The sequence below is a fragment of the Enterobacter sp. SECR19-1250 genome, from assembly GCF_013391025.1.
GTDB classification, from domain to species: Bacteria; Pseudomonadota; Gammaproteobacteria; order Enterobacterales; family Enterobacteriaceae; genus Enterobacter; species Enterobacter cloacae.
On record NZ_JACASJ010000023.1, the window covers coordinates 1 to 55,107 of the forward strand.

The following is a 55,107-nucleotide window of genomic DNA, read 5'->3' on the forward strand; positions in this document are numbered from 1 at the left end:
AATTTTAATCAGCGAGTCAGCTTGGGAAGAAATGACCTGCTTATTCGCACCTTCCTTAACATTAATTTCACATGAGCAACTTTTAACCAAAGCCTGCTATTACAGCGTGATCTATTGAAGCACTCAGATTTTACGAAAAGTCACTCAGGTAAACTTCCGCCTTAACCCTGGCCGCTATTTTATTTTTAATAGCACAATATGCAACAAAGATTAAAATTAACAGCACAATTAACCTTATAAAACGCTTTCATGCATAACTTTAGACCAGAAAATTTCAACGCAGGCAGCGAAAGAGATTCAACAGAATTTTTTCTATTGCACAAAATCTTCTTCTGTTTACCCTTCAAAACGAAGCGAGGGGGGAGTACATTGTTCCGTGCTGACTTCCACGGCAGGGAGCGGCAATAATAGCGAAAAGGTTAAAGGTTCATGTCCCCTATCGAAAAATCCAGCAAGCTAGATAACGTCTGTTACGACATCCGTGGCCCGGTTCTCAAAGAGGCAAAACGCCTGGAAGAAGAAGGCAATAAGGTTCTGAAACTCAACATTGGTAACCCTGCGCCGTTTGGTTTTGAAGCGCCGGATGAAATCCTGGTTGATGTGATCCGCAACCTGCCTACTGCACAAGGCTATTGTGATTCAAAAGGACTCTACTCCGCACGCAAAGCCATTATGCAGCACTACCAGGCACGCGGTATGCGTGACGTTACCGTTGAGGATATTTATATCGGCAACGGCGTCTCTGAGCTGATCGTGCAGGCCATGCAGGCATTGCTGAACAGCGGCGACGAAATGCTGGTACCCGCCCCGGATTACCCGCTGTGGACGGCGGCCGTATCACTCTCCAGCGGTAAGGCGGTGCACTATCTCTGCGACGAATCCTCTGACTGGTTCCCGGACCTCGATGATATTCGTGCAAAAATCACCCCGCGTACGCGCGGCATCGTGATTATTAACCCGAACAACCCGACGGGTGCCGTCTACTCTAAAGCGCTGCTGATGGAGATCGTGGAGATCGCCCGTCAGCATAAACTGATCATCTTCGCTGATGAAATTTACGACAAGATCCTGTATGACGCCGCGCAGCACCACTCTATCGCCGCGCTGGCGCCAGACCTGCTGACCGTCACCTTTAACGGCCTGTCTAAAACTTACCGTGTGGCCGGTTTCCGCCAGGGCTGGATGGTCCTCAACGGTCCGAAAAAACATGCGAAAGGTTACATTGAAGGGCTGGAGATGCTGGCTTCCATGCGTTTGTGTGCCAACGTTCCGGCCCAGCACGCGATCCAGACGGCGCTGGGCGGTTATCAGAGCATCAGCGAGTTCATCGTGCCCGGCGGCCGCCTGTACGAACAGCGTAACCGCGCCTGGGAGCTGATCAACGACATCCCTGGCGTCTCATGCGTGAAGCCTAACGGTGCGCTTTACATGTTCCCGAAAATCGACGCGAAGCGCTTCAACATTCACGATGACCAAAAAATGGTGCTTGATTTCCTGCTGCAGGAAAAAGTGCTGCTGGTTCAGGGCACGGCCTTTAACTGGCCATGGCCGGATCACGTTCGTATCGTGACGTTGCCGCGCGAAGACGACCTCGAAATGGCCATCAGCCGCTTCGGGCGATTCCTCTCCGGCTACCATCAGTAACACAATCATTCTGCCGGGTGGCGCTGCGCTAACCCGGCCTTCAAAATCCGCAAATTTGCATCTTCCCTCCCCTCCCCGCACAATGAAGTCTGTCGCAGTGAAGACAAAAGGTAACCTATGAGTCAGAGTCATTTTTTTGCCCACCTCTCCCGCCTGAAACTCATCAACCGCTGGCCTTTGATGCGCAATGTGCGCACCGAAAATGTCTCAGAACATAGTCTGCAGGTTGCAATGGTCGCGCATGCCCTTGCGGCCATTAAAAACCGCAAATTCAACGGTCAGGTCAATGCGGAACGTATCGCGCTGCTGGCGATGTATCACGATGCGTCAGAAGTGCTGACCGGGGATCTCCCCACGCCGGTGAAATACTTCAATTCGCAGATTGCACAGGAATATAAGGCCATTGAGAAGATTGCCCAGCAGAAACTGATTGAGATGGTCCCGGAAGAGCTACGCGACGTCTTTGAGCCGCTGATTGACGAACATCAGTATACGGAAGAGGAAAAGTCACTGGTGAAGCAGGCGGACGCGCTCTGCGCCTACCTGAAATGTCTGGAAGAGTTGTCTGCGGGGAATAACGAGTTTTTACTGGCCAAAACGCGTCTGGAGAAGACGCTGGAATCCCGCCGCAGCGAAGAGATGGATTATTTTATGCAGGTGTTTGTGCCGAGCTTCCATTTATCGCTGGATGAGATCAGCCAGGATTCTCCGTTGTAATTTTTCGCCGGGTGGCGGCTTCGCCTTACCCGGCCAACGTTTCTGCGCTCACGCTAAAACGGGAATAACACCGGAATCAGCACCACACATACCAGCATCACCAGTATGGTGAACGGTACGCCAATCTTCACGAAATCGCTAAAGCGGTAATTCCCCGGCCCCAGTACCAGCGTGTTAACCGGCGAAGAGACCGGCGTCATAAACGCCGCAGAGGCCGCCATCGCCACCATCATCGCAAAGGGGTACGGCGACACGCCCATCGATTTCGCCATCGCCAGTGCAATAGGCGCCATCAGCACCGCCGTGGCGGTATTGGAAATGAACAGCCCTATCGTGGCGCACATCACGAACAGGCACACCATCATCATATACGGACCGTATCCCCCGCCGATGTCCATGAGCCCTTTAACCACTAAATCCACCCCACCGGTTTTTTGCAGGGCAAGGGCGAATGGCATCATCCCGACAATCAAAATGATGCTTGGCCAGTGAATTGCTTTATAGGCGCTCTCGGCATCAATACAGCGAAACTTGCCCATCAACAGGCAGGCAATAATCGCCGCCACCGGGTTCGGGATCTCGTCGGTGAGCATTAGTGCCACCATCAGCACCAGACAAAAAATGGCGTGAGGCGCCTGGCTGTGGGCCGGAGAGGCATCGCTCTCCTCAACGGGCATGTTGAGTACCACAAAATCGCGGCCTTTTTGGCCGAGCTGGCTGATAAGCTTCCAGTTACCCACCACGAGAAAAATATCGCCCAGCAGGATAGGCTCATCCACCACGGCCCCTTCCATCGCCACGCCATCACGCTTCAGGCCGACGACATTAAGGCCGTAGCGGGTACGGAACCCCATTTCACGCACGGTTTTGCCCAACAATTCCGATTCCGGGATCAGCGACACTTCCGCCATACCCACATCCAGCGCCTGGTCGGAGAAATACTCTCCGCGTAGCACCATCGACTCCAGCAGCTGCTCACTGCAAAACTCACGCAGATCGACCTCTGCGGTGGACATATCGATCAGCAGAACGTCACGCGCCCGGAATTCGGACACCCCGTTCACGTTGACGATGACCCGGCGAAAGCGACGCCAGCGCTCTACGCCGATCACGTTCGCGCCATACCGCTCGCGCAGCTTCAGGTCATCCAGGCGCTGGCCGACCATTGGCGAACCGGGACGAATGGCCAGACGGCGGGCGCGGCCGGCCAGACGGTACTCTTTGATCAGATCGCGGAAGGTGCGTCGTTTCCAGCCATCTTTAGTTTTGTCCTGCTTCTCGCCTTTCAGGGCGAAGCGAGTCAGCAGCATATACACCACACCCATCAACAAAATGACCAGCCCAAGCGGGGTGACGCTGAAGAAGCTAAAGCCCTCCAGCCCTTCACGTATCAGCTCGCTATTGACCACCAGGTTTGGCGGCGTGGCCACCAGGGTCATCATGCCGCTGATGAGCCCGGCAAAGCTCAGGGGCATCATCAGGCGCGACGGTGAGGTTTGCATCCGCATGGAGACGCTCAACACCACCGGGATAAAGATGGCAACGACGCCCGTCGAGCTCATAAAGGCTCCCAGCCCGGCGACCGTTAGCATGAGGTAGATCAGCATTTTGGTTTCGCTGTTGCCAGCCCCCCTCACCAGCCATGCCCCCACGAGTGTCGCCACGCCGGTGCGCACCAGCCCGTCGCCGATAATAAACAGCGCGGCAATCAGAATGACGTTAGGATCGCTAAACCCCGAGAAGGCTTCCGGCAGCGTGAGCGTACCGCTCAGCGCAAACGCAACGATAACAAACAAAGCGACGGCATCCATGCGCACTTTGCCTGTAGCAAACAGAATGATGGCGATTAAAAGCAGGCTGAGCACCCAGATCAGTTCACCGTTCACAACATGTCCTTGTCAGAGAGAGATGCGAAATTGTGCCATAAAAAAGCCCCAGCAGCGTGGGGCTAAATCATGGGATTACACTTTTAGCGAGACGGTTACAATACCGTCTGGCGCCTTAGCGATATCAAGCGCGGTCAGCGTATTGAGCACAAAGTCCGCCTCGTCCAGACGGGGAGAATCGGCCGGAACGTTGACGGCAATAACGTGGCAGCCGGCGTTCAATCCGGCCAGCACGCCCGCTGCCGCATCTTCCACCACCACGCACTCCGCCGGGGGGATGCCCAGCAGTTCTGCACCCAGCAAAAAGGCATCAGGTTCCGGTTTGCCGCGTTTCACGCGCTCAGCGGTAATGAACACGTCCGGCGTGGGTAAACCCGCCGCCTTATGACGAGCGTGAGCCACGGGAACCGAGCCGGAGGTGACAATGGCCCACGGAATTTGCGCTTCATTCAAATGCTCAAGCAGTTCACGAGCACCGGGTAACGCGGTAATGCCGTCCGTATCGGTGGCTTCAATGTGTTCCAGATATTTAAACTCTGCCTGAATTTCGTCCTCAGAGCGTCCCGCCAGAAAATGGCGGAGCGAGGTTATGGCCTGTTTGCCGTGGATAAAATTCAGCACGTCCTGATGGTCGATGCCATGTCTGTCCGCCCAATGGCACCATGAACGCTCTACAACCGGTAGCGAATCCACCAGCGTACCGTCCAGATCAAACAGAAAACCTCTACACTGCACACGCACCTCCGTCAGGCATTAATGATTTGTTGAATTTCGTTGCTGCTTAAGTGGTACTGGCGCGGGCAGGCGTGCCATGCGCTCAGCATGCGCTGGTATTTTTCCCACATAGGGGTCTGCGCGTTAAAGCCGTGGGTGCCCGCATCAAAGTGCGTATAACGCCCTTCTGTATTCACCATAAAGCGGACATAGCTCAGATAGCGCGCTTCCGTTGCGGCATCAAAGCCTAAGAAAGTGACGCGGCGCTCGTCAATGGACTGCTGATCTTTCAGGTTGGTCCAGGACACGTGAAGCGCGTGGTACATCTCCATAATGTCGATCACGATGCGGCAGGTTTCTTCTTTCAGCTCGCCAAACTCGCGGTCCAGTTCACGCATCTGCAAACCAAAGCCGCGTTCGACGATGGTCTGCAGGCGGCTGTAGCGCTCAGCGTTATCGGGATCAAGCATAGTCATCATTTTGTACTGGTTGGACAAAATCAGACGTTGAGCATGGGTCATTTCCATCTTTCGACTCCTGTAGCGCATGGCACTTGAAAAAAAAGACACGGTAACGGTGTGTTACTGTGCCTTCTTTTATTAGTCGTTTCGATGATCAATCACAAATCATCGAGGAATGTTTTATCAAGTTGCTTAAAAGCTCGCTTAAGCGTGTCAGCCAGCGCCTGATAATCGGGCTTGCCTTCAACCGGAGCGAGCGCCTGACCGGCTTCTTCCAGTTTCCCGCGAACGTCATAAAACCAGTGTAAAATAGAAGGCGGCAGAGGTGTGATTGAACGCTTACCTAACCACCACAGCCCCTGCATCGGCAGGCTTAACGCAAAAAGCGCCGTCGCCACGGCAGGGCCGAGCTGTCCGCCCAGCGCAATTTGCCAGCAGAGGGTAAAAATAGCGACAGGAGGCATGAAGCGAATCGCGTAGCGCGTGGCGCGGATTGTGCGATTCTCAATGAACATGGGTGCAAGGCGTTTTTCCATCGGCCACGTCTTCGCGTAATGCTGTCCCCGACGAAACAGACTAAAAAAATTCACGGACGGGATCTCAGGTGTCGACATGGCATACCTCAACTTCACATATAAAAATTAAAATTTTCGTGCAAAACCACAACAAGCTATGACAACGTTCAAAATATTTTGTCATCACTACCCCGTATCGGGTATCCTGTGCCAGCCTGATAGGGCCGTAGACGAGAATCGTTAACTCGTCAAATTATCGCATATTATGCCATTGTCTGAAAAATGTTCAAAATGGCTTAAAATCATAGGTATTTCTTCCATCCTGCCAGAATGTTCGTTTGGCATGATGTTAATCATAAATGTCTGGGTCAGCATGCGTTACGCTTTTAGACTCTTTGACGTTTTTTTAGCCACGTATCAATTATAGGTACTTCCATGTCGAGTAAGTTAGTACTGGTTCTGAACTGCGGTAGCTCCTCACTGAAATTCGCCATCATCGATGCGCTCAACGGTGACGAGTACCTCTCTGGTTTGGCCGAATGTTTCCATCTGCCTGAAGCACGTATCAAGTGGAAGATGGACGGCAGCAAACAAGAAGCGGCTTTAGGTGCAGGCGCCGCTCACAGTGAAGCGCTGAACTTTATCGTTAACACTATTCTGGCACAAAAACCAGAACTGTCTGCTCAGCTGACTGCGATTGGTCACCGTATCGTCCATGGTGGCGAGAAATACACCAGTTCCGTCGTGATTGACGACTCTGTTATCCAGGGCATCAAAGACTCTGCATCTTTTGCACCGCTGCACAACCCGGCGCACCTGATCGGTATCGCTGAAGCGCTGAAATCCTTCCCGAATCTGAAAGACAAAAACGTGGCCGTGTTTGACACCGCGTTCCATCAGACCATGCCGGAAGAGTCTTACCTCTATGCCCTGCCATACAGCCTCTACAAAGAGCACGGTGTTCGTCGCTATGGCGCGCACGGCACCAGCCACTTCTATGTGACTCAGGAAGCGGCAAAAGTGCTGAACAAACCGGTTGAAGAAGTGAACATCATCACCTGCCACCTGGGCAACGGTGGTTCCGTTTCTGCAATCCGCAACGGTAAATGTGTTGATACCTCCATGGGTCTGACCCCGCTGGAAGGTCTGGTGATGGGTACGCGTTCCGGTGACATCGACCCGGCGATTATCTTCCACCTGCACGACACCCTGGGCATGAGCGTTGACCAGATCAACAAAATGCTGACCAAAGAGTCTGGCCTGCTGGGTCTGACCGAAGTCACCAGCGACTGCCGTTACGTTGAAGACAACTACGCAGAGAAAGAAGACGCTAAACGTGCAATGGACGTTTACTGCCACCGTCTGGCTAAATACATCGGCTCTTACACTGCGCTGATGGATGGCCGTCTGGACGCTGTTGTCTTCACCGGTGGTATCGGTGAGAACGCGGCAATGGTTCGCGAACTGTCCCTGGGCAAACTGGGCGTTCTGGGCTTTGAGGTTGATCACGAGCGTAACCTGGCTGCCCGCTTCGGCAAGTCTGGCTTCATCAACAAAGAAGGCACCCGCCCTGCTCTCGTTATCCCAACAAACGAAGAGCTGGTCATCGCGCAAGACGCGCACCGTCTGACTGCTTGATTCCACACCGCCAGCTCTGCTGGCGGTGCTGTTTTGTCACCCGCCACAATCAGGCGGTAACGAAAGAGGATAAACCGTGTCCCGTACTATTATGCTGATCCCTACCGGAACCAGCGTCGGCCTGACCAGCGTCAGCCTTGGCGTGATCCGTGCTATGGAACGCAAAGGCGTTCGTCTGAGTGTCTTTAAGCCAATCGCCCAGCCACGTGCCGGTGGCGATGCGCCAGACCAGACCACCACCATCGTTCGTAAGAACTCCAATCTGCCAGCGGCCGAACCGCTGAAGATGAACCACGTTGAATCTCTGCTCTCCAGCAACCAGAAAGACGTGCTGATGGAAGAGATCATCGCCAACTACCACGCCAATACAAAAGACGCGGAAGTGGTGCTGGTTGAAGGCCTGGTTCCGACCCGCAAACACCAGTTTGCCCAGTCGCTGAACTTCGAAATTGCGAAAACCCTGAACGCCGAGATCGTCTTTGTGATGTCTCAGGGCACAGATACCCCAGAGCAGCTGAAAGAGCGTATCGAACTGACCCGCAGCAGCTTCGGTGGTACTAAAAACACCAACATCACGGGCGTAATCGTCAACAAACTGAATGCGCCTGTGGATGAGCAGGGCCGTACGCGTCCTGACCTGTCCGAGATTTTCGACGACTCTTCCAAAGCGAAAGTCATTAAAGTTGACCCGGCTAAACTGCAGGAATCCAGCCCGCTGCCGGTTCTGGGCGCGGTGCCGTGGAGCTTCGATCTGATTGCCACTCGTGCCATCGATATGGCGCGTCACCTGAACGCCACCGTGATCAACGAAGGCGACATCAATACCCGCCGCGTGAAATCCGTGACCTTCTGCGCCCGCAGCATTCCGCACATGCTGGAGCACTTCCGTGCAGGATCCCTGCTGGTGACCTCCGCAGACCGTCCAGACGTGCTGGTTGCTGCCTGCCTGGCCGCGATGAATGGCGTAGAAATCGGTGCTATCCTGCTGACCGGTGCTTACGAGATGGATCCACGCGTCAGCAAGCTGTGCGAACGTGCGTTCGCGACTGGCCTGCCGGTATTCATGGTTAATACCAACACCTGGCAGACCTCCCTGAGCCTGCAGAGCTTCAACCTGGAAGTGCCGGTTGATGACCACGAGCGTATCGAGAAAGTTCAGGAATACGTTGCAAGCTACATCAACGCAGACTGGATCGAATCGCTGACCGCAACCTCCGAGCGCAGCCGTCGTCTGTCTCCTCCGGCCTTCCGTTACCAGCTGACCGAGCTGGCGCGTAAAGCGGGCAAACGTGTTGTTCTGCCAGAAGGCGACGAACCACGTACCGTGAAAGCGGCCGCAATCTGTGCAGAGCGCGGCATCGCGACCTGTGTGCTGCTGGGTAACCCGGATGAGATTAACCGCGTTGCGGCATCCCAGGGTGTTGAGCTGGGTGCTGGCATCGAAATCGTTGATCCAGAAGTGGTTCGCGAAAGCTACGTTGCCCGTCTGGTCGAACTGCGTAAGAACAAAGGCATGACCGAAGCCGTTGCGCGTGAGCAGCTGGAAGACAACGTGGTGCTGGGTACGCTGATGCTGGAGCAGGACGAAGTTGACGGCCTGGTATCCGGTGCGGTTCACACTACCGCGAACACCATCCGTCCACCGCTGCAGCTGATCAAAACGGCTCCAGGCAGCTCTCTGGTTTCCTCCGTGTTCTTCATGCTGCTGCCTGAACAGGTTTACGTTTACGGCGACTGTGCGATCAACCCGGATCCAACCGCAGAGCAGCTGGCTGAAATCGCAATCCAGTCCGCGGACTCCGCGATTGCCTTCGGTATCGAACCACGCGTCGCGATGCTTTCCTACTCTACCGGCACCTCTGGTGCAGGTAGCGACGTAGAGAAAGTGCGTGAAGCGACCCGTATTGCACAGGAAAAACGCCCTGATCTGATGATCGACGGCCCGCTGCAGTACGATGCCGCAGTTATGGCTGACGTTGCGAAATCCAAAGCGCCAAACTCCCCGGTTGCAGGTCGCGCTACCGTGTTCATCTTCCCGGATCTGAACACCGGTAACACCACCTACAAAGCGGTACAGCGTTCAGCAGACCTGATCTCGATCGGGCCAATGCTGCAGGGTATGCGCAAACCTGTGAACGACCTGTCTCGTGGCGCGCTGGTAGACGATATCGTCTACACAATCGCGCTGACGGCGATCCAGTCTTCGCAGCAGCAGTAAATAAGGTCTTGCCGGATGGCGCTTCGCTTATCCGGCCTACAGGACCGTAGGCCCGGTAAGCGCTAGCGCCACCGGGCAACAAAAAGGCGACCCCACGGTCGCCTTTTTTATTTACAGCAGCTCTCGCGCCGCTGAAACGATGTCATGCGCCGTCAGGCCATACTCCTTCTGCAGGAAGTCCTGCGTCCCTACCTGACCATAACGCTCCTTCACCCCCACGCGACGCATCGGCACCGGGCAGGTCTCCACCAGCACTTCCGCCACCGCCGAGCCCAGCCCGTTGTGAATGCTATGGTTTTCGCAGGTCACGATCCGCCCGGTTTTCTCGGCGTAGTTTTTCACCAGCATCCGGTCGATGGGCTTCAGGGTAAACATGTCTATCACTGCCGCGCTAACGCCCTCCTGCTCAAGCTGACGGGCCGCTTCCAGCGCTTCGGCCACCATAATGCCGTTGGCAATCAGGGTAATGTCGCTTCCTTCGCGCAGAACATTGCCTTTGCCGATGGTAAACGTTGAACCCGGGGCATACACGCTCGGCGCCTGCTTACGGATAGTACGTACCCAGTAGAACCCGTCGAGGTCGATAAGCTGGCGCAGTATGTCTTCAAACATCACCGCGTCAGTCACCTCCAGCACTACCGAATGCGCCAGACCGCGCACAATGCCCATATCCTCGAACGACATATGCGTCCCGCCGTTGTGGCAGGCCGTCACGCCCGCATCCGAGGCAATAACCTTCACGTTATTACGCTGGTAGTCCAGGGACATAAACAGCTGGTCGAAGCAGCGACGGCTGGCAAACGCGGTAAAGGTATGAACAAACGGCTTGCGGCCGGTGAGTGACAGCCCGGCCGCGGTACCGATCACGTTGGCCTCCATAATGCCGCAGTTGATCACATGTTGCGGATAATCGCGCGCCACGCCGTCCATCGCCATTGAGCTCATCAGATCCGCTTCCAGGGCGATGATCTCGCTCCCGGCTTCAATCTGTTTTGCCACAAAGCCCGCGTAGATCTTACGCATCTCTATGGCATCTTTCTGTCCTGCAGGTGCAACCTTAATCATGAGTTACCTCCAGCTGGCGGATCGCCTCGTCGAGGGCCGCTTTGCTCTCCGGGGTCAATCGCAGATGGTGCGAGTTACCCAGCTGTTCCAGATACGCCACTCCCTGTCCTTTGATGCTGTCGAGGATCACCACCCGCGGACGCGCATCCGCTGGCGGAACCGGTGCAGTGACCTTCAGCAGTGCCGGGATGTCATCTCCTTTCACCGTCACCACGTCAAAACCAAAGGCGCGGAATTTCCCTTCCAGATCGAACGCGCAGATGATCTCATCCAGCTCGCCATCAAGCTGTTGTTTGTTCCAGTCCACGAACACCGTCAGGTTGTTAAGACGATGGTGGGCAATAAACTGGAACGCTTCCCAGCACTGCCCTTCGTTCAGCTCGCCGTCACCGACGATGCAAAAGACCCGATTTGACCGCCCGGCCAGCTTGTGCGACAGCGCCATGCCGCCCGCGATGGAGATCCCCTGGCCAAGCGAACCGGTCGTGGCATCCACACCGCGTGTTTTTAGCCGGTCCGGATGGCTTGGCAGGCGTGTGCCGTTCTGGTTAAGCGTGCTCAGCTCTTCCATCGGGAAATAGCCCTTAATCGCCAGCGTACTGTACAGGGCCGGTCCCGCATGGCCCTTCGACAGGACAAAGTAGTCTCGTTCTGGCCAGTCCGGGTCTGCCGGGTCAATTTTCATTACCGCACCGTACAGTACGGCCAGGGTTTCGACGACCGACATACTGCCGCCGTAGTGACCAAATCCCAGCTGCGTCAGCGATTTCAGGGTCTCGAGTCGAATTTGACGCGCGAGTTCGGTTATCTCATTCTCGTTCATGATTTGGCTCCGGTGTTTTCCTGCGCATTACCACCCGCAGATTTGTTTTTCGCGAACACGTTGTACGCCACCAGCAGCGCGAACAACGCAACGACAAGCCCGGTGATGGCCAGTGGTGACAGGAAGCGCGCCAGGTTGCCAAGCACAATCCCGACGGCGCCGAAGTCAGCGTCCGAGAAAGTGGTATTGGCAAAGCCAATGGCTCCCAGTACAGGCAGCAGCAGCACCGGCAGGAAGGTGATTAAGAGCCCGTTGGCAAAGGCGCCAATCATTGCCCCGCGACGTCCACCGGTGGCGTTACCAAACACGCCCGCGGTTGCGCCGGTGAAGAAGTGCGGCACCACACCCGGCAGGATCAGCACCCAGTTAAACTGGCCGCAGATAATTAACCCCACAATCCCCCCGAGGAAGCTGAACAGGAAGCCAATCAGCACCGCGTTGGGCGCATACGGATAGACCACCGGGCAGTCCAGGGCCGGACGCGCATTGGGCACCAGTTTTTCTGAGAAGCCGGTAAAGGCCGGGACGATTTCTGCCAGAATCAGGCGTACACCCTGCAGGATGATGAACACCCCTGCGGCGAAGGTGATTGCCATGATAATGGCGTAGACCAGGTAGTTCTGACCGCCGCTGAAGGTCGCCTCGACGTATTCACGCCCGGCGCTCACCGCCATGATCAGGTAGATAATCATCATGGTCAGAGAGATGGAGATCGAGCTGTCACGCAGGAAGCTCAGGTTCTTCGGCAGGTTCATCTCTTCGGTTGAACGTGAACCTTTGCCGACCTTGCTGCCAATCCAGCCGGACAGCACGTAGCCCAGAGTGCCGAAATGGCCGAAAGCAATATCATCGTTGCCGGTAATGCGCTTCATGTAACGCTGCGCAATCGCCGGGAAGAAGGCCATGACCAGCCCGAGGATCAGCGACCCCGTAAAGACCAGCCCTACCCCTTCAAAGCCCGCAACCGTGAGGATCACCCCAATCATGCACGCCATGTAGAACGTGTGGTGTCCGGTCAGGAAGATATACTTCAGACGGGTAAAGCGGGCGACGAGAATATTGGCCACCATCCCAAACGCCATAATCAGCGCAGTCGAGGCCCCATATTTTTCCAGCGCAATGGAAACAATCGCTTCATTATTGGGAATAATGCCCTGGATATTAAAGGCGTGTTCAAACATACCGCCTAATGGATTTAATGACCCCACCAGCACGGTGGCGCCACCGCCCAGCACAATAAACCCGAGAATAGTTTTAATGGTCCCTTTTACAACGTCAGAAAAGGCTTTTTTCTGCGCAACGAGACCAATTAAGGCAATCAGGCCCACCAGCACGGAAGGGACTTTTAAAATATCGACAACGAAATTCAGCGTTTCAAGGATAAACATATCCACCTCGCCTTATCAGGGTTATTGTCTTTCGAACCAGGCACGCAGCTGCGCTTCAAGTTCGTTGATATCGATGATGTTATTGATCACCACCAGCTGGTTTTCCGGCACGCTGGCGCTGGAGGCAATATCTTTCGCCATCACGAAAAGTTCGGCCGCACCGGGCGTGGCTGAAGAGAGATCGGAGTGCTCAACCTCGGCGTCAATGTCCAGCTTCTTAAGCACTTTTTTAATATTCATTTCGACCATAAAACTACTGCCCAGGCCAGAACCGCATATAGCCATGATTTTCATTGTTGTCCCCTTTTTTGCGTAGAGTATGTCCCATCACGCTTGCGCGTAATGTGTGTGACGAGTCGGATTAAATAATTAAATCAGAAGCGGTCGATTATCGTTTTAATTTCCTCCAGGGTATTCGCCTGATGTAATTCCGCCATATCCTCATCGCTTGAAAATAATTCAGCCAGCGCAGAGATCATTTCGATATGGCTGTGTTTATCCGGTGCCGCCAGCATAACGATCACATCGATGGGATCAAATTCGCCTGCACCGAATGAAACGCCCTTCCTGAGTTTTAATAATGAGAGGCCCAGTCCTTTTGCCCCCTCTTCCGGCCGCGCATGCGGCATGGCCAGCCTTGGTGCCAGCACATAATAGGGTCCTAAAGTGTGGTGCTGCTCAATAATGGCCGTCACGTATTCCGGCGCAATGACCTGCAGCTCCAGCAACGGTTTCGCGCATATCTCCAGCGCCTGCGGCCAACTCTCAACGCTATCCTGCAGCGTGATGGTTGTATCATATATCCACTTTTTGAGCATTTTCCCTCCCGACATCGCGCTAAAGATGAACAAACTTTATTCAACACATAACGAATTGGCTGCGATCAGGATCACAAAGATAGCGCTACCAATATCTAACATTCAGAGGTGTGATAGCGCTATCAAATTGACATCCTGGCGCGAAATCACAGCAAAAAAAGGGATTTAAGGCGTATACTGCCTGTCACGTGAAGCGAAGGATGAAATGAGTGGCGTCCTGTCAGCAGGAAGGTGTATGTCTCTAACCCGAAAACGGCGCAGTACCGGTAAAGTGACACTTGCCGATGTCGCACAGCTTGCCGGTGTGGGCACAATGACCGTGTCCCGTGCTCTCCGCACGCCTGAACAGGTTTCCGATAAACTGCGAGAAAAAATAGAAGCCGCGGTACAAGAGTTAGGCTATATGCCCAATCTTGCAGCCAGTGCGCTGGCTTCGGCCTCGTCATGGACGATTGCGATGGTCGTCCCCAATCTTTCCGAAGCCGGTTGTTCCGAAATGTTCGCCGGGCTCCAGCAGGTGTTACAGCCCGCCGGCTATCAGATCATGCTGGCCGAATCCCAGCATCGTCTTGAACAGGAAGAGAAATTGCTGGAAACGCTGCTGGCGTCAAATATCGCCGCAGCGATTTTGCTCAGCGTCGAACATACCGACACCGTGCGTCATTGGCTGAAAAACGCCTCGATTCCGGTGATGGAGATGGGCGCCATGCGCGCCGATCCTATCGATATGAATATCGGGATTGATAACGTCGCGGCCATGTATGAACTTACGGAAATGGTCATCAAACGCGGCTACCAGAACATCGGCCTGCTGTGTGCCAACCAGGAGCAGTGGATTTTCCAGCAGCATTTGCAGGGCTGGTACAAAGCGATGCTGCGCCACCATATGTCACCTAACCGGGTGATTAACGCCGCCATGCCGCCGAGCTTTTCGACGGGGGCCGCACAACTTCCTGAATTTCTGCTGGCGTGGCCGGAGCTGGATGCGTTGGTTTGCGTCTCAGATGAACTGGCCTGTGGCGCGCTGTACGAGTGCCAGCGCAGGCGGATCAAGGTGCCGGACGATTTGGCCGTGGTCGGGTTTGGCGACAGCGACGTCAGCCGTGTCTGTCAGCCGCCGCTTACGACGATGGCAGTACCCCATCGTAAGATTGGTATTGAAGCGGGACGTGCATTGCTGGAACGTCTGAATGACGGAGACTGGCGCGATCAGAAACCCATCGCATCCAGTCTGTGTCTGAGGGAGAGCTGCTAAAGCTTATTCGGCCTCTTCTTCTTTCTCAGATTTGGTCGATTCGTTTTTGGCGTTGCGGGTCATCCACAGCGCCAGCGCTTTTAACGAATCCGGCGTGAACTCGTCACAACGCGCGGTGATCTCTTCCGGCGTCATCCAGCTCACTTCGCTAACTTCTTCTTCCTGCAGGGCGAACGGCCCGTGGGAAACGCAGCTAAACAGCCCGCCCCAGACACGGCAATGTTCGTCTTCAAAATAGAACTGTCCATGCTCGGCAAACGGTACACCCGCAATGCCTAGCTCTTCTTCCGCTTCACGGCGTGCGGAATCCAGCAGGACCTCATCCGCCTGAACGACACCGCCCGCAGTGGCATCCAGCATACCAGGGAGAAAATCTTTGGTGTCCGTGCGGCGTTGAACCAAAATTTTGCCCATGCCGTCATGAACAACAATATACGTCGCACGATGACGCAGGCGTTCAGCGCGCATTTGTTCGCGGCTGGCCTGCGCGATCACTTCATTCTCTTCGTTGACAATGTCAACCCACTCTGTACTTGCCAAATGACTCTGCTCCACCATCGGGAAACCTTCTCGTCTAAGCGCTCTTACGGCGCGTTTACAGTTGAGGTGTAACTTACGGATTAATCGCTACCTGTGCAATAACTTGCTGATCATTAAGTGCGATAACGCTTAACGTATGCTCATCAAGCATGCCATAGCTCGCCGGGTATCCGCTTTTCGGGATGCTGACCGAACCAGGGTTGAAGTGATAAATCTCCCCGCGTTTTTCTGCTACCGGAATATGAGTATGACCGTAAACCAGGACATCGCCAGCGGCCAGCGCCGGGAGATTATCCGGGCTAAAAAGATGACCATGGGTGAGAAACAGACGGCATTTTTCCAGCAGTACCTGTTGCCACGGAGCGGTAATGGGGAAGTGCAGCAGCATCTGATCCACTTCGCTGTCGCAGTTACCGCGCACGGCGATAATGCGCGAGGCATACGGGTTGAGTTTTTCCGCCACCTGCGCAGGGGCATAGCCTTCCGGCAATGCGTTACGTGGGCCATGGTTCAACACGTCACCCAGAATAACCAGCCACTGCGCCCCACTTTGTGCGAACAGGGAAAGAACGCGCTCGGTCGCGGGCAGCGATCCATGGATATCCGACGCAAACATCAGTTTCATCAGTCACTCCTCAGAAAAACAGACTGCCCTTATCATACCTTAAGCGCCAGGGCTTATCAGCCGACGCGCTTAGCGGAGAGTGCCACATAGCGCTGCACCGACGCACGTTGCCACTGGAAAGTGGCGTAATCCACCAGCAGCTGGGGAACGTCATCGCCGTTAAGGATCAAGCGGTTCAGCATCAGCGCCAGGTCGGTATCGGCAATACACCATTCGCCAAACAGGTTCGGGTTACCGTGGGCCAGCAGCGAGGTGGCGGTGTCAATCAGCTTTTGCGCGCTCTGCGCCCCCTCAGTACTCAGGGCGGGCTTTTTCACACCCGCAAATACCACATCCGTGGAGCGTTCAACGCGAATCGGCACCAAATCGCTGCGTAACCACGCCTGGATTTGCCGTGCCCGGGCCCGCTTTTGCAGATCGTGAGGATAAATACGCTCCCACTCTGGTGGCGCGAACCGATCTTCCAGGTATTCATCGATCGCAGACGATTCGCTCAGGGCGAAACCATCAATATCCAGTACCGGCACGCGCCGGGTCAGATCGTAACCCTGCCACTGCGGTTTCAGATGTTCACCGCCGTCCAGATCAACGGTTTTCAGGCTAAATGACAGCCCTTTTTCCGCCAGCGCCACGTACACGCTCATGACATAGGGTGAAAAGAATTGGGCATCGGACCACAACGTGATTACAGGCTGGTTCATAACATCCTCATCGGCTGATCGGTATTCCCTCAACATATAGTCTCTTTACGCCGCTGTCACTTGATGAAAACTCACGATTTTGCACAACCACCTATACTGATTGGTCATGGCATTACACTTCACACTGACAGGAGTTGAGAATGATCGACCTTTATTACGCCCCTACTCCAAACGGCCATAAGATCACCCTCTTTCTTGAAGAAGCCGAGCTGGAATACAGGATCATCCGCGTGGATATCAGCAAAGGCGATCAGTTCAGGCCTCTCTTTCTGGCCATCTCACCGAACAACAAAATCCCGGCCATCATCGATAACCTGCCAGCTGATGGCGGCAAACCGTTGAGCCTGTTTGAATCGGGGGAGATTTTGCTCTATCTGGCGGAGAAAACCGGCAAACTGCTGAGCGGGGAACTGCGCGAGCGTCACCACACGCTACAGTGGCTGTTCTGGCAGACAAGCGGCCTGGGCCCGATGCTGGGGCAGAACCACCACTTTACCGCTTACGCGCCACAACCCATCCCGTATGCGATAGAGCGCTATCAGGTGGAAACGCAGAGGCTGTACGGCGTACTGAACCGTCGGCTGGAAAAATCACCGTGGCTCGGGGGCGATCATTACAGTATCGCCGATATCGCCTGCTGGCCGTGGGTGAATACCCATGAACGTCACCGTATTGATTTAGCCTCTTACCCGGCGGTTAACAACTGGTTTGAACGTATCCGCACCCGCCCGGCGACCGAGCGTGCGATGAAAAAAATCCAGGAGATTTAGGCCTGCGCCCGGTTGGGCGCGTGTCAGGCTCTCATGTATTATGGGGAGGAAATACTGACACGGAGAAGACCTGCAATGTCGCAGCATGACGCTATTATTCGTATAAAAAATTTACGCTTACGTACTTTTATCGGTATCAAAGACGAGGAGATCGCCAACCGTCAGGATATCGTGATTAATGTGGTTATCCACTATCCGGCAGACAAGGCGAGAGGCAGTGAAGATATCAATGACGCGCTGAACTATCGCACGATTACGAAAAGCATTATTCAGTACGTGGAAAATAACCGCTTCTCTCTGCTGGAAAAATTAACTCAGGATGTGCTCGACATCGCACGCGAACATCACTGGGTCACTTATGCTGAAGTAGAGATCGATAAACTTCACGCCCTGCGTTATGCCGACTCCGTCTCCATGACGTTAAGCTGGCAGCGCCGGGCGTAAACCTGGAGGTTGTATGAAGATTCTGCTGACCGGCGGTACAGGCCTGATTGGCCGTCATCTCATTGCGCGCCTGCAGGCGTTACATCACGACATTACCGTGGTAACGCGCAGCCCTGAGAAAGCGCGCCAGGTGCTGGGTGCCGGTATCGACATCTGGAAAAATCTGGCTGACCGGCAGAATCTGGACGGCTTTGACGCCGTCATCAACCTGGCCGGTGAACCTATCGCCGACAAACGCTGGACGGAAGAGCAAAAACAACTGTTATGCAGCAGCCGCTGGAACATCACCGAAAAGCTGGTCGAGCTCATCCGTAACAGCCATACCCCGCCATCGGTACTGATTTCCGGTTCTGCGGTAGGCTATTACGGCGATCTCGGTGAGGTGGTCGTGACCGAAGAAGAGCCGCCGCACAACGAGTTTACCCATAAGCTCTGCGCCCAGTGGGAACGTATTGCCTGTGCTGCCCAGAGCGATAATACCCGCGTGTGCCTGCTGCGTACCGGCGTCGTTCTCGCGCCGAAAGGCGGCATTCTGGCGAAGATGCTTCCTCCGTTCCGGCTCGGACTGGGCGGCCCCATCGGTAATGGTCGTCAGTATCTGCCGTGGATCCACATCGACGATATGGTCAACGGTATTCTCTGGCTGCTGGATAACGATCTGCGTGGGCCGTTCAATATGGTTGCGCCGTACCCGGTGCGTAACGAGCAGTTTGCCCACGCGCTGGGCCATGCTCTGCATCGCCCGGCAATTTTGCGCGTGCCCGCAACGGTGATTCGCCTGATGATGGGTGAAGCGTCCGTGCTGGTGCTGGGCGGGCAGCGTGCGCTGCCGAAACGGCTGGAAGCGGCCGGGTTTGCGTTTCGCTGGTATGACTTAGAAGAGGCGTTGAGGGATGTGGTGGGATGAATATGTTACATTTGTACGCCATGTCCCGATGAAATGGCGTAACAATGGCAACCATTACCACACCCCGGCTTCACCTCACCCCTTTCGAACCCACTGACTGGGCCTTCTTCCGCTCGTTGCGGGAAGATCGCAATATCATGCGTTACATGGCCGCCATCGCGCCGGAAAAAGAGACCCGGCGCGTATTTGCTGCGCGCTTAACGGCGGCGCATGTTTTTGTGATTCGTTTTCATGATGATGACACGCCGCTGGGCGATATCGGCCTGCAGATCAGCCCAGAGAATCGTGAAGAAGCCGATATTGGCTATACGGTTGTGCCTGCCGCGCAGGGGAAAGGTATCGCCAGTGAGGCGTTGCGCGCGGTATGTGAATATGCATTTAACCAGACCGGTGTGAAAGCGATTAACGCCTACGTACTGGCGGACAATGGCGGGTCGGTGCGGGTGCTGGAGAAAGCGGGGTTTGTGCGTACGCAGGTGCTGGAGAAGGCGTTCGAGATTGACGGCGTACGGTATGACGACTGGGTGTATCGGCTGGAGTGCGGTGCGGTCTGATGCCCTCACCCCGGCCCTCTCCCACAGGAGAGGGAGAAATCCAGCCTGTAGGCCCGGTAAGCGAAGCGCCACCGGGCGATTGGGCTGCACCGCAGCCTGATGCCCTCTCCCAGGGGGAGAGGGAGAAAGGCAAAACCTACTTCAAAGAGCCCTTCAGGAACTGCTGCAAACGCGGGCTTTGCGGATTCGCCAGCACCTCATCCGGATGTCCCTGCTCTTCGATTTTCCCCTGATGCAGGAAGATCACGTGGTTCGAGACGTTGCGGGCAAAGCCCATCTCGTGCGTTACCACAACCATGGTTTTACCCTCTTCCGCCAGCTTCTGCATGATGCGCAGCACTTCGCCAACCAGTTCCGGATCAAGTGCTGAGGTCGGTTCGTCGAACAGCAATACTTCAGGCTCCATCGCCAGCGCGCGGGCGATAGAGACACGCTGCTGCTGACCACCAGAGAGATGCACCGGGTACTTTATCTGCTGTCGCTCATCGATACCCACTTTCGCCAGGTATTTCACCGCGCGCTCACGGGCCTCCTGCTTGCTTAAACCCAGCACCTGAACCGGTGCTTCCATCACGTTCTCCAGCACCGTCATGTGGCTCCAGAGGTTGAAGTGCTGGAACACCATTGTCAGTCGCGTGCGCAGCAGGCGCAGCTGGTTCTTATCTGCCACCTTCAGCTGGCCGTCTTTATCCCGGGTCAGATTGATATTCTGCCCGCTCACCACAATTGAGCCTTCACTCGGCTTTTCGAGGAAGTTGATGCAGCGCAGGAAGGTACTTTTCCCCGAGCCAGATGATCCGATAATACTGATCACGTCGCCTGCATTTGCCTGCAGCGACACCCCTTTCAGCACTTCATGTTCGCCGTAGCGTTTGTGCAAATCAATTACGTTTAATTTGTTCTCAGCCATCATCATTCTCAGTGCGTCGAAGAGGGTTTTATATGCTGCAACCAGCGCTTTTCTGCCTTACGGAACAGGCTAATCAGGACGTATGAAATAATCAAATAGAGCACTGCCGCAATGCCAAACGCGGTAAACGGCTGATAGGTCGCAGAGTTAATATCGCGGGCGATTTTAAGCAGGTCGGGCACCGTGGCGGTAAAGGCCAGCGCGGTGGAGTGGAGCATTAAAATCACTTCGTTACTGTAGGCTGGCAATGCGATACGCAGCGCCGACGGCAGAATAATGCAGCGGTACAGTTTCACCGACGAGAAGCCGTACGCGCGCGCCGCTTCGATTTCTCCGTAAGGAACGGAGCGGATAGCCCCGGCGAAAATCTCGGTGGTGTAGGCGCAGGTGTTGAGCGTCAACGCCAGCACCGTACAGTTCAGGCCGCTGCGGAAGAAGGCGTTCAGCATCTCGGTGCCTTTCACAATCTCCAGCGTATACATGCCCGAATAGAACACCAGCAGCTGTACGTAAAGTGGTGTACCACGGAATACGTAGGTAAACAGCCAGATCGGGAACTGAATAAATTTATTGTTCGACACGCGGCCAATGGCAAGAAACACCGCCAGAATGCCACCCATCACCACCGAAGAGATCAGCAGCCACAGCGTAATGGCCACGCCGGTGAAGCGATAGCCGTCCGTCCACAGCAGCGATTTCCAGTATTCCTGAATAATCTCAATCACAGGTCAGCCCTCTTCACACCCACGGAGTAGCGACGTTCGAGCAGAAGCAGCACACCATTGGAGACGGTCGTAAAGACCAGATAGATCACGCCACACACCACCGCAAAGTAGAACGGCTCCCAGGTACTTTTACCGGCAAGCTGCGTGGCCTTAACCACATCTTCCAGACCCAGCAGAGAGACCAGCGCCGTGGCCTTGAGGATAACCTGCCAGTTGTTGCCAATGCCCGGAAGCGCGTAGCGCATCATGGCCGGGAACATAATCCGGCGAAACGTCTGGGAGGAGGTAAAACCGTAAGCGGTCGCCGCTTCTATGTGTCCTTTCGGTACCGCCATATAAGCGCCGCGGAAAGTTTCAGTGAAGTAGGCGCCGTAGATAAAACCGAGAGTGATAATACCGGCCACCATCGGATCGATATCGATCTGTCCCATTCCCATGGCGTCCGTCACGCTGTTAAGCGCGATCTGCAGCCCGTAAAAGATAAGCAGCATCAGCACCAGATCGGGAACGCCGCGAATCAGCGTGGTATAACCTTCAAAAATCAGCGCCAGCGGTTTGTTAGCCGAAAGCTTCGCCCCTGCGCCTGCCAGACCTATCAGCACCGCCAGCACCACGGAGCTGATAGCCAGCTCAAGGGTGACAAGCGCGCCCTGTAAAATAACGCCAGAAAATCCGTACAGCATACCGCGAGCCCTGTCGTATCGTGAGTGATGGACCGTGTCTTATCCCCTCCCTGAGCGGGAGGGGCCGCACGTTATTTGACGGGGCGATTAGCCGCCGTAAACATTAAAATCGAAGTACTTTTTCGCCAGTTTGTCGTACGTGCCATCAGCGCGCATTTCAGCAAACGCTTTGTTCAGCGCTTCGCGCAGCTCGTTGTCTTCTTTACGCAGACCCATACCGGTGCCGACACCAAACAACTTCACATCTTTAATGGATGGGCCGCCAAATTTGTAATCTTTACCTACCGGCGTCTTCAGGAAGCCTTCGCTCGCGGCGACTTCATCCTGGAAAGCGGCGTCGATACGGCCTGCCGTCAGATCAGCGTAGATATTTTCCTGGCCCTGATAAGAGACGATTTCAATCCCCTTCGGTGCCCAGTGTTCATTACCGTAGGTTTCCTGGGTAGTGCCCTGCAGCACGCCCACGCGTTTGCCTTTCAGTGATTCGAGGGTAGGCTGGATATCAGACGATTTAGCCACCACCAGACGAGAATCTGCCGCATAGAGTTTGTCGGTGAAGGCAATCTCCTGCTGACGTTTTTCAGTGATGGAAAGCGAGGACATGATAACGTCGATTTTTTTGGCTTTCAGCGATGGGATCAGCGCATCCAGCGGGTTCTCAACGTAGGTACACTGCGCTTTGATGCGTTTGCACAGCTCATTGGCCAGATCAATGTCAAAACCGACCAGTTCACCCTTCGAATTCTTAGATTCGAACGGGGCATAGGTAGGGTCGGTACCAATACGAATTTTCTGCGGAATTGCTGCGAACGCCGCGGTAGCGCTGGAAAAGGCCAGCACCAGAGATAACGACAACACGAGTTTTTTCATATCTGTCCTCAACAAACTGTCTTCTTACGTGATTTTTACGACGACGGGGTGGTGCTAATGTGCCATCAATCCACGCCATCAGGCAAAGATTAATGCCTTTCAGGCGAGATTTTTTGCATGATAAATGCGTAAGCATGCACACAGCGATCCAATACGGTGCACGAAACGCACCATGTTGGAACAATCACACCCGCAATGCACCAGAATAGTGCACCATCATCGAGTATCAATCACCGTAGACGTTGAAGTCGAAGTATTTCTTCGCCAGTTTGTCGTAGGTACCGTCTTTGCGCAGTTCTGCAAACGCTTTGTCGAAGGCGGCTTTCAGCTCGGTATCATCTTTACGCAGGCCAATACCGGTGCCGTCACCAAAGTATTTTTTGTCTTTCACGGACGGGCCAGCAAAGGCGTAGTCTTTACCTGCCGGCTGTTTCAGGAAGCCTTCACTTGCGGCAACCTGATCCTGGAATGCCGCATCCAGACGACCGGCCGCCAGGTCAGAATAAATCAGATCCTGGTTCTGGTAAGCCACCACGTCAACGCCCTTCTCACGCCAGTTTGCATTGGCATAACCTTCCTGAGTCGACCCCTGCAGCACGCCGACATGCTTGCCTTTCAGGGAGTCAATGGTTGGCTGAATGGGGGAGCCTTTTGCCGCAATCAGACGGGAATCCGCGGCGTAGAGCTTGTCAGAGAAGGCAATCTCCTGCTGACGTTTTTCGGTGATGGAAAGAGAAGAGATAATGGCGTCGATTTTCTTGGCTTTCAGCGACGGAATTAACGCGTCAAAGTCGCTGCCCACCCATGTGCATTTCACCGCAATGCGTTTGCACATCTCATTACCCAGATCGATATCAAACCCTACGAAATCGCCTTTCGCATCCTTGGAAGAGAATGGCGCGTAGGTTGCGTCTGTACCGATACGCACTGTCTGTGGAAGCGCTGCGTAGCTACCTGCTGCTGCACTTAACCCCACCAGCAAAGACAGAGCCAGAACCGTCTTCTTCATACATTTACCCTCAAGTACCGTGATTTTATTATGTATTGTGTTGTGTGTTGTGTTGCAGGCTTCTCTTGCAGGTCTTATGCCACATTGCCGTCGGGTCAAAACTTCGACGTTAAATATGTTAATAAAACGTTGCGACATTGCCTTAATGGTGAAAGATAGCAGGTCTGCCGAACGAACCGGAAAGAGAAAAAGGGAAAAAACGAATTAAATGTCGAGGATATGATCGCCGTTGCAATTTTGCCCTGAAACAGGGCATCGTCTCTGTTCATGCACGCTGTTTGTGCACAGATTCAGGCGCCCTGCCAGCGGGTGAAGAGGTCTTCGGGCAGGTGGATATCAAACTGATCCAGCACGCGGTTCACTGTCTGATTAATCACGTCATCGAGCGAGGCCGGACGATGATAAAACGCCGGCACCGGCGGCATGATCACCGCGCCCAGTTCAGCGGCCTGGGTCATTAAACGCAGATGCCCCAGATGCAGCGGCGTTTCGCGCACGCAAAGCACCAGAGGACGACGCTCCTTCAGCACCACGTCCGCCGCACGCGTCACCAGCGTGTCGGTATAGCTGTTAACGATGCCGGAGAGGGTCTTAATTGAACAGGGCAATATCACCATGCCCGCGGTTTTAAACGAGCCGGAGGAGATGCTGGCAGCGATATCGCGGGCATCGTGTACGACATCCGCCAGCGCCTGGACATCGCGCAGGGAGAGATCGGTTTCGAGGGAGAGGGTCTGACGCGCCGCCTGGCTCATCACCAGATGGGTTTCGACTTCCGCCACGTCACGCAGCACCTGCAACAGACGCACGCCGTAGATCGCGCCACTGGCGCCGCTAAGCCCAACAATGAGTCGTTTCATGATTTTCGCCCTTACTGATTTCAGGGCAGACTGTGCAGGATTTTGCGGGGAGTTGCAAGTGAGGGCGAAGGCCCTCACTTGCCTGCACAATTAACCTTCGTTGTGCATCTCTAAGCTTTCGAGATCGTTTTGCAACTGGACGGCTTTCGCATCGTCGTTGCGCAGCGAATCGAGATAGTCCAGATACTGCTGATCAACATCTTTGGTGACGTAAACCCCGTTAAACACGGAACATTCAAACTGCTGAATATCCGGGTTCTCGGCGCGCACCGCGTCGATAAGATCGTTCAGATCCTGGAAAATCAGGCCATCGGCACCGATGATCTGGCGAATCTCGTCCACTTCACGGCCGTGGGCAATCAGCTCGTTCGCGGTAGGCATATCAATGCCATACACGTTCGGGAAGCGAATCTCTGGCGCCGCAGAGGCCAGATACACTTTCTTCGCACCGGCTTCACGCGCCATCTCGATAATCTGCTCTGAGGTGGTGCCACGTACAATGGAGTCATCCACCAGCAGCACGTTCTTGTCGCGGAACTCAGCACGGTTAGCGTTCAGTTTACGACGCACGGACTTACGGCGCAGCTGCTGACCCGGCATGATAAAGGTACGGCCAACGTAGCGGTTCTTCACGAAGCCCTGACGGTATGGCTTATCCAGAATGCGGGCGATTTCCAGCGCGATATCGCAGGACGTTTCCGGGATAGGAATGACCACGTCGATGTCCAGATCGTCCCACTCGCGGGCAATCTTCTCACCCAGCTTGGTTCCCATGTTCACGCGGGCGCTGTAGACGGAGATCTTATCGATAAACGAGTCCGGACGGGCGAAATACACGTATTCGAACAGGCACGGGTTGCTGACCGGGTTGTCTGCACACTGGCGGGTAAATAGCTGGCCCTTCTCAGTGATATAGACCGCTTCGCCAGGGGCTACATCACGCAGGAATTCGAAGCCCAGGGTGTCCAGCGCCACGCTTTCAGAGGCAACCATATATTCGGTACGGCCATCACCCAGGTCACGCTTACCAAGCACCAGCGGGCGGATACCGTTTGGATCGCGGAAGGCGACCATTCCGTGACCGATAATCATCGCCACGCAGGCGTAGGCACCGCGGATCTGGCGGTTTGTCGCAGCAACGGCGGCAAAGATATTGTCTGCTTCCAGCGGATAGTGGCGGAAGTTATCCAGCTCGCTCGCGAACACGTTGAGCAGGATTTCTGAATCAGAGGTGGTGTTAATGTGGCGACGTTTCTCTTCAAACAGCTTTTTACGCAGCTCATGCGCGTTGGTCAGGTTGCCGTTGTGAGCAAGCGTGATGCCATACGGTGAGTTGACGTAGAAAGGCTGTGCCTCAGAGGCGCTGGAACTGCCAGCAGTAGGATAACGAACGTGACCGATCCCCATATTACCTTGCAGACGCTGCATATGGCGGGCTTCAAACACATCGTTTACCAGGCCATTCGCCTTACGTAAACGGAAGCAGTTGTTTGCATCAATGGTGATGATACCCGCAGCATCCTGCCCACGGTGCTGAAGCACCGTTAACGCGTCATAAATCGACTGGTTTACCGGCATGAAACCGGCGATACCGACAATACCGCACATTCGTCTTTTCCTCGTTAAGCCACATCTCAGAGCGGGTTACGCTCTGGGCAAGAAACTCGACGAGCTTTGCAGATAGTCAAAGAACCACCTGATGATGAAGCTGAACTCTGGAATGAGCTGCGATTTCTGCCAGTCTTCGCTTTTGGAGAACCCGGTAAAGGTATCCAGGAAGAACAGTATCGCGGCCACAATCAGCACGCCTCGTAATGCCCCGAAACAGATCCCGAGCACCCTGTCCGTTCCTGACAGACCGGTTTTCTCGACCAGCTGACCTATCACGTAATTTACGATAGCGCCGACAATCAGCGTCGCGATAAACAGCACCGCGATGGCGATTCCATTTCGGACCAGTTCATCTTCAAAGCCCGTGAACCAGACAGACAGGTAAGTGTAGTAATGACTGGCAACAAAGAAAGCACAACCCCAAGTCACCAGCGATAACGCTTCACGAACAAAGCCACGGATCAGGCTAACCAGACAGGAAAAACCAATCACCGCAATGATGGCGTAATCAATCCAGACCATATGTGTCCCACGATTTAACGCCCTGTCATCCAGCTCGGGGCGAATTCTAACAGAAAAAGAAAACGTTTGCGTAGGGATTTCCTTCCCGCGCGTAAATAAAAAAGGCGCTGAAAAAATGTTCAACGCCGTTGGCTTATTACGTCTCTTTGGACGTCTGCCACTCCCCCTCACCCTCTCCCCTTTGAGAAGAGGGCCGGGGTGAGGGGAACCTTATCAATTGGCGCTGTAGTTCATCACCACACCGCTCAGGCCAGAGATCTGCTTCAGCTCACCGAGCGAGCCTTTGAGCTTATCCTTAGACGCTTCTGGCCCCACAAGGATACGGGTGATTTTACCCTGCACCGGCGTGGAAGGTGAAGTGTAAACGCGATAACCCGCACTGCGCAGCTTACCCACTACCTCATTGACCTTATCGGCATTTTTCAGCGCACCCAACTGTACAACGTAGGCTTTACCCGTCGGTGCAGCCTCTTGCTGGGCCGGTTTTGCCGCAGGCGGCGTCTCTGAAGCCGCGGCCAGCTGTTCTGCTGCTTTATCCCGCTGCGGTTTCGGCTGTGTTTTTTCCACCGGCTTCGGTTTTTCAACCGGCTTCGGCTGCTCTACCGGCACCGGATCGATTTCGATGTTGTTATTCGCCGCCAGACGAGACGGATCGAGGGACGGCGCGGCCGCATCCCCGGCACGCACTTCTTCAGCCGCCCCTTCCGGCGGCTGAGAAGGCAGCGCCTGGGTCGCCGCAGGCAGCATATCCGGTTCGTCGCGATCGCCCGGCTTCGGCACCAGCGGAATGGCTGCAAATTCATCCTGGTAATGCTTTTTCTGCCCGTCGAGCAGACCCGGGAGGATAATCACCCCGAGCGCGACCAGCACAATGGTTCCTGTTAAACGGTTCTGAAACTTACTCGCCACCGGTTCTCCCCGCGTCCATCACTTCCATGACATGTGCCACCGTGTGGAACGAACCACACACCAGCACGGTATCTTCTGGTTTAGCATCCGCCATCGCGGCTTGCCAAGCCTGAGCCACGCTATTGTAGATTGCGCCTTTGCCGAGATGTTCCAGCAACTGCTCAGCCGTCGCACCGCGCGGCCCCTCCAGAGGAGCACAATACCAGCTATCGACCACACTCTCCATGCAGGCCAGCGTACCGCCGATATCTTTATCATGAAGCATACCGATAACCGCCAGCACGCGCCCGGTTTTTGGTAACGATTTGAGACGCGCGGCGAGATACGCCGCAGCATGCGGGTTATGTGCGACATCCAGTATCAGCCGCGGAGCGTCGCTGACAATCTGAAAACGCCCTGGCAGAATCGCATTCTGAATACCGTCGCGGATGGCCTGTTCGCTCACCGCCAGCCCGCTTGCGCGCAGTGCCGCCAGGGCGGTGGCGGCATTAGGTTGCGGTACCTGCGGCAGGGGCAGATTTTCCAGCGTTCCCTGCGCATCGCGATAGCGCCAGCCGTTGTTCTGAACCTCATACTGCCAGTCCACACCCCGGCGCAGCAGGTGAGCGCCCTTCTCTTTCGCCACGTCGGCAATGGTGTGCGGCATATCCGGCTCGCCAACCACCGCGGGCTTATTCGTGCGGAAAATACCGGCCTTCTCACGGCCAATACTTTCGCGATCGGGGCCCAGCCAGTCGGTATGATCCAGGGCAATGCTGGTGACCACCGCCACATCGGCATCCACCATATTGGTGGCATCCAGACGCCCGCCGAGGCCCACTTCCAGAATCACCACGTCCAGTTGCGCCTGTTTAAACAGCCACAGTGCTGACAGGGTGCCGTATTCGAAATAGGTTAATGAGATCTCACCGCGCGCCGCTTCAATTTCCGCGAACGACGCGGTATGCGCAGACTCTGGCAGTTCGCTGTTTTGTACGCGAACCCGCTCGGTATAACGTACCAGGTGCGGAGAGCTGTAGACACCAACCTTGTAACCGGCAGCCATCAGGACAGCTTCCAGCGTACGGCAGGTGGTGCCTTTACCGTTGGTTCCGGCGACGGTAAAAACAAACGGCGCAGGTTTCAGCACATCGAGACGCGCAGCAACCTGGCTTACGCGTTCAAGCCCCATATCAATGGTTTTACTGTGCAGGTTTTCCAGATAAGAAAGCCACGTGGCCAAGGGCGACGTGGCTTGGGGAATGCTTTTATTTTCCATGATGCCCGGTTGTCATTAACAGTTTATAAAGCAAAAGGGCAGCGCCAACCGGCCCTGCCCTTTTCAGTTATCAGGCCTCGGGTTCCTGATCCGGTACTACCACACCTTCGCGCGGCTCATCCGGGTTCGGCGCCGGCAGATTCATCAGCTTCGCCAGGATGCTCGCCAGTTTCAGGCGCATTTCCGGGCGGCGGACGATCATGTCAATCGCGCCTTTCTCAATAAGGAACTCACTGCGCTGGAAGCCCGGCGGCAGTTTTTCACGTACGGTCTGCTCGATAACGCGAGGACCAGCAAAGCCGATCAGCGCTTTTGGCTCAGCGATGTTCAGATCGCCCAGCATCGCAAAGCTTGCAGAGACGCCACCCATGGTTGGGTCGGTCAGTACAGAGATGTACGGCAGACCGCGCTCCTGCATTTTAGCCAGCGCAGCAGAGGTTTTCGCCATCTGCATCAGGGACATCAGCGCTTCCTGCATACGTGCACCGCCAGAGGCGGAGAAGCAGATCAGCGGGCAGTTGTCTTCCAGCGCCTGCTCAACAGCACGCACAAAGCGCGCACCGACCACGGAACCCATTGAGCCACCCATGAAGGAGAACTCAAACGCGGCGGCCACTACCGGCATCTCGTGCAGGGTGCCTTTCATCACGACCAGCGCGTCTTTCTCGCCGGTCTCTTTCTGTGCAGAGGCCAGACGATCTTTATATTTTTTGGAATCACGGAACTTGAGCACATCTTTTGGCTCAAGCTCGCTACCCAGTTCTACCAGAGAACCTTCGTCCAGCAGGCTGTGCAGGCGATTACGCGCCGTCATGCGCATGTGGTGGTCACACTTCGGACACACCTCAAGATTGCGTTCCAGTTCTGCGCGATACAGAACCTGACCACAGCTATCACACTTCGTCCATACCCCTTCAGGAATGCTCGCTTTACGCGTTGGGGTAATGTTGCTTTTAATTCGTTCAATCCAGCTCATTGATAACCTTTCTGCCTGAACCTGGTCGTATGCCAGTTTTGCTGTAAGAGGCGAATAATGCCATTTTTGCCTCCAACAGACCATGAATGTTGCACATTAAAACATAACAGCCCGAAACTTTGGATAAAAAAGTGGTCGAACCGCCTGCGTGCATTTACTTCGCTTGCTTTGCTGCCGCGCGCTTGTGACGAATAATTTCGATAACACCCGGTAAAACAGAAAGCACAATAATCGCTACAATCAGTAACTTAAGGTTTTCCTGAACCACAGGGAGATCGCCAAACAGGTAGCCTGCATAGGTAAAGAGCAGCACCCACAGCAGCGCGCCAATGACGTTGTATGCCGCAAAATGACGATAGGACATGTGCCCCATTCCCGCCACAAATGGCGCAAATGTACGCACAATAGGCACAAAACGCGCAAGTATAATGGTTTTTCCACCGTGGCGCTCATAAAACGCGTGGGTTTTATCTAAATAGCTACGACGGAAAATTTTTGAGTCCGGATTGCTGAATAAGCGCTCACCGAAGACCCGTCCAATGGTGTAGTTGACCGCGTCACCGACAATTGCGGCGATCACCATCAGCACCACCATTATGTGCACATTCAAATCGTTGCCAGGCAGCGCAGATAACGCCCCCGCGACGAACAGCAGCGAATCCCCCGGCAGAAATGGCGTGACTACCAGACCGGTTTCACAGAACAGAATGAGGAACAGAATGGCATACACCCAGACGCCATACTGCGCGACCAGCTCCGCCAGGTGAACATCAATATGCAGAATGAAATCAATCAGAAAACGTATTACGTCCATATTGTCTAAGCCTTAATTGCACCTTTGTTTAGTCCGCCAGAAACAGCGGGCCCATTGGCGGTTTTGGCAGGTCAAACCGGTCCGGATAGTCCACCGAGACCAGATACAGCCCTTCCGCTTTCGCCGTTGCTGCCGCAAGCGTTCTGTCCTTCGCTGCCAGCAGTTCTGCAATCCAGCTCTCCGGCTGGTGTCCGGCGCCCACTTCCATCAGGCTGCCCACAATATTCCGCACCATATGATGTACAAAGGCATTGGCTTTGATATCCACCACCACATACGCGCCAAAACGGCTGACGTTTATGTGCATGACGTTACGCCACGGCGTGCGGGACTGACACTGCACCGCACGAAACGAGGTAAAGTCATTTTCACCAATCAGACACTGCGCCGCACGATGCATACGTTCTGCATCCAGCGGTTCATAAAAATGCGTCACGCCCTGGCTTAACACCGCCGGACGAAGACGCTGATTGTAGATGACATAGCGATAACGGCGCGCAGTGGCGCTGAAACGCGCATGAAAATCATCCGGCACAGCTTTCACCCAGCGCACCGCAATGTCACCAGGTAAATTCGCATTTACACCCAACGTCCAGGCAGCGTCCTTGCGCACGGCGGTGGTTTCAAAGTGAACCACCTGCCCCGTTCCGTGGACACCGGCGTCAGTGCGCCCTGCACACAGGACGTTAATCGGTTCGTTCGCCACCTGAGAGAGCGCTTTCTCCAGTTTTTCCTGGACACTGCGCACCTCATTTTGACGCTGCCAGCCATAATATTTACTGCCGTCGTACTCGATACCGAGGGCGACTTTATGAACCGGCTTTTGTTCCACGTCTGACATCAGTACAGATACTCCTGCACCAGTTTTTCAGCGATTTTGACCGCCATCAGCGCGCCGCCGAAGCGCACGTTATCGGCTACGGACCAGAACTGAACCTGCTCCGGCATACCGTAATCATTCCGTACGCAGCCCACCGAGAGGTGTGCGCTGCCGGTGGCATCGCCAACCTGCGTCGGGAATTCACTCTCTTCGGAGAGCACAATGTCTTCACCGCGGCCGAACGCATCACGCGCTTCTTCAGCGGCCAGCGGACGCAGGGCTTCGAAACCTACCATCTGCGCATGACCGTAAAAGACCGGCGACTGCACGACGTTTGCGGAGATCATCAGCCCCTCGTCCTGCAGAATTTTGCGCGCTTCGTCGACGATACGGCGCTCTTCACGCACGGAGCCTTCACGATCCGGCAGCAGCGGCAGCATATTGAATGCCAGCTGACGGCCGAAGAAATCGTCTTCGTCAATCGGGATGCCGTTCAGGAGCTTCGCACTCTGTCCGGCCAGCGCGTCGACGGCCTTTTTGCCTTGCGCAGAAGCGGAAAGCAGGCTGGTCACGGTGATACGCGACAGACCGCCATCGTCGATTAAAGGTTTAAGAGCGGTCAGCAGCTGGCTGGTCAGGCTATTGGGAACCGCAATGATATTGCGGTTACGGTAGTCGGCCAGGACAAACGGGTTCACGTCCGGCACCACCAGCGGGACATCCGGCTCCATCGAGAACAGGCCGCTCAGATCGATCACCAGACAGCCAGAATTCGTCGCGTCTTCAATGTACGACGCGGTGGCTTCAGCACCTGCCGCAAAAAAGGCCAGCTGCGCCTGCGTCCAGTCGAATTCGGCGGCATCCTGAACCATGACGGATTTGCCGCCAAAACGCAGATGCTCACCGGCGCTGTCAGTGCGCGCCAGTGCATAGATATCACCCACCGGGAACTGACGCTCAGCAAGGGTTTCGAGCAGGGCTTCACCCACGGCACCCGTGGCACCTAAAATGGCAATGTTCCAGCCTTCAGACATGGTGGTTTACTCCAGAAATAAAAAAGCGTCCCTGTCGGAGTATCCAACAGGGAGCGTTAAGAAGACATTAATGCGCCGGGTGATGAACGGCGTTAAAACCCAGTTTATGCAGCAGCGTTGCCGCCGCTGCGTCATCGCACATGACATACAGAGAAGACCATTCACGGCGCTCAACGTAATTCTTGCGCAGCTTGTCAAACTCCCCCGGGATCCCCGCCACTTTACGCAGCAGCGCATCATCGCGGCGCACATCATACACCAAATGAACCAGCCTTTTCAGCGTTGCCTGATCGAGCGGGCCATGCAGGGTAATGCGGCCAAATTCAGGCGCGGGGAGTAAGGTGTCCAGCGCCACCTGCTGCGGACGGCCAATAAAGGCGCTATAGGCCTCAAAGACCTGGGTGGTACCACGGGCCTTTCCTTCGAGTGTATAACCCGCAATATGCGCGGTTGCAACGTCGACCTTATTCAGCAGCGCAACGTTGAGATCGGGCTCCGGCTCCCAGACGTCCAGCACCACGCTGAGATCCTGCCCCTCTTCCAGACATTTCAGCAGCGCGGCGTTATCGACGACCGGGCCACGACAGGCATTTATCAGAATAGTGCCAGCCTTCAGACGACGGATCAGCGCCTCGTCAGCAAGATGGAGCGTCTTATAGGCCCCCTCTTTGAAGAGGGGCGTATGGAAGGTGATGACGTCACATGCTTCAACCAGCTCATCCAGGGGGCGGAAGTCGCCTTCATCACCGTTGTCTTTACGCGGCGGATCACACAGCAGGGTGCGAATGCCTAACGCCTCAAGGCGTTTTTGCAGGCGTCCTCCCACGTTGCCCACCCCGACAATGCCTACGGTGCGGTCTTTCAGCGCAAAACCGTCGCGCTCTGCCAGCATCAGCAGAGAAGAGAAAACGTATTCCACTACCGCAATGGCGTTACAGCCAGGCGCGGCGGAAAATCCGATCCCCGCCTGCGTAAGCCATTTGTCATCCACATGATCCGTCCCGGCCGTTGCGGTTCCGACGAATTTAATCGCTTTGCCGGAGAGCAACGCCTCATTTACTTTGGTCACCGAGCGCACCATCAGGGCATCGGCATCATCCAGCTCGTTTACCGGAATGGGTCGACCAGGGACAGCCTTAACATTACCAAGGCGGCTAAAGAGCTCGCGGGCGTAAGGCATATTTTCATCAACGAGGATTTTCACGTCTGAGTACCTGTTTGAGAGGAAGAAAACCTGCCAAGTGTGCCATAATCTGGCCGCCAGGCATATATGCATGCCGGGTTTACGCTGAGTTTTGACTTTAAGGATTTTTGACGATGCAGCCTATTTCAGGTACGCCACCACGCCCTCCGGGTGAAGGCCCTGTCACGCCAAACGTTGCAGGTGAACAACCGCTTTCCACGCAACAGCGCACCGTGCTGGAGCGCCTGATCACGCGCCTGATCGCGCTCACTTCACAGCAAAATGCGGAAGTCTGGGCCGGGGTAAAGCATGATTTAGGCGTCCGGAACGATGCACCGTTGCAGTCGCGCCACTTCCCTGCGGCCGAGCAAAATCTGAATCAGCGTATTACCACCGCACAGCAAAATCACACCACTCGCCAGATAGTTGCACAACTGACCGAGCTGTTGGGCCAGGGCAACAACCGTCAGGCAGTCAGTGATTTCATTCGCCAGCAGTTTGGCCAGACCGCCCTGAGCCAGCTAACGCCAGAGCAGCTGAAAACCGTGCTGACGCTGCTGCAAACCAATCAGCTGACCATCCCGCAACCGCAACAGCGTCCGTCAACCGAGCGTCCGCTGCTGCCTGCTGAACACAATACGTTGAATCAGATGGTGACCAGGCTGGCCGCCGCCACCGGCGAATCAACAAAGCTTATCTGGCAGTCGATGCTGGAGCTTTCCGGCGTGAAGGCGGGCGAGCTGATCCCGGCCAAACAGTTTACGCATCTGGTCACCTGGCTACAGGCTCGCCAGACGCTGAGCACCCAAAGTACCCCTACCCTGCATACGCTACAGGCGGCACTGAAGCAGCCGCTGGAGCCGCATGAATTTGAGGTGATTCGGGATTACGCCCAGCAGACCTGGCAGGCCACGCCGCAAACGGTACTGACCACCGCGCAGGTGCAAGATTTGCTGAATCAGATCTTTATTCGCCGCGCCGAGCGAGAAGGCGGCGTGCCGGAAGTCAGGGATATTCAACCGATCTATAGCCCGCTGTTTGCGCCGGTGGTGGAGACCTTCAGAACCCTCTCTGCGCGTCCGGGATTACTGTTTATTGCGTTACTGATTGCGCTGGCAATTTTCTGGCTGGTTGCCTGATGTTTTGCCCGGTGGCGCTGCGCTTACCGGGCCTACAACGACCCGAACCGTAGGCCGGGTAAGGCGAAGCCGCCATCCGGAGACAACGGCTCAAGACCTGCGAAACGCCACCAGCGTCACCACGATCCCAACAACGGCTGAAACCGCACCCGCCAGGAAGACAGAGGGATAACCAAACGACGTGGCCAGGAGCCCCGCCAGCGGTCCGGTGACACCGTATGAGATGTCCTGAAACGCCGCATAACCGCCCAACGCCGTACCGCGCACCTGTGGCGCGACGCGTTTTACCACCTCAACCCCCAGCGCCGGGAAGATCAGGGAACAGCCGCAGCCGGTCAGTGCCGCTCCGAGAAGGGCAACGGAGGCCACAGGGGCATACCACAGCAGCAGCAAACCGAGGGTCTCAATCACCAGCGACGCCACGGCCACCTTCACGCCACCAAAGCGATCCGGCATCCAGCCGAACAGCACGCGCATCAGGACAAACGCGCCACCAAAGGCGGTTAGCGTAAAGCCCGCCATCGCCCAGCCGCGGCTCATAAAGTACAGCGAAACGAATGTCCCAATCACCGCGAAGCCCACGCCCTGTAGCGCCAGCCCCAGCCCCGGCTGCCAGATTTGACCTATTACGCTCCACAGGGAAGGACGCTCACCTTTATGGGCAGGTACTTTGCGCACGGAGCCGTTAAATGCCCATGCCAGCAGCGGTAACAGCATGGTGGTGGCCGCCAGCGCGGCAAAACCGAACTGGCTGTGGATCAACAGCCCCAGCGGCGCACCTGCCGCGAGTGCGCCATAGATAGCCATACCGTTCCAGGACATCACTTTGCCCGAGCGCGCTGGGCCTACCAGCCCCATTCCCCAGGTCAGGGTGCCGGTCAGCAGCTGGCTTTCACCAAAGCCGAGAATCAAACGTCCCACCACCAGCAGGGCAAATTTATACGCCGCGTCGACCGGCAGAAGCGCGGCAAGCATCCACGCTGCGCCCGCCAGCCCGCAGGCAAACATGCCCTGCAGCGCTGAGCGTTTGGCACCGTGCTGGTCCGCCAGACGCCCGGCGTAGCCGCGGGTTAATACGGTAGCTAAAAACTGAATACCCACGGCGATGCCAACCAGGGTATTGCCGTAGCCCAGCTCCTGGTGAACAAACAGCGGGATAACAGGCAGCGGCAGGCCAACGGTCATGTAGGTCAGAAATACCGCAAAGGCGATACGGAAAAGGGAAAGGTTCCCGGAAGGGGTACTCTTCTCAGGGATAACGGCCTTCATGCGTAACTCCGTGTTCAGGCATAAAAAAAGGGAGCCTCGCGGCTCCCTTCTACTATACCTTCAAACGCTTACGCTTTCAGCTTGCGCATCACCAGCGTGGCGTTGGTGCCGCCAAAACCGAAGCTGTTGGACATCACGGTCGTCAGCTCACGTTCAGTGGTTTCGGTCACGATGTTCAGGCCCGCTGCCTGCTCGTCCATCTCTTCGATGTTGATGCTTGGCGCGATAAAGCCATTTTCCAGCATCAGCAGAGAGTAGATTGCTTCCTGCACGCCAGCTGCACCCAGAGAGTGACCGGTCATGGCTTTGGTCGCGGAGATTGCCGGGCTGTTGTCGCCGAAGACTTCACGGATCGCACCCAGTTCTTTCACATCGCCTACCGGCGTAGAAGTCCCGTGGGAGTTCAGGTAGTCGATTGGAGTATCAACGCCGTGCATCGCCATCTTCATGCAGCGCACCGCGCCTTCGCCGGATGGAGCAACCATGTCAGCGCCGTCAGACGTTGCACCATAGCCCACGATCTCAGCGTAGATGTGCGCGCCACGTGCCAGAGCGTGTTCCAGCTCTTCAACCACAACCATACCGCCGCCGCCTGCGATAACAAAACCGTCACGGTGCGCATCATAGGTACGGGATGCTTTAGCCGGGGTTTCATTGTATTTGGTAGACAGGGCACCCATCGCGTCGAATTCACAGGCCATTTCCCAGCCCAGCTCTTCGCCGCCGCCAGCAAATACGATGTCCTGTTTACCCAGTTGGATCTGCTCAACAGCATTACCGATGCAGTGTGCGGACGTCGCACATGCAGAGCTGATGGAGTAGTTCACACCATGAATTTTGAATGGGGTTGCCAGGCACGCGGAGACCGCAGAACCCATGGCTTTGGTTACCACGTACGGACCTACTGCTTTCAGACCACGCGGGCTACGCATGGCGTCAGCACCGAATACCTGCGCTTTGGATGAACCACCGGAACCGGCAATCAGACCCACGCGCGGGTTGTTCTGGTAAACCTCTTCGCTCAGGCCAGAATCTTTGATCGCTTCCTGCATGGAGAGATAAGCATAAATAGAGGCATCGTTCATGAAACGAACCACTTTACGGTCAATCAAACCGGTGGTGTCCAGTTTGACGTTACCCCATACGTGGCTACGCATACCTGAATCTTTAAACTCTTCAGAGAAAGTGATCCCGGAGCGTCCTTCACGCAGAGATGCCAGGACTTCCTGCTGGTTATTACCGATGCTGGAAACAATGCCCAGGCCAGTAATCACTGCACGTTTCATTCAATACCTCTGTAAGTCGCACTATAGTAAGTTTCGAGTCGCACAATAGCGTACACTTGTACGCCGAACAAGTCCGATCAGACATTTTCTGCGGAAATTTGCACCGATGGACTCACATCGTTAAGATCGTGCCACTGCCTGTCAGACGAGTAACTTACGTGAAACAAAACGCTATACAACCCGCCAACCTCGAATTCAACGCTGAGGGTACACCTGTTTCCCGAGATTTTGATGACGTCTATTTTTCTAATGATAACGGACTGGAAGAAACCCGCTATGTTTTCCTCGACGGAAATCAGCTCAGCGCTCGCTTTCCCGCCCATCCGCGCAGTCTGTTTGTCGTCGCAGAGAGCGGGTTCGGTACCGGGCTGAATTTTCTGACCCTCTGGCAGGCTTTCGACCAGTTTCACGCTGCCCATCCTGAGGCTACGCTACAAAGATTACATTTCATCAGTTTCGAAAAATTTCCGCTCACCGCGCACGACCTGCACCTGGCGCACCAGCGCTGGCCGGAGCTTGCCCCGTGGGCTGAACAGCTTCAGGCGCAGTGGCCGCCCGCCATCGGCGGTTGCCATCGTCTGCTGCTGGACGGTGGACGCGTCACGCTGGACTTATGGCTCGGCGATATAAACGAACTGACCGATAAGCTTGATGATTCGATGAACCAGAAGGTGGACGCGTGGTTCCTTGACGGGTTTGCGCCAGCCAAAAACCCGGAGATGTGGAGTCAGCATCTGTTTAGCGCCATGGCGCGTCTGGCGCGGCCTGGCGCAACGCTCGCGACCTTTACCTCGGCGGGGTTTGTCCGCCGCGGCTTACAGGAAGCAGGCTTTACGATGCGAAAAACCAAAGGGTTTGGCCGCAAGCGCGACATGCTGGTCGGGACGATGGAGCAGACGCTGGCGATCCCCGCCCGGGCGCCCTGGTTTGCACGCCGCGCCAGCGCCTCCCGTGAGGTGGCGATAATCGGCGGAGGGATTGCCAGCGCTCTGCTTTCGCTCGCGCTTTTACATCGCGGCTGGCAGGTGACGCTCTACTGTGCTGACCCGGCTCCGGCAAACGGCGCCTCCGGCAACCGTCAGGGAGCCCTTTATCCGCTTTTAAGCACGCACGACCCGGCGCTGTTCCAGTTTTTCCCCGCGGCCTTTACCTTCGCCCGTCGCGTATACGACACTCTTCCGGTGGCATTCGACCATGACTGGTGCGGCGTGACGCAGCTCGGCTGGGATGAAAAGAGCCAGCAAAAAATCGCGCAGATGCTGTCGCTGGGCCTGCCGGAAGAGATTGCCCGCGCGGTAAGTGCGCAAACGGTGACAGACACCACCGGCGTTGAGACGGGCTGCGGCGGTATTCAGTATCCGCTCGGCGGCTGGCTGTGCCCTGCCGAATTGACCACTGCGGCGATTACCCTGGCACAGTCACGCGGGCTGACGGTGCATTATGCTCATAAGGTTGCATCGCTTAGCCGTACAGCCCACTGGACCCTGCGCTTTGCCGATGGCAAAGAGGCCACGCATGCCAGCGTTGTGCTGGCAAACGGACATCACATCAGTCAGTTTGTCCAGACAGAGACATTGCCCGTTTATCCGGTTGGCGGCCAGGTGAGCCATATTCCGGCCGCGCCTGCACTGAGCCAACTACGCCAGGTGCTGTGCTATGACGGCTACCTGACGCCGCAAAATCCGTCTAACGCTCATCACTGCATTGGTGCCAGTTACCATCGCGGTGAAACAGACACGCATTACCGCGAGGAGGATCAGCAGCAGAACCGCCAGCGCCTGATTGACTGCTTCCCGGACGCGGCGTGGGCGAGAGAGGTTGACGTCAGCGGGGGCGAAGCGCGCTGCGGCGTACGCTGCGCCACCCGCGATCATCTGCCCATGGCGGGAAATGTACCGGACTATGAGGCAACGCTTGAGGCGTATCAGGATCTGGCTGAACACAAGGAGACGGCTGTGGTCTCACCGGTCTATCCGGAGCTGTTTATGCTGGGCGGGCTGGGCTCGCGCGGGTTGTGTTCTGCACCGCTGCTGGCTGAAGCGTTAGCGGCGCAAATGAGCGATGAGCCCATTCCGCTGGACAGCACCACGCTCGCAGGGCTGAATCCGAATCGTTTGTGGGTGCGGAAATTGCTGAAGGGGAAGCAGGTTAAGTAGGGTGCCCTCTCCCACCGGGAGAGGGAGGTGAAACGCTTACTTCGCTTTCGCCTGCTGGAACAGGTTGTCCCACATACCCAGCACCAGAGACTGGTCGCGGGGAGAAAGCTCGCCCGCCTGGATGGCTTTTTCCAGACTGCGGCTCACTTCATCATGAATGGCCTCGGCAGAGTGATCGTCCCCGGCTTCCAGCTCGGCAACGGCCAGCGTCAGGTGACCACGCAGATAACCGCTGGCGAACAGCTCATCATCACTGGCGTGTTCCACCATGTCATCAATTAACGCCAGAATGCGTGATTCAAATTCTGCGATCATCTTCTTTCCTCTGTTAAAGATCTTCCGGCCACGGGAAGCATTCCGCCGTGATCTCCGGCGTATGGTAATAATTCTGTAAAGCCTTGATCAGGCGTGCCGGGCGTTCCGGGATGCCTTTCTCAAGATACTCCATCACCTGCGCATGTACGCGGCGCTGGAAGAGAATACGGTCTGGCTCGAAATCCCCTTCGAGATTGTCACAGCTGACGTTGAACGGGAAACCCGCCGCCACGCAGAACAGCCACTCCAGCGCCTGCGGTTTGACTTCCACATCTTCAAACTGACCCTGCGTGGCCGCGTCACGTCCGTCCGGACAGTACCAGTAACCAAAGTCCACCAGCTCGCGACGCGCTTTTCCCGCAATGCACCAGTGTGAAATCTCATGCAGGCCACTGGCGTAAAAACCATGCGCAAACACGATGCGGTTATAGGGCACCTCTGCATCAGCAGGAAGATAGATCGGTTCGTCGTCGCCTTTAATCAGACGGGTATTAAAATCATCAGCAAAACAGCCGTCAAAAATCTCAATCAGCTGTTCATAGTTATGCGTACTGTTCATGCATTCATCCCCAGCCAGGTGAGGATCTCCGGTCCATGGCTGTCATAAAGAAGCTTGGCGCTCATCACCGCCGAGACGATGACGATCATCGGGCGAATCAGCTTCTGTCCTTTGCTTAATACCAGACGCGAGCCCGCGCGCGCGCCTAAAAACTGCCCCGCCATCATCACAAACCCGGTTGCCCAGATAACCTTGCCGCCGATGATAAACAGCAGCAGGCCGCCGACGTTCGAGGTGGCATTCAGCACTTTAGCGTGGGCGGTAGATTTGGCGAGGTTAAATCCGGCCAGCGTGACAAACGCCAGGGCATAGAACGACCCGGCGCCTGGGCCAAAGAAGCCATCGTAAAACCCGACGCAGCCGCCTGCGATAAGCGCGAACGGCAGACCATGCAGCCGACGCTGCCTGTCCTCTTCACCGAGCTTTGGCATCAGCAGAAAGTAGAGACCAATACAGATGACCAGCACCGGCAGGATCTGACGCAGAATGTCAGACTGTACGTGCTGAACCAACAGCGCACCGGAGGTTGAGCCGATGAAGGTCATCAGAATATTGAGCTTCTGATCGGCAAGATTAACCACCTTACGGCGAATAAAATAGAGCGACGCAGAAAGGGACCCGCCGCAGGCCTGAAGCTTGTTGGTGGCAAGCGCCTGAGCCGGGCTCATGCCCGCCGCCAGCAGCGCCGGAACGGTAAGCAATCCGCCACCGCCCGCGAGGGCATCGATAAAACCGGCCAGCATTGCCACAAAGAACAGCACCACCAGCAGCAGCGGTGACACCATAAACAGGTCGACGAAATTATCCATTAAAGTACATGCTCATCCAGTAGCGCCTGGCAGGAAGGCGGCAACGGAGGCGGTGTCTTCTTCTCAGGCTTAGAGGTTCCAGGTTTTGCCGGTTCAAACCAGCTTTGCAGTTCCGCACCGCAGCCATCGCCTGGCGGTGGTAGCGGCTGATCTTCACATTCCAGACTGTTTGCCGGGCAGCGCAGACGTACGTGCATATGCGCACGATGCTGGAACCACGGACGCACTTTGCGCAGCCAGTCGCGATCGGTTCCCTCATCCAGGCAGAGCTGCTGCTTGATGGCCGGGTTAACGAAGATCCGCGTGACCTCGTTGTCCTTCGCTGCCAGCTTAATCAGGCTGAAAACATCCGGGGTCCACAGCGACGGCACAACGCTTTTGCCGTCGCGCGCCACCAGATCCAGCGCCTGCGGCTTCAGCAGTTGGGCCGAGGACCAGCGCGTTTTAGGCAACTGCAGGAAAATATCCACATCCAGCCCGGTCTGGTGACTGGCGTGCCCACCGTTGAAACGACCGCCAGCAGGCATACCCATATCGCCAATCAGCATCGTACCCAGCCCCAGGTTATGCACCTGGTTGCCCAGACGCTGGATAAACAGCACCAGATCCGGGTGGCCGAAGTAACGACGCTGGTCGGTACGCATCACCTGATAAGTATCCGACTGCAGAGGAAGTTCCTGCGCACCAACGATACAGCCATTGGAGAACGCACCAATCGACTGCGCGCTTCCCGCCACCGGGTGAGTGATTTTTTGCCATGGCGTGGCGGCCAGACTGGCCCCACTGGCGAGTAGCGCCAGCAGAGCAATTGCGGTTTTTTTCATAGTTACCAGCGTGGAATGGTGGTCGTCACATCCGCATTCTGCGCACGCTGGCGCAGGAAGTGATCCATCAACACGATTGCCAGCATGGCTTCTGCGATTGGCACCGCGCGGATCCCGACACACGGATCGTGACGTCCTTTGGTGATCATCTCAACTTCTTCACCAGAGCGGTTAATCGTGTGGCCCGGCACGGTAATACTGGACGTTGGCTTCAGCGCGATATTGGCAATAATCTGCTGCCCGCTGCTGATGCCGCCGAGAATGCCACCCGCATGATTGCTCTGGAAGCCCTCTTTTGTAATTTCGTCACGGTTCTGGCTGCCGCGAAGCTGAACCACGTCAAAACCGTCGCCAATTTCGACGCCCTTCACCGCATTGATGCTCATCAGCGCGTGGGCAATGTCCGCGTCCAGACGGTCAAATACAGGCTCACCCCAGCCTGGCGGTACGCCGTCAGCCACCACGGTCACTTTTGCACCGATAGAGTCGCCCTCTTTTTTCAGGCCACGCATCAGCTCGTCCAGCGCCTCCAGCTTCTCGACATCAGCACAGAAGAACGGGTTTTGTTCAACCTGCTCCCAGTCTTTAATGGCCAGCGGAATGTCACCCATCTGGGTCAGGCAACCGCGGATCACGATGCCAAATTTCTGCTGCAGGTATTTCTTGGCAATTGCCCCTGCGGCGACGCGCATCGCAGTTTCACGCGCGGAGGAGCGTCCACCGCCGCGATAGTCGCGAAAACCGTACTTTTGTTCGTAGGTGTAGTCAGCGTGGCCTGGACGGAACACATCCTTGATGGCACCGTAGTCCTGAGAACGTTGGTCGGTGTTTTCAATCAGCAGACCAATACTGGTCCCGGTGGTGCGGCCTTCAAAAACACCTGAGAGAATTTTGACCTGGTCCGACTCGCGACGCTGCGTGGTGTAGCGAGAGGTGCCCGGACGACGACGGTCAAGGTCGTGCTGTAAATCGGCTTCGGTGAGTTCGATGCCTGGCGGTACGCCGTCAACGATACAGCCCAGTGCCAGCCCGTGCGACTCACCAAAGGTGGTCACGCGGAATATTTGTCCAATACTGTTTCCTGCCATCACGGCTCCGATGTCGTTATTTGTGTGTGAGCGTTGTGAAACGGGCCGAAGCCCGCTGGATTAATCTTTGTAGATGCTGAAATGTTCGCGCGCGTCGAGCAGCTGCGCTTTGGTCAGCATAAAGACGCCGTCACCGCCGTTGTCGAACTCAAGCCAGGTGAACGGCACATCCGGGTACTGCTCTATCAGATGTACCATGCTGTTGCCCACTTCACAAATCAGAACGCCGTCGTCGGTCAGATAATCCGGTGCGCAGGCCAGAATGCGGCGGGTCAGCTTCAGGCCGTCAGAACCCGATGCCAGGCCCAATTCTGGCTCGTGACGATATTCGTTCGGCAGATCGGACATATCTTCCGCATCCACGTACGGCGGGTTGGTTACGATCAGATCGTACTGCAGCGTCGGCAGGTCACGGAACAGATCAGAGCGGATAGGCGTAACATGGTGGATCAGCCCGTGTTCTTCAATGTTGTGCTCGGTTACCGCCAGTGCGTCGGTGGAGATGTCCACCGCGTCCACTTCCGCTTCCGGGAAGGCATAAGCGCAGGCAATGGCAATGCAGCCGCTGCCGGTACACATATCCAGAATGTGCTGTGGTTGACGGTTAATCAGCCCTTCGAAGTGGTTGTTGATCAGCTCACCAATCGGCGAGCGCGGCACCAGCACGCGTTCATCAACATAGAATTCGTGACCGCAGAACCAGGCTTTGTTGGTCAGATAGGCTACCGGAATACGCTCGTTCACGCGGCGGATCACACGCTCAACGATGCGGTGCTTTTCGCTGGAGGTCAGACGCGCGGTGCGCATGTCTTCCGGAATATCGAGCGGCAGGTAGAGAGAAGGCAGCACCAGTTGAACAGCTTCATCCCACGGGTTATCCGTGCCGTGTCCGTACCAGATATTGGCGGCGCTGAAGCGGCTAACCGACCAGCGCAACATGTCCTGTATGGTATGCAGCTCGTTTACTGCTTCATCGACAAAAATTTTATCCACTCTTTCCTCCAGGGCATGCTCGCATAATTTTCGGCGGCTAGTTTGCCATGAAGACGGCGATAAATCAGCAATGACGCATACCGCTTGAGGTTAAAAAATGCGTTTAGTCGGGTACACTATCGGAAATACGAGATGAGAAAGACGAATGAAAAAGAAAACATCGCTCAGCGAGGAGGATCAGGCGCTCTTCCGTCAGCTCATGACCGGGACGCGTCAAATCAAGCAGGACACGATTGTCCACCGGCCGATGCGCAAAAAAGTCAGCGAAGTACCGGTCAAAAGGCTATTGCAGGAGCAGGCGGATAATAGCCACTATTTTTCCGATGAGTTTCAGCCGCTGCTTAACACGCAGGGTGCGGTCAAGTACGTTCGCGAAGATGTCAGCCACTTTGAGCTGAAAAAATTACGCCGGGGAGATTATTCACCCGAGCTGTTTCTCGATTTGCATGGTTTGACGCAGATGCAGGCGAAACAGGAGCTGGGGGCGTTGATTGCCGCCTGTCGCCGCGAACATGTGTTTTGTGCCTGCGTGATGCACGGCCACGGTAAACATGTTCTTAAGCAACAAACGCCGCTGTGGCTGGCTCAGCATCCACACGTGATGGCGTTTCATCAGGCACCTAAAGAGTACGGCGGAGATGCCGCCTTGCTGGTGTTGATTGAAGTTGAAGAGTGGCAACCGCCAGAACTGCCCTGAGAACATGGCGGGAGGCATAGTGGCTCCCGCCTTATCGCACGTCACCTCAGATTGCTTTCGCCATCCGGAGATTGCATGGACTCATTTGCCAGTTGAAGACCCCTTTGCCGGTTTCGTCGAGGGTGACGTTGGCAATGGCGGAGGTTGTAAACATCGGTGGCGTCTCGCCCGGGCACAGTTCAGATACCAGATAGCCAACCAGTGGCAGGTGGGAAATGACCAGTGCAGAAGCGACACCTTCATTGCACAGCGCCTGCAGGTAGGCACTGACAAGGCCGACATCACCACACGGCGTGAGTTCAGGGAGAACATCCACGCTGGTCGGCAGGTTCATACACTCCCCTACCACATCCAGCGTCTGTTCAGCACGCAGGAACGGACTAACCAGAACGCGTTCAATGTCCACTTTTTGACCTTTAAGCCAGTTCGCCATCTGACGAGATTCGTCGCAGCCGCAGACGGTTAAAGGACGTACTGAGTCACTGGCGGCATCGAGTGCCGCGTCGCCGTGACGCATGATAAAAACTTGCATATTGCACCGCTTTTGTTAACCAGAATCACCGGCGTTAACTACCCGCGATTAATGCTTGAGGTAGAAAACCCGATGGCCGGGCATTGTGCCTGATCCATTCGGTGAATGAAACGCTGTTTTTTACCTCAATGGCGTAAGTATAGTCAATCTCTGTTTACAAAATCGCCAAATCAGATTCATTCACCGCCGGATTTACCCTTCTTTGACCTCAACTTACGAGGACAGTTTCCCTTGCTGGCCAAAATGTCTGGCCCCGTTCCGCCATCTGCAATAATTCGTCACAGGGTGTAAACCGGGGACCATACTGCGTGGCAAGACGTTGCAGAATCGCAACCACTTCACCCGCTCCGAGGGTGTCCATGTAACGGAACGGGCCGCCAAGGAACGGCGGGAAACCAATACCAAATACGGCGCCAATATCGCCATCGCGTGCGCTTTTAATCACCTGCTCGCCAAAACAGCGTGCGGCTTCATTAAGCATCATCATCACACAGCGTTCAGCACACTGAACGGCAGACAGTTTCGCCTGTCCGGTTGTTGGGATAAGCCCATAGACCGAAGGGTCGACCTGTTTCTTGCTTTTACGCCCTTTTGCACCGTAAAGATAGAAACCGCGTTCATTTTTTCTGCCTTTGCGATCGTCCTTCAAAATTGCAGAAACAATGTTTGTAGGCGGGCTAAAACGCTCGCCGTATGCGGCCTCCAGCACAGGTATAATTTTAGTGCCGGTGTCTATTCCTACCTCATCCAAAAGTTGGATTGGCCCAACGGGGAAACCAAACTTGACCAGCGCCTCGTCGACGTGTTCGATCTTCTCCCCTTCCACCAGCAGGCGCATCGCTTCGTTGATATACGGCGCCAGAATTCGGTTGACGTAGAAACCCGCTTTATCTGCCACGACGATCGGGGTTTTGCCCTGCTTTTTCGCCAGTTTCACTACCGTAGAGACAGTCTGCGGACTGGTTGACGCGTGTGGAATAACTTCAACCAACGGCATTTTTTCAACCGGACTAAAAAAGTGCAGGCCAATCACCTGCTCAGGACGCGCGGCTTTCGCTGCGATATCACCGATCGGTAATGAAGAGGTATTCGAGGCGAAAATCGTGTGCGGTGCACAATGTTGCTCAACGTCCGCAACCATCTGCTGCTTAAGCGCCAGATCTTCAAATACCGCTTCAATCACCAGATCGCGATGGGCAAAACCACGGTAGTCCGTAGTGCCGCTGATCATGGCCACGGTTTTATCCCGCTCGCTTGCCTTGATATGGCGGCGTTTAACCTTCCGATCAAGGTTCTGCCAGCTGTACTGCAGCGCGTGGTTAATCCCTTTCGGGTTGATGTCTTTGATACGAACGGGCAATTTGGCTTTGCTGGCTGTGACAAACGCAATACCACCGCCCATCAGTCCGCCCCCGAGAACGCCAACGGCGTTGAGCGGCGCAGGTTCAGCGTCACTACCCGGATCTTTTTTAACGTCAATGCTGGCAAAGAAGATGCTGCGCAACGCCTGCGATTGCGGCGTCATCGCCAGTTCACCAAAGGCTTTTGCCTCCGCGGCATAACCGCTGCTGCTGCCCTGCGACAACCCGGTTTCAATCACCTCAAGAATGCGCTTCGCCGCCGGATAGTTGCCTTTGGTCTTTTGTTCGGTTTTCTTGCCCACCATGCTAAACAGCAGCGCCCGCCCCAGCGGCCCGGCCAGGACGCGCTCACGCACCGGCAGAACACGTGTTGCCTGACGTCCCTCCAGCGCCAGCTCTACGGCGGCTTCCAGCAAAATAGAATGCGGAACGACGTCATCAACCAGCCCCGCTTTCAGCGCCTGACGGGCGCGCAGCTGTTTGCCGGTTAAGATCATTTCCAGCGCTGTACTAACGCCAACCAGCCGCGGCAGACGCTGCGTTCCACCGGAGCCGGGAAGCAGCCCAAGCTGTACTTCCGGCAACCCAAGAACGGTTTTCGCGTCGTCAGTACAAATACGACTGTGACAGGCCAGCGCCAGCTCCAGCCCACCGCCCAGGCATGCACCGTGGATCGCGGCGATCGCCGGGATCGGCAGCGAGTGGATCTCCGCCATCACCTGCTGCCCCTGGCGCGCCAGATCTTCCGCCTCCTGCGCGCTTTGCACCCGGGCGATCATGTTGATATCGGCCCCGGCAATAAAGTTGTCTGGCTTTGCCGAGATAAACACCAGGCCGCGAATCGCTTTGTTCTCGCGGATCTGCTTTAACATCTCGCGCACCTGAACGCCAAATTCCGCCTTCAGGGTATTCATCTTTTCGTCGGGGACATCAATGGTAATCACAGCCACGTTATCGAGGCGAACCGTCAGATTAAATGCAGATGCCATTGCCATTATTCAGCCTCCAGAACCATTGCTGCCCCAAGACCGCCCGCCGCGCAGGCGGTGACGAGGCCAAAACCGCCGCCACGGCGACGTAACTCATGTAATGTTTGGGTGATCATCCTCGCCCCCGTCGCCGCAAACGGATGACCGTAGGCGATAGAGCCGCCCAGTACGTTAAATTTGCTTTGATCCACTTCTCCGGTGGCATGGGCGCGGCCAAGCACATCGCGAGCAAAACGTTCGCTGGCCAGTAGCTGGACGTTGGCCAGGGTTTGTGCGGCAAAGGCCTCGTGCATATCAATCAGCGTTAAATCAGCGAGGGTCAACCCTGCGCGATCCAGTGCCAGCGGCGTGGACCAGGCCGGGCCTAACAGCATGTCCTGCCAGACGTCGATCGCCGTGAACGCGTAGCTGCGCAGATAACCGAGCGGGGTAAGGCCAAGCTCTTTGGCTCGCGATTCGGTCATCAGGATCACCGCGGCAGCACCATCCGTCAGCGGAGTACTGTTGGCGGCCGTAACGGTGCCGTGTTTGCGGTCGAATGCCGGACGCAGTCTGGCGTAGTCCGCCAGCGTCGAAGTGCCACGAATGTTGTTATCTTCCACCAGCGGTTCGCGGTAAGGCGGGATATACGCGGTCATCACCTCGTCGTTCAGCTTGCCTTCCGACCAGGCTTTCGCCGCCAACTGATGGGAACGGTGAGCCAGCGCATCCTGCTGCTCCCGGGTAATGCCGTAGGTTTTGGCCATCTGCTCGGCGGTGTCGCCCATGCGCAGGCCGGTGGAGTATTCAGCCACCGCAGGTGGAACAGGCATCAGGTCACGAAGGCGTAAACGCGAGAAGAGCTTGAGTTTTTGCCCGGTGGTGCGCGCTTTATTTGCATCCACCAGAATGCGGGCCAGCTTTTTACTGACCCCTATCGGCAGCACGGAGGATGAGTCTGCCCCGCCGGCGATCCCGGCGCGGATGGTGCCCGCCATCAGGCTTTCGGCCACGTTTGCCACCGCCTGAAAGCTGGTTGCACACGCACGGCTGACGCTGTAAGCATCCGTATGCACGTTCATTCCGGTGCCAAGGACAATTTCTCGTGCAATGTTGGGAGCTTCTGGCATCTGAACAACCTGGCCAAAAACCAGCTGCTCAATGACATCAGGCGGTATTTCGCTGCGAGCCAGCATCTCCCCCACCACCATTTTCCCCAGATCGACGGCCGGTATGCCGTGAAACGCTGTCGCCTGACGCGCAAACGGCGTACGCAATCCACTGACAATGGCAATGCGGTCACCTTGTCGGGTGATAAGCGGTAATGCCTGACTCATAACATTCCCCTGTAAAAATTTTGCAAACATAAAGTGGTCTGACCTGATAAATAGTCTTAACCATTTTTTTACATTCAGCCAATTGGGGAAACGAAAAAATGCGAACTAAAACACAGAGAAGAAAAAAGAAAATGCCCCGAGGTAAAAACAGAACGGTAACCCAGAGGTTACCGTTTTGAGTGTTTGCACCCTCACCCGTAGGAGAGGGCATCAGGCCGCGGAGATTAACGCAGACCGAGTTGGAAAATCAGCGTTTCAGCTTCGCAGGCGAAGACAAAGTCGATATCCAGCTTCACGCCGCCGTCCACTTCCGTGAAGGTGGACTTGATTTCACACGGATCGGATTCTACGTCGCGCGCGCGCTTGCTCAGCGCCGCCAGGGTTTCTTCCGCTTCGGCACGGTTGGTGAACACGCGGCTGTAAGAGGCGGTGCAATCGGAGTTGTCCATGATGGTACCAACATCCATACAGCAGCAAACCGGGGTTTCATCAGCACTGCATTTACTCATATCTCAATTTCCTCTGTATTCGCGCAGGACGCGAGACAAACACGATGCTGATATTTTACGCCCCGATGCAGACGCTCTCCAGCCGTTAATGGCGCAAAACGGGATAAGTGACCAATATCACACTAAAAAATGATCTAAAACAAAATTCGCCCTTTTGGATGAGTCGTGATGGTCACATTTTTGCCAACCAGATCTCGTTTCAAGAAACATGTTTGAAAATATTAATAAACAAACTTGCAACATTCTAGCTGGTCAGACCTATACTCTGGCCACTGGTCTGATTTGTAAGTCATACCTCAGACCCTACACTTCGCGCTCCTGTTACGGTATGTAACAATTATTGAATAAAAATAACTCAATGAGGTTATGGTCATGAGCCAGAAAACCCTGTTCAACAAGACTGCGCTGGCAGTCGCAGTGGCAATCGTCTCTACGTCCGCCTGGTCAGCGGGCTTCCAGTTAAACGAATTTTCTTCCTCTGGCCTTGGCCGTGCGTATTCCGGGGAAGGTGCAATTGCTGATGATGCAGGTAACGCCAGTCGTAACCCTGCGCTGATCATGATGTTTGATCGCCCAACGTTCTCAGCGGGCGCCATCTTTGTTGATCCGGGTGTGGATATTACGGGCCGTTCCCCGAGCGGAGCCAGCCTGAATTCCGATAACATCGCACCAACGGCATGGGTGCCAAATCTGCACTTCGTTGCGCCAATCAACGACCAGTTTGGCTGGGGTGCATCCGTAACCTCTAACTATGGTTTAGCGACCGAGTTTAATAACGACTACGCAGCAGGAGCCTATGGCGGTAAGACCGACCTTGAGACTCTGAACCTGAACCTGAGCGGTGCTTACCGTCTGAACAGTAACTGGAGCTTCGGCGTTGGCTTTGATGCCGTTTATGCTAAAGCGAAAATCGAACGTTACGCGGGCGATCTCGGCAAAATCGTTGCGGGCTCCGGCGCACTGCCGCCGCCTCTGGCACAACAGGTTGCAGGGATCCCGGCAGACACCCAGATCGCGTATCTGAAGGGTGACGAGTGGGGCTTTGGCTGGAACGCCGGTATCCTTTATGAACTCGATAAAAACAACCGTTACGGTTTCACCTACCGTTCCGAAGTGAAAATCGACTTTGACGGCGACTACAAGAGCAGCCTGCCTTCTGCTTATAACCAGATCCTCGGCACCTTCGGCCTGCCAATGGGCACCGATGGCCGTACCACTGGCGGTTCTCTGAGTCTGCACTTACCGGAAATGTGGGAATTGTCCGGTTATAACCGCGTGGCACCACAGTGGGCGATTCACTATAGCCTGACCTACACCAGCTGGAGCCAGTTCCAGGAGCTGAAAGCGACCAACAGCAAAGGCGACACGCTGTTCTATAAAGATGAAAGCTTCCGTGATGCCTACCGCATCGCACTGGGTACCACCTACTATATGGATGACAACTGGACGTTCCGTACCGGTATTGCCTTCGATGATAGCCCGGTTCCGGCTGACAAACGTTCTATCTCCATTCCGGATCAGGACCGCTTCTGGCTGAGCGCCGGTGCGACCTATGCATTCAACAAAGATGCCTCTGTCGATGCGGGTGTTTCGTATATGCACGGTCAAAAAGTCAGCTTCAAGGAAGGTCCGTATGAGTTCTCTTCCGAAGGTAAAGCCTGGCTTTATGGCCTGAACTTCAACTACGCGTTCTAATTCGCGCAGGGATCAAAAAAGGTGAGCATCGCTCACCTTTTTTATTTATTCCGAATCGATATCTTTTAATTCGTTCTCGATTGCCTTCGCGTTTGGATTCTCTTCCGGCTTCAGCTTGCCACCATTGGCAATAAAGTCATGATTCTGGAAGTAAGCTTCACGCACCATGATGTATGGATCGGAAGACTGACGCAGCAGACCGTCGGAATCGAGCAGTTGCGCACGTGTTTCAATCCCTTCTACCGTCCATTTACCAATCGACAGCGGCCAGGTCAGCCACGAAAGAACCGGATACAGCGTATCCACCATATCACCGCCATCATCACGCACGGTAAAGCTGCCATAGAACGGCAGATGAACGTACGGGCCGTAACCGACGCCATAATGACCCAGCGTACTCCCGAAGCGGTGCGGCTGTTCACGCTGCAGTTTCGGGTTCGCCATGCCGGCGACATCGATAAAGCCCCCCATCCCCAGCAGGGAGTTCAGGAAGAAGCGAGTAAAGTGCACCATCCCCTGATACGGATCGCCTTGCAGGAAGTAGTTGACCATCACCGCTGGCTCTTCAAGGTTACTGGTGAAATTGCTCAACCCGTTACGCGCAGGCTGGGGAACATAATCACGCCATGCAACCGCCACCGGGCGAACCACATACGGATCCAGCACGTTATAGTTGAAGCTATACATTGAGCGGTTAAATCCTTCGAGAGGATCGGAGCGTCCCGTTTGCTCCCCGGAGCTGGCGCAGCCCACAAGCATCGTCGCGCCCAGCGCAAGCGCCGACAGCCGAAGTTTCATAAAATTCTCTCTGTTCAGTATGGCTATCGTTGATTGCCATCCGTAACGGAGCATTTGATGCTCCGTCTGTAAACGTGCAAGTGATTGTATCAGCACGTTTACCGATGTCTATGAGCACAATTACGGGCAGTAACCACCGTCACTCTGATCTCAGCATAGCCTGGCTTTTAGAATTCGTTTCGCTGGCAATTTTATAATGGCTTTGAATGAGATGTCTCACCTTTGTTGCCATTACCCTCACTTTAAGAGCATCCCCACGGGCATTTTGTTAAAAGCCGCTACGCTTAAAAGAAAGAACACCCAACTGGAGCGGTTATGAAAGACGTGGGCGAAGAGAAAATTGGCGAGAGCAATGAAGAACTTGAAATTGAGAGCGAGGAAAAAGAGCGCGGTGAAAAGATAGAAATTGATGAAGATCGCCTTCCCTCCCGCGCGATGGCGATCCATGAACATATCCGTCAGGATGGGGAAAAGGAGATGGAGCGCGATGCCATGGCCCTGCTGTGGTCCGCTATCGCGGCCGGCCTCTCGATGGGGGCATCGCTACTTGCAAAGGGCATTTTCCATGTGCAGCTTGAAGGTGTACCCGGTGGCTTTTTGCTGGAGAACCTGGGCTACACCTTCGGCTTTATCATCGTCATTATGGCTCGCCAGCAGCTTTTTACTGAAAACACGGTCACCGCCGTTCTGCCGGTCATGCAAAACCCGACCCTGGGTAACTTTGGCTTACTGATGCGTCTGTGGAGCGTGGTCCTGCTGGGCAACCTTATCGGCACAGGTATCGCCGCCTGGGCGTTTGAATATATGCCGATATTTGATGAACCCACCCGGGATGCGTTTGTGAAAATCGGAATGGATGTGATGAAAAACACGCCCATGGAGATGTTCTCTAACGCCATTATCTCTGGCTGGATTATCGCGACAATGGTCTGGATGTTCCCGTCCGCAGGCAGCGCCAAAATTGTGGTAATCATATTAATGACGTGGCTGATTGCGCTGGCCGACACCACCCATATCGTGGTGGGTACTGTAGAAATCCTCTATCTGGTGTTTAACGGCACGCTTCACTGGACCGATTTCTTCTGGCCATTTGCACTACCCACGCTTGCGGGCAACATCTGCGGCGGAACCTTTATTTTTGCGCTGTTGAGTCATGCCCAGATCCGTAACGACATGTCTAATAAGCGTAAAGCCGAGCTGAAAGCGCAGGAAAATGATGAAAAATCGGCAAATAAATCGGCCTGAATGGTGACTCTTTGAGCAGTCGGGCGGCAATGCGCTTAACGCAAAGTGTAAATAACGGTATACTCGTGCCGCCTCGTCCCCTTAGTTAAATGGATATAACGAGCCCCTCCTAAGGGCTAGTTGCAGGTTCGATTCCTGCAGGGGACACCAGATATAACTCTCCTGATGTCTACCGAATTCAATAAAAACCTTTTATAATCAGCCATAACCCCTCTTCTCAGGCTATGCGACGTCAACTGAAGTCTACCCATATCTACGTGAATCAATAAACGTTTGGGGGCCTAAGTGGGGGCTTATCCTGTTCAACGGAAAATGAGGCCCCCAAATGCCACTGAATGCTCGTCAGGTCGAGACTGCAAAGCCCAGAGATAAAGCCTATAAACTCGCTGATGGCGGAGGGCTCTATCTCATGGTCAATACTAACGGTTCAAAGTACTGGCGAATGAAGTATCGATTTGCCGGTAAAGAGAAAAAACTCTCGTTCGGAACCTATCCTGACATCTCACTTGCGGAAGCCCGCACTAAGCGCGATGAAGCGAGAAAAACATTGGCAAATGATAAAGATCCCGGTGAAGTTAAAAAAGCCGAACTACTTGCCCAAAAACTATCGGTTACGAATACTTTTGAAGCGATAGCGGTTGAGTGGTACAACGCAAAAGTTTCTGGCTGGTCAAAAAACTACGCTGACTATGTTAACCGGGCCTTCAAAAACAATGTATTTCCCTTTGTTGGATCGCAGCCGGTTAATGAGATAAAGCCACTGGAGCTTCTGTCTGTATTGCAGCGTATGGAAAAGCGAGGTGCGCCGGAGCTTGCCAGTAAAGTGCGCCAACGTTGTAGCGAAGTGTTCCGTTACGCTATTGTTACTGGCCGAGCCGAGTACAACCCTGCGGCTGATCTTGGTAGTGCTTTACAGGGGTACGAGAAACAACATTATCCCTTTCTTACTGCTGCTGAGCTACCCGAGTTTTTACAAAAGCTTTCACAATACACCGGCAGTCTAGTAACGCTTCTGGCGACCCGACTACTCATGCTTACGGGCTTACGAACCGTCGAATTACGTATGGCAGAATGGAGTGAAATCGACTTCGAAAACCATATCTGGGAAATACCGAAAAGTAGAATGAAGATGAGGCGACCCCACATAGTGCCCCTTTCTGCTCAATCCTTAGCAGCACTTCGGCAACTAAAGCAATTGACCGGTACTTACCAGTTTATCTTTGCAGGTCGAAACGATGTTAATAAACCAATGAGCGAAGCCAGCATCAATATGGTTATTAAAAGGATTGGTTACGATAAGAGAGCAACCGGACATGGTTTTCGTCACACCATGAGCACAATCTTGCATGAGGAAGGATTCAACACTGCTTGGATTGAGACCCAGCTCGCGCATGTGGACAAGAACGCGATTCGCGGGACCTATAACCATGCGCAGTATCTTGAAGGGAGGAAAGAGATGATGCAGTGGTATGGGGACTATTTGGATGGATTGCGATTGGATGGAAACGTTGCCAGAGTTAGTTAATGAAGAGCCGATTCGAGTTCGGCCTTCGCACCAACAGTATGTAAATAGACCTCAACTGAGGTCTTTTTTTATGCCTAAAATGAATCGCCACGGGTTTAACAGACACCTCAGAGTCATTTAAGATGGCTTAAAGAG

Annotated in this window: 55 protein-coding genes and 1 tRNA gene; 16 read left to right on the plus strand and 40 right to left on the minus strand. The window is 55.1% G+C overall.

What is annotated here, in order from left to right; genetic code table 11:
- The first annotated feature begins 429 nt into the window (after window positions 1–429).
- Both alaA and yfbR read left to right on the plus strand, forming a co-directional pair.
- Window positions 430–1,644: an alanine transaminase AlaA gene (gene alaA / locus HX884_RS08380; protein WP_178327971.1), complete on the plus strand. Its 1,215-nt coding sequence runs from the start codon at window positions 430–432 to the stop codon at window positions 1,642–1,644.
- Window positions 1,645–1,761: 117 nt separating this feature from the next.
- Complete coding sequence (gene yfbR, locus HX884_RS08385; protein WP_013098110.1) at window positions 1,762–2,361, plus strand: 5'-deoxynucleotidase; 600 nt, start codon at window positions 1,762–1,764, stop codon at window positions 2,359–2,361.
- Window positions 2,362–2,414: 53 nt separating this feature from the next.
- Here yfbR and HX884_RS08390 read toward each other — a convergent pair whose 3' ends face one another.
- The 4 genes from HX884_RS08390 to yfbV all read right to left on the minus strand — a co-directional run bounded on the left by HX884_RS08390 (window position 2,415) and on the right by yfbV (window position 6,036).
- The gene (locus HX884_RS08390; protein WP_178327972.1) at window positions 2,415–4,247 is read right to left on the minus strand and encodes an SLC13 family permease; all 1,833 of its coding nucleotides are present in this window, start codon (window positions 4,245–4,247) and stop codon (window positions 2,415–2,417) included.
- 75 nt (window positions 4,248–4,322) lie between these two features.
- A complete protein-coding gene (locus HX884_RS08395) occupies window positions 4,323–4,982 on the minus strand; it encodes a sugar phosphatase (RefSeq protein ID WP_178327973.1) in 660 nt (219 codons plus the stop codon).
- 11 nt (window positions 4,983–4,993) lie between these two features.
- Entirely contained in the window at window positions 4,994–5,488 is a 495-nt protein-coding gene (locus HX884_RS08400; protein WP_013098113.1) for a YfbU family protein, read from the minus strand.
- Between the two features lie 92 nt (window positions 5,489–5,580).
- Window positions 5,581–6,036 carry a terminus macrodomain insulation protein YfbV gene (yfbV, locus tag HX884_RS08405; protein WP_020690637.1) on the minus strand — a complete coding sequence of 152 codons (456 nt, stop codon included), beginning with the start codon at window positions 6,034–6,036 and terminating at the stop codon, window positions 5,581–5,583.
- Window positions 6,037–6,372: 336 nt separating this feature from the next.
- Here yfbV and ackA point away from each other — a divergent pair, with 336 nt between their 5' ends.
- Complete coding sequence (gene ackA, locus HX884_RS08410) at window positions 6,373–7,575, plus strand: acetate kinase (RefSeq protein WP_013098115.1); 1,203 nt, start codon at window positions 6,373–6,375, stop codon at window positions 7,573–7,575.
- A gap of 76 nt (window positions 7,576–7,651) precedes the next feature.
- A complete protein-coding gene (gene pta, locus HX884_RS08415; RefSeq protein WP_013098116.1) occupies window positions 7,652–9,793 on the plus strand; it encodes a phosphate acetyltransferase in 2,142 nt (713 codons plus the stop codon).
- Between the two features lie 111 nt (window positions 9,794–9,904).
- On the opposite strand, the gene HX884_RS08420 is transcribed toward pta, so the two are convergent.
- The 5 genes from HX884_RS08420 to HX884_RS08440 form a co-directional block, all read right to left on the minus strand.
- On the minus strand, window positions 9,905–10,858 hold the full coding sequence (locus HX884_RS08420) for a transketolase family protein (protein WP_013098117.1): 954 nt from the start codon (window positions 10,856–10,858) through the stop codon (window positions 9,905–9,907).
- Window positions 10,851–11,681 carry a transketolase gene (locus HX884_RS08425; protein WP_029881737.1) on the minus strand — a complete coding sequence of 277 codons (831 nt, stop codon included), beginning with the start codon at window positions 11,679–11,681 and terminating at the stop codon, window positions 10,851–10,853. Before HX884_RS08425 ends, HX884_RS08420 begins: the two co-directional genes overlap by 8 nt.
- On the minus strand, window positions 11,678–13,069 hold the full coding sequence (locus tag HX884_RS08430) for a PTS ascorbate transporter subunit IIC (protein ID WP_023622509.1): 1,392 nt from the start codon (window positions 13,067–13,069) through the stop codon (window positions 11,678–11,680). The genes HX884_RS08425 and HX884_RS08430 overlap by 4 nt, the downstream gene beginning before the upstream one ends.
- Before the next feature lie 21 nt (window positions 13,070–13,090).
- Window positions 13,091–13,363 (minus strand): PTS sugar transporter subunit IIB, encoded by a 273-nt coding sequence (locus tag HX884_RS08435; RefSeq protein WP_178327974.1) that lies wholly within the window; start codon window positions 13,361–13,363, stop codon window positions 13,091–13,093.
- Window positions 13,364–13,443: 80 nt separating this feature from the next.
- On the minus strand, window positions 13,444–13,887 hold the full coding sequence (locus HX884_RS08440; protein ID WP_178327975.1) for a PTS sugar transporter subunit IIA: 444 nt from the start codon (window positions 13,885–13,887) through the stop codon (window positions 13,444–13,446).
- Window positions 13,888–14,122: 235 nt separating this feature from the next.
- On the opposite strand from HX884_RS08440, the gene HX884_RS08445 reads away from it, so the two are divergent.
- Window positions 14,123–15,142 (plus strand): LacI family DNA-binding transcriptional regulator, encoded by a 1,020-nt coding sequence (locus tag HX884_RS08445; protein WP_013098122.1) that lies wholly within the window; start codon window positions 14,123–14,125, stop codon window positions 15,140–15,142.
- A gap of 3 nt (window positions 15,143–15,145) precedes the next feature.
- On the opposite strand, the gene yfcD is transcribed toward HX884_RS08445, so the two are convergent.
- From yfcD to yfcF, 3 genes are read right to left on the minus strand one after another with little or no spacing between them, the layout of a single operon-like run.
- A complete protein-coding gene (gene yfcD / locus HX884_RS08450) occupies window positions 15,146–15,700 on the minus strand; it encodes an NUDIX hydrolase YfcD (protein WP_013098123.1) in 555 nt (184 codons plus the stop codon).
- Window positions 15,701–15,755: 55 nt separating this feature from the next.
- Window positions 15,756–16,307: a phosphodiesterase gene (gene yfcE / locus HX884_RS08455; RefSeq protein WP_178327976.1), complete on the minus strand. Its 552-nt coding sequence runs from the start codon at window positions 16,305–16,307 to the stop codon at window positions 15,756–15,758.
- A gap of 56 nt (window positions 16,308–16,363) precedes the next feature.
- A complete protein-coding gene (gene yfcF, locus HX884_RS08460) occupies window positions 16,364–17,008 on the minus strand; it encodes a glutathione transferase (RefSeq protein ID WP_013098125.1) in 645 nt (214 codons plus the stop codon).
- A 140-nt stretch (window positions 17,009–17,148) separates the two neighbouring features.
- Between yfcF and yfcG the strand changes: the two genes are divergently transcribed.
- From yfcG to HX884_RS08480, 4 genes are all read left to right on the plus strand, one after another.
- Window positions 17,149–17,778, plus strand: a complete 630-nt coding sequence (gene yfcG, locus HX884_RS08465; RefSeq protein ID WP_023621684.1) for a GSH-dependent disulfide bond oxidoreductase — start codon at window positions 17,149–17,151, stop codon at window positions 17,776–17,778.
- Between the two features lie 75 nt (window positions 17,779–17,853).
- Window positions 17,854–18,222 carry a dihydroneopterin triphosphate 2'-epimerase gene (gene folX, locus HX884_RS08470; protein WP_013098127.1) on the plus strand — a complete coding sequence of 123 codons (369 nt, stop codon included), beginning with the start codon at window positions 17,854–17,856 and terminating at the stop codon, window positions 18,220–18,222.
- 13 nt (window positions 18,223–18,235) lie between these two features.
- A complete protein-coding gene (locus HX884_RS08475; protein ID WP_013098128.1) occupies window positions 18,236–19,129 on the plus strand; it encodes a TIGR01777 family oxidoreductase in 894 nt (297 codons plus the stop codon).
- A 44-nt stretch (window positions 19,130–19,173) separates the two neighbouring features.
- Window positions 19,174–19,683 (plus strand): GNAT family N-acetyltransferase, encoded by a 510-nt coding sequence (locus HX884_RS08480; RefSeq protein ID WP_178327977.1) that lies wholly within the window; start codon window positions 19,174–19,176, stop codon window positions 19,681–19,683.
- Window positions 19,684–19,819: 136 nt separating this feature from the next.
- Here HX884_RS08480 and hisP read toward each other — a convergent pair whose 3' ends face one another.
- The 15 genes from hisP to pdxB form a co-directional block, all read right to left on the minus strand.
- Window positions 19,820–20,593: a histidine ABC transporter ATP-binding protein HisP gene (gene hisP, locus HX884_RS08485; RefSeq protein WP_020690627.1), complete on the minus strand. Its 774-nt coding sequence runs from the start codon at window positions 20,591–20,593 to the stop codon at window positions 19,820–19,822.
- Between the two features lie 8 nt (window positions 20,594–20,601).
- A complete protein-coding gene (locus HX884_RS08490; protein ID WP_008502590.1) occupies window positions 20,602–21,318 on the minus strand; it encodes an ABC transporter permease in 717 nt (238 codons plus the stop codon).
- Entirely contained in the window at window positions 21,315–22,001 is a 687-nt protein-coding gene (locus HX884_RS08495) for a histidine ABC transporter permease HisQ (RefSeq protein ID WP_013098131.1), read from the minus strand. The genes HX884_RS08490 and HX884_RS08495 overlap by 4 nt, the downstream gene beginning before the upstream one ends.
- Before the next feature lie 87 nt (window positions 22,002–22,088).
- A complete protein-coding gene (gene hisJ / locus HX884_RS08500; protein ID WP_008502592.1) occupies window positions 22,089–22,871 on the minus strand; it encodes a histidine ABC transporter substrate-binding protein HisJ in 783 nt (260 codons plus the stop codon).
- Between the two features lie 226 nt (window positions 22,872–23,097).
- A complete protein-coding gene (gene argT, locus HX884_RS08505) occupies window positions 23,098–23,880 on the minus strand; it encodes a lysine/arginine/ornithine ABC transporter substrate-binding protein ArgT (protein ID WP_178327978.1) in 783 nt (260 codons plus the stop codon).
- A 290-nt stretch (window positions 23,881–24,170) separates the two neighbouring features.
- On the minus strand, window positions 24,171–24,740 hold the full coding sequence (locus HX884_RS08510) for a UbiX family flavin prenyltransferase (RefSeq protein ID WP_013098133.1): 570 nt from the start codon (window positions 24,738–24,740) through the stop codon (window positions 24,171–24,173).
- 90 nt (window positions 24,741–24,830) lie between these two features.
- Entirely contained in the window at window positions 24,831–26,348 is a 1,518-nt protein-coding gene (gene purF / locus HX884_RS08515; RefSeq protein WP_014832786.1) for an amidophosphoribosyltransferase, read from the minus strand.
- 36 nt (window positions 26,349–26,384) lie between these two features.
- Window positions 26,385–26,873, minus strand: a complete 489-nt coding sequence (gene cvpA / locus HX884_RS08520; protein ID WP_000262116.1) for a colicin V production protein — start codon at window positions 26,871–26,873, stop codon at window positions 26,385–26,387.
- A gap of 213 nt (window positions 26,874–27,086) precedes the next feature.
- Complete coding sequence (gene dedD / locus HX884_RS08525; RefSeq protein WP_178327979.1) at window positions 27,087–27,782, minus strand: cell division protein DedD; 696 nt, start codon at window positions 27,780–27,782, stop codon at window positions 27,087–27,089.
- Complete coding sequence (gene folC, locus HX884_RS08530; RefSeq protein WP_013098137.1) at window positions 27,772–29,040, minus strand: bifunctional tetrahydrofolate synthase/dihydrofolate synthase; 1,269 nt, start codon at window positions 29,038–29,040, stop codon at window positions 27,772–27,774. Before folC ends, dedD begins: the two co-directional genes overlap by 11 nt.
- A gap of 70 nt (window positions 29,041–29,110) precedes the next feature.
- Window positions 29,111–30,016 (minus strand): acetyl-CoA carboxylase, carboxyltransferase subunit beta, encoded by a 906-nt coding sequence (gene accD, locus HX884_RS08535; RefSeq protein ID WP_013098138.1) that lies wholly within the window; start codon window positions 30,014–30,016, stop codon window positions 29,111–29,113.
- A 154-nt stretch (window positions 30,017–30,170) separates the two neighbouring features.
- On the minus strand, window positions 30,171–30,830 hold the full coding sequence (locus HX884_RS08540) for a DedA family protein (protein WP_013098139.1): 660 nt from the start codon (window positions 30,828–30,830) through the stop codon (window positions 30,171–30,173).
- Window positions 30,831–30,858: 28 nt separating this feature from the next.
- The gene (gene truA, locus HX884_RS08545; protein ID WP_013098140.1) at window positions 30,859–31,671 is read right to left on the minus strand and encodes a tRNA pseudouridine(38-40) synthase TruA; all 813 of its coding nucleotides are present in this window, start codon (window positions 31,669–31,671) and stop codon (window positions 30,859–30,861) included.
- The gene (locus HX884_RS08550; RefSeq protein WP_013098141.1) at window positions 31,671–32,684 is read right to left on the minus strand and encodes an aspartate-semialdehyde dehydrogenase; all 1,014 of its coding nucleotides are present in this window, start codon (window positions 32,682–32,684) and stop codon (window positions 31,671–31,673) included. The genes truA and HX884_RS08550 overlap by 1 nt, the downstream gene beginning before the upstream one ends.
- Before the next feature lie 67 nt (window positions 32,685–32,751).
- Entirely contained in the window at window positions 32,752–33,888 is a 1,137-nt protein-coding gene (pdxB, locus tag HX884_RS08555) for a 4-phosphoerythronate dehydrogenase PdxB (protein WP_020690620.1), read from the minus strand.
- Between the two features lie 113 nt (window positions 33,889–34,001).
- On the opposite strand from pdxB, the gene flk reads away from it, so the two are divergent.
- Window positions 34,002–35,006, plus strand: a complete 1,005-nt coding sequence (gene flk / locus HX884_RS08560) for a flagella biosynthesis regulator Flk (RefSeq protein WP_178327980.1) — start codon at window positions 34,002–34,004, stop codon at window positions 35,004–35,006.
- 90 nt (window positions 35,007–35,096) lie between these two features.
- Here flk and HX884_RS08565 read toward each other — a convergent pair whose 3' ends face one another.
- Together HX884_RS08565 and fabB are read right to left on the minus strand one after the other, a co-directional pair.
- Entirely contained in the window at window positions 35,097–36,275 is a 1,179-nt protein-coding gene (locus HX884_RS08565) for an MFS transporter (protein ID WP_178327981.1), read from the minus strand.
- Window positions 36,276–36,343: 68 nt separating this feature from the next.
- A complete protein-coding gene (gene fabB / locus HX884_RS08570; RefSeq protein ID WP_013098145.1) occupies window positions 36,344–37,561 on the minus strand; it encodes a beta-ketoacyl-ACP synthase I in 1,218 nt (405 codons plus the stop codon).
- A 158-nt stretch (window positions 37,562–37,719) separates the two neighbouring features.
- On the opposite strand from fabB, the gene mnmC reads away from it, so the two are divergent.
- The gene (mnmC, locus tag HX884_RS08575; RefSeq protein WP_178327982.1) at window positions 37,720–39,717 is read left to right on the plus strand and encodes a bifunctional tRNA (5-methylaminomethyl-2-thiouridine)(34)-methyltransferase MnmD/FAD-dependent 5-carboxymethylaminomethyl-2-thiouridine(34) oxidoreductase MnmC; all 1,998 of its coding nucleotides are present in this window, start codon (window positions 37,720–37,722) and stop codon (window positions 39,715–39,717) included.
- Between the two features lie 36 nt (window positions 39,718–39,753).
- Here the strand turns inward: mnmC and HX884_RS08580 are convergent, their stop codons facing one another.
- The 6 genes from HX884_RS08580 to prmB are packed head-to-tail and all read right to left on the minus strand — an operon-like array spanning window position 39,754 to window position 44,305.
- Window positions 39,754–40,032, minus strand: coding sequence for a YfcL family protein (locus HX884_RS08580; RefSeq protein WP_013098147.1), 279 nt, complete (start codon window positions 40,030–40,032; stop codon window positions 39,754–39,756).
- A 13-nt stretch (window positions 40,033–40,045) separates the two neighbouring features.
- A complete protein-coding gene (locus HX884_RS08585) occupies window positions 40,046–40,591 on the minus strand; it encodes an elongation factor P hydroxylase (RefSeq protein ID WP_013098148.1) in 546 nt (181 codons plus the stop codon).
- Window positions 40,588–41,400 (minus strand): sulfite exporter TauE/SafE family protein, encoded by an 813-nt coding sequence (locus tag HX884_RS08590; protein ID WP_057071653.1) that lies wholly within the window; start codon window positions 41,398–41,400, stop codon window positions 40,588–40,590. The genes HX884_RS08585 and HX884_RS08590 overlap by 4 nt, the downstream gene beginning before the upstream one ends.
- The gene (gene mepA, locus HX884_RS08595; RefSeq protein WP_058662062.1) at window positions 41,400–42,224 is read right to left on the minus strand and encodes a penicillin-insensitive murein endopeptidase; all 825 of its coding nucleotides are present in this window, start codon (window positions 42,222–42,224) and stop codon (window positions 41,400–41,402) included. The genes HX884_RS08590 and mepA overlap by 1 nt, the downstream gene beginning before the upstream one ends.
- A 2-nt stretch (window positions 42,225–42,226) precedes the next feature.
- Window positions 42,227–43,312, minus strand: coding sequence for a chorismate synthase (gene aroC, locus HX884_RS08600; RefSeq protein ID WP_178327983.1), 1,086 nt, complete (start codon window positions 43,310–43,312; stop codon window positions 42,227–42,229).
- Window positions 43,313–43,372: 60 nt separating this feature from the next.
- Window positions 43,373–44,305 (minus strand): 50S ribosomal protein L3 N(5)-glutamine methyltransferase, encoded by a 933-nt coding sequence (gene prmB, locus HX884_RS08605; RefSeq protein ID WP_013098152.1) that lies wholly within the window; start codon window positions 44,303–44,305, stop codon window positions 43,373–43,375.
- 145 nt (window positions 44,306–44,450) lie between these two features.
- Between prmB and smrB the strand changes: the two genes are divergently transcribed.
- Window positions 44,451–45,002, plus strand: coding sequence for an endonuclease SmrB (smrB, locus tag HX884_RS08610; RefSeq protein ID WP_013098153.1), 552 nt, complete (start codon window positions 44,451–44,453; stop codon window positions 45,000–45,002).
- Window positions 45,003–45,048: 46 nt separating this feature from the next.
- Here the strand turns inward: smrB and sixA are convergent, their stop codons facing one another.
- From sixA to HX884_RS08630, 4 genes are all read right to left on the minus strand, one after another.
- Window positions 45,049–45,534 (minus strand): phosphohistidine phosphatase SixA, encoded by a 486-nt coding sequence (gene sixA / locus HX884_RS08615; protein ID WP_014832802.1) that lies wholly within the window; start codon window positions 45,532–45,534, stop codon window positions 45,049–45,051.
- A gap of 208 nt (window positions 45,535–45,742) precedes the next feature.
- Window positions 45,743–47,890, minus strand: coding sequence for a fatty acid oxidation complex subunit alpha FadJ (fadJ, locus tag HX884_RS08620; RefSeq protein WP_178327984.1), 2,148 nt, complete (start codon window positions 47,888–47,890; stop codon window positions 45,743–45,745).
- Window positions 47,890–49,200, minus strand: coding sequence for an acetyl-CoA C-acyltransferase FadI (gene fadI / locus HX884_RS08625; protein WP_045903402.1), 1,311 nt, complete (start codon window positions 49,198–49,200; stop codon window positions 47,890–47,892). Before fadI ends, fadJ begins: the two co-directional genes overlap by 1 nt.
- A 224-nt stretch (window positions 49,201–49,424) precedes the next feature.
- Window positions 49,425–49,709, minus strand: a complete 285-nt coding sequence (locus tag HX884_RS08630; RefSeq protein ID WP_014832805.1) for a YfcZ/YiiS family protein — start codon at window positions 49,707–49,709, stop codon at window positions 49,425–49,427.
- 372 nt (window positions 49,710–50,081) lie between these two features.
- Here HX884_RS08630 and fadL point away from each other — a divergent pair, with 372 nt between their 5' ends.
- The gene (gene fadL / locus HX884_RS08635) at window positions 50,082–51,404 is read left to right on the plus strand and encodes a long-chain fatty acid transporter FadL (RefSeq protein WP_014832806.1); all 1,323 of its coding nucleotides are present in this window, start codon (window positions 50,082–50,084) and stop codon (window positions 51,402–51,404) included.
- A gap of 45 nt (window positions 51,405–51,449) precedes the next feature.
- On the opposite strand, the gene mlaA is transcribed toward fadL, so the two are convergent.
- Window positions 51,450–52,202: a phospholipid-binding lipoprotein MlaA gene (gene mlaA / locus HX884_RS08640; RefSeq protein WP_013098159.1), complete on the minus strand. Its 753-nt coding sequence runs from the start codon at window positions 52,200–52,202 to the stop codon at window positions 51,450–51,452.
- Window positions 52,203–52,517: 315 nt separating this feature from the next.
- Here mlaA and HX884_RS08645 point away from each other — a divergent pair, with 315 nt between their 5' ends.
- The 3 genes from HX884_RS08645 (at window position 52,518) to HX884_RS08655 (ending at window position 54,972) form a co-directional block, all read left to right on the plus strand.
- On the plus strand, window positions 52,518–53,447 hold the full coding sequence (locus HX884_RS08645) for a formate/nitrite transporter family protein (RefSeq protein WP_178327985.1): 930 nt from the start codon (window positions 52,518–52,520) through the stop codon (window positions 53,445–53,447).
- A 75-nt stretch (window positions 53,448–53,522) separates the two neighbouring features.
- A tRNA-Arg gene (locus HX884_RS08650) sits at window positions 53,523–53,597 on the plus strand.
- Window positions 53,598–53,772: 175 nt separating this feature from the next.
- Window positions 53,773–54,972, plus strand: a complete 1,200-nt coding sequence (locus tag HX884_RS08655) for a tyrosine-type recombinase/integrase (protein WP_007851503.1) — start codon at window positions 53,773–53,775, stop codon at window positions 54,970–54,972.
- The last annotated feature ends 135 nt before the right edge of the window (window positions 54,973–55,107 follow it).

Bases quoted from the DNA above. Each gene is read 5' to 3' on its own strand.
- HX884_RS08580 (WP_013098147.1), bottom strand. From the start codon at position 40,032: ATGATCGCAGAATTTGAATCACGCATTCTGGCGTTAATTGATGACATG.
- flk (WP_178327980.1), top strand. From the start codon at position 34,002: ATGCAGCCTATTTCAGGTACGCCACCACGCCCTCCGGGTGAAGGCCCT.
- HX884_RS08480 (WP_178327977.1), top strand. From the start codon at position 19,174: ATGGCAACCATTACCACACCCCGGCTTCACCTCACCCCTTTCGAACCC.
- aroC (WP_178327983.1), bottom strand. From the start codon at position 43,312: ATGGCAGGAAACAGTATTGGACAAATATTCCGCGTGACCACCTTTGGT.
- sixA (WP_014832802.1), bottom strand. From the start codon at position 45,534: ATGCAAGTTTTTATCATGCGTCACGGCGACGCGGCACTCGATGCCGCC.
- HX884_RS08655 (WP_007851503.1), top strand. From the start codon at position 53,773: ATGCCACTGAATGCTCGTCAGGTCGAGACTGCAAAGCCCAGAGATAAA.
- HX884_RS08495 (WP_013098131.1), bottom strand. From the start codon at position 22,001: ATGCTGTACGGATTTTCTGGCGTTATTTTACAGGGCGCGCTTGTCACC.
- HX884_RS08585 (WP_013098148.1), bottom strand. From the start codon at position 40,591: ATGAACAGTACGCATAACTATGAACAGCTGATTGAGATTTTTGACGGC.
- HX884_RS08420 (WP_013098117.1), bottom strand. From the start codon at position 10,858: ATGATTAAGGTTGCACCTGCAGGACAGAAAGATGCCATAGAGATGCGT.
- HX884_RS08435 (WP_178327974.1), bottom strand. From the start codon at position 13,363: ATGAAAATCATGGCTATATGCGGTTCTGGCCTGGGCAGTAGTTTTATG.
- HX884_RS08445 (WP_013098122.1), top strand. From the start codon at position 14,123: ATGTCTCTAACCCGAAAACGGCGCAGTACCGGTAAAGTGACACTTGCC.
- fadI (WP_045903402.1), bottom strand. From the start codon at position 49,200: ATGAGTCAGGCATTACCGCTTATCACCCGACAAGGTGACCGCATTGCC.
- HX884_RS08645 (WP_178327985.1), top strand. From the start codon at position 52,518: ATGAAAGACGTGGGCGAAGAGAAAATTGGCGAGAGCAATGAAGAACTT.
- cvpA (WP_000262116.1), bottom strand. From the start codon at position 26,873: ATGGTCTGGATTGATTACGCCATCATTGCGGTGATTGGTTTTTCCTGT.
- hisJ (WP_008502592.1), bottom strand. From the start codon at position 22,871: ATGAAAAAACTCGTGTTGTCGTTATCTCTGGTGCTGGCCTTTTCCAGC.
- yfcF (WP_013098125.1), bottom strand. From the start codon at position 17,008: ATGAACCAGCCTGTAATCACGTTGTGGTCCGATGCCCAATTCTTTTCA.
- yfcG (WP_023621684.1), top strand. From the start codon at position 17,149: ATGATCGACCTTTATTACGCCCCTACTCCAAACGGCCATAAGATCACC.
- alaA (WP_178327971.1), top strand. From the start codon at position 430: ATGTCCCCTATCGAAAAATCCAGCAAGCTAGATAACGTCTGTTACGAC.
- fadL (WP_014832806.1), top strand. From the start codon at position 50,082: ATGAGCCAGAAAACCCTGTTCAACAAGACTGCGCTGGCAGTCGCAGTG.
- ackA (WP_013098115.1), top strand. From the start codon at position 6,373: ATGTCGAGTAAGTTAGTACTGGTTCTGAACTGCGGTAGCTCCTCACTG.
- HX884_RS08550 (WP_013098141.1), bottom strand. From the start codon at position 32,684: ATGTCTGAAGGCTGGAACATTGCCATTTTAGGTGCCACGGGTGCCGTG.
- HX884_RS08430 (WP_023622509.1), bottom strand. From the start codon at position 13,069: ATGTTTATCCTTGAAACGCTGAATTTCGTTGTCGATATTTTAAAAGTC.
- accD (WP_013098138.1), bottom strand. From the start codon at position 30,016: ATGAGCTGGATTGAACGAATTAAAAGCAACATTACCCCAACGCGTAAA.
- purF (WP_014832786.1), bottom strand. From the start codon at position 26,348: ATGTGCGGTATTGTCGGTATCGCCGGTTTCATGCCGGTAAACCAGTCG.
- HX884_RS08630 (WP_014832805.1), bottom strand. From the start codon at position 49,709: ATGAGTAAATGCAGTGCTGATGAAACCCCGGTTTGCTGCTGTATGGAT.
- folX (WP_013098127.1), top strand. From the start codon at position 17,854: ATGTCGCAGCATGACGCTATTATTCGTATAAAAAATTTACGCTTACGT.
- mepA (WP_058662062.1), bottom strand. From the start codon at position 42,224: ATGAAAAAAACCGCAATTGCTCTGCTGGCGCTACTCGCCAGTGGGGCC.
- HX884_RS08425 (WP_029881737.1), bottom strand. From the start codon at position 11,681: ATGAACGAGAATGAGATAACCGAACTCGCGCGTCAAATTCGACTCGAG.
- HX884_RS08400 (WP_013098113.1), bottom strand. From the start codon at position 5,488: ATGGAAATGACCCATGCTCAACGTCTGATTTTGTCCAACCAGTACAAA.
- HX884_RS08590 (WP_057071653.1), bottom strand. From the start codon at position 41,400: ATGGATAATTTCGTCGACCTGTTTATGGTGTCACCGCTGCTGCTGGTG.
- yfcD (WP_013098123.1), bottom strand. From the start codon at position 15,700: ATGGTGGAGCAGAGTCATTTGGCAAGTACAGAGTGGGTTGACATTGTC.
- mlaA (WP_013098159.1), bottom strand. From the start codon at position 52,202: ATGAAACTTCGGCTGTCGGCGCTTGCGCTGGGCGCGACGATGCTTGTG.
- folC (WP_013098137.1), bottom strand. From the start codon at position 29,040: ATGGAAAATAAAAGCATTCCCCAAGCCACGTCGCCCTTGGCCACGTGG.
- HX884_RS08440 (WP_178327975.1), bottom strand. From the start codon at position 13,887: ATGCTCAAAAAGTGGATATATGATACAACCATCACGCTGCAGGATAGC.
- hisP (WP_020690627.1), bottom strand. From the start codon at position 20,593: ATGGCTGAGAACAAATTAAACGTAATTGATTTGCACAAACGCTACGGC.
- HX884_RS08510 (WP_013098133.1), bottom strand. From the start codon at position 24,740: ATGAAACGACTCATTGTTGGGCTTAGCGGCGCCAGTGGCGCGATCTAC.
- HX884_RS08475 (WP_013098128.1), top strand. From the start codon at position 18,236: ATGAAGATTCTGCTGACCGGCGGTACAGGCCTGATTGGCCGTCATCTC.
- HX884_RS08540 (WP_013098139.1), bottom strand. From the start codon at position 30,830: ATGGACGTAATACGTTTTCTGATTGATTTCATTCTGCATATTGATGTT.
- argT (WP_178327978.1), bottom strand. From the start codon at position 23,880: ATGAAGAAGACGGTTCTGGCTCTGTCTTTGCTGGTGGGGTTAAGTGCA.
- truA (WP_013098140.1), bottom strand. From the start codon at position 31,671: ATGTCAGACGTGGAACAAAAGCCGGTTCATAAAGTCGCCCTCGGTATC.
- fabB (WP_013098145.1), bottom strand. From the start codon at position 37,561: ATGAAACGTGCAGTGATTACTGGCCTGGGCATTGTTTCCAGCATCGGT.
- HX884_RS08565 (WP_178327981.1), bottom strand. From the start codon at position 36,275: ATGAAGGCCGTTATCCCTGAGAAGAGTACCCCTTCCGGGAACCTTTCC.
- smrB (WP_013098153.1), top strand. From the start codon at position 44,451: ATGAAAAAGAAAACATCGCTCAGCGAGGAGGATCAGGCGCTCTTCCGT.
- fadJ (WP_178327984.1), bottom strand. From the start codon at position 47,890: ATGGCAATGGCATCTGCATTTAATCTGACGGTTCGCCTCGATAACGTG.
- yfcE (WP_178327976.1), bottom strand. From the start codon at position 16,307: ATGAAACTGATGTTTGCGTCGGATATCCATGGATCGCTGCCCGCGACC.
- yfbV (WP_020690637.1), bottom strand. From the start codon at position 6,036: ATGTCGACACCTGAGATCCCGTCCGTGAATTTTTTTAGTCTGTTTCGT.
- yfbR (WP_013098110.1), top strand. From the start codon at position 1,762: ATGAGTCAGAGTCATTTTTTTGCCCACCTCTCCCGCCTGAAACTCATC.